The 55,207-nt window shown below is 71.3% G+C and carries 56 protein-coding genes and 1 tRNA gene (2 of these 57 running past the window's edge); 18 read left to right on the plus strand and 39 right to left on the minus strand.

Annotated features, from left to right (window positions below; all coding sequences use genetic code 11):
* Together ACO03V_RS09840 and ACO03V_RS09845 are read right to left on the minus strand one after the other, a co-directional pair.
* Positions 1-438 carry the 5' portion of a CYTH domain-containing protein gene (locus ACO03V_RS09840; RefSeq protein WP_423137449.1) on the minus strand. It extends 207 nt beyond the left edge of the window, so the window shows 438 of its 645 coding nt (coding positions 1-438); it begins with the start codon at positions 436-438; its stop codon lies off the left edge, out of view.
* Positions 435-662 carry a response regulator gene (locus ACO03V_RS09845; protein WP_367727426.1) on the minus strand — a complete coding sequence of 76 codons (228 nt, stop codon included), beginning with the start codon at positions 660-662 and terminating at the stop codon, positions 435-437. Before ACO03V_RS09845 ends, ACO03V_RS09840 begins: the two co-directional genes overlap by 4 nt.
* A 68-nt stretch (positions 663-730) precedes the next feature.
* On the opposite strand from ACO03V_RS09845, the gene ACO03V_RS09850 reads away from it, so the two are divergent.
* The gene (locus ACO03V_RS09850) at positions 731-1,486 is read left to right on the plus strand and encodes a glutamine amidotransferase (protein ID WP_423137450.1); all 756 of its coding nucleotides are present in this window, start codon (positions 731-733) and stop codon (positions 1,484-1,486) included.
* A gap of 123 nt (positions 1,487-1,609) precedes the next feature.
* Here the strand turns inward: ACO03V_RS09850 and ACO03V_RS09855 are convergent, their stop codons facing one another.
* From ACO03V_RS09855 to ACO03V_RS09875, 5 genes are all read right to left on the minus strand, one after another.
* Positions 1,610-2,320: an NAD(P)H-hydrate epimerase gene (locus ACO03V_RS09855; RefSeq protein WP_423137451.1), complete on the minus strand. Its 711-nt coding sequence runs from the start codon at positions 2,318-2,320 to the stop codon at positions 1,610-1,612.
* Between the two features lie 87 nt (positions 2,321-2,407).
* The gene (locus ACO03V_RS09860; protein WP_387056064.1) at positions 2,408-3,421 is read right to left on the minus strand and encodes a YhjD/YihY/BrkB family envelope integrity protein; all 1,014 of its coding nucleotides are present in this window, start codon (positions 3,419-3,421) and stop codon (positions 2,408-2,410) included.
* A 290-nt stretch (positions 3,422-3,711) separates the two neighbouring features.
* Positions 3,712-4,158 (minus strand): prepilin peptidase, encoded by a 447-nt coding sequence (locus ACO03V_RS09865; RefSeq protein WP_423137452.1) that lies wholly within the window; start codon positions 4,156-4,158, stop codon positions 3,712-3,714.
* A gap of 3 nt (positions 4,159-4,161) precedes the next feature.
* A complete protein-coding gene (locus ACO03V_RS09870) occupies positions 4,162-4,458 on the minus strand; it encodes a DUF1905 domain-containing protein (RefSeq protein ID WP_423137453.1) in 297 nt (98 codons plus the stop codon).
* 103 nt (positions 4,459-4,561) lie between these two features.
* Positions 4,562-5,488 (minus strand): L,D-transpeptidase, encoded by a 927-nt coding sequence (locus ACO03V_RS09875; RefSeq protein ID WP_423137454.1) that lies wholly within the window; start codon positions 5,486-5,488, stop codon positions 4,562-4,564.
* A 103-nt stretch (positions 5,489-5,591) separates the two neighbouring features.
* Between ACO03V_RS09875 and ACO03V_RS09880 the strand changes: the two genes are divergently transcribed.
* Positions 5,592-6,383, plus strand: a complete 792-nt coding sequence (locus ACO03V_RS09880) for an alpha/beta fold hydrolase (protein ID WP_423137455.1) — start codon at positions 5,592-5,594, stop codon at positions 6,381-6,383.
* Between the two features lie 46 nt (positions 6,384-6,429).
* On the opposite strand, the gene ACO03V_RS09885 is transcribed toward ACO03V_RS09880, so the two are convergent.
* Positions 6,430-8,076, minus strand: a complete 1,647-nt coding sequence (locus ACO03V_RS09885; RefSeq protein WP_423137456.1) for a cellulase family glycosylhydrolase — start codon at positions 8,074-8,076, stop codon at positions 6,430-6,432.
* A gap of 141 nt (positions 8,077-8,217) precedes the next feature.
* On the opposite strand from ACO03V_RS09885, the gene ACO03V_RS09890 reads away from it, so the two are divergent.
* The 4 genes from ACO03V_RS09890 to ACO03V_RS09905 all read left to right on the plus strand — a co-directional run bounded on the left by ACO03V_RS09890 (position 8,218) and on the right by ACO03V_RS09905 (position 15,668).
* A complete protein-coding gene (locus tag ACO03V_RS09890; protein ID WP_423137457.1) occupies positions 8,218-9,693 on the plus strand; it encodes a DUF3375 domain-containing protein in 1,476 nt (491 codons plus the stop codon).
* Positions 9,686-10,483, plus strand: a complete 798-nt coding sequence (locus ACO03V_RS09895) for a DUF4194 domain-containing protein (RefSeq protein WP_423137458.1) — start codon at positions 9,686-9,688, stop codon at positions 10,481-10,483. Before ACO03V_RS09890 ends, ACO03V_RS09895 begins: the two co-directional genes overlap by 8 nt.
* On the plus strand, positions 10,480-13,827 hold the full coding sequence (locus ACO03V_RS09900) for an ATP-binding protein (RefSeq protein WP_423137459.1): 3,348 nt from the start codon (positions 10,480-10,482) through the stop codon (positions 13,825-13,827). Before ACO03V_RS09895 ends, ACO03V_RS09900 begins: the two co-directional genes overlap by 4 nt.
* Before the next feature lie 101 nt (positions 13,828-13,928).
* Positions 13,929-15,668 carry a Na+/H+ antiporter gene (locus ACO03V_RS09905; protein ID WP_423137460.1) on the plus strand — a complete coding sequence of 580 codons (1,740 nt, stop codon included), beginning with the start codon at positions 13,929-13,931 and terminating at the stop codon, positions 15,666-15,668.
* A 78-nt stretch (positions 15,669-15,746) separates the two neighbouring features.
* On the opposite strand, the gene ACO03V_RS09910 is transcribed toward ACO03V_RS09905, so the two are convergent.
* The 4 genes from ACO03V_RS09910 to ACO03V_RS09925 all read right to left on the minus strand — a co-directional run bounded on the left by ACO03V_RS09910 (position 15,747) and on the right by ACO03V_RS09925 (position 18,863).
* Complete coding sequence (locus ACO03V_RS09910) at positions 15,747-16,346, minus strand: DUF305 domain-containing protein (protein ID WP_423137461.1); 600 nt, start codon at positions 16,344-16,346, stop codon at positions 15,747-15,749.
* A 190-nt stretch (positions 16,347-16,536) separates the two neighbouring features.
* Positions 16,537-16,932 carry a ribonuclease inhibitor gene (locus ACO03V_RS09915; protein WP_423137462.1) on the minus strand — a complete coding sequence of 132 codons (396 nt, stop codon included), beginning with the start codon at positions 16,930-16,932 and terminating at the stop codon, positions 16,537-16,539.
* A 66-nt stretch (positions 16,933-16,998) separates the two neighbouring features.
* Positions 16,999-17,664 (minus strand): response regulator, encoded by a 666-nt coding sequence (locus tag ACO03V_RS09920; RefSeq protein ID WP_423137463.1) that lies wholly within the window; start codon positions 17,662-17,664, stop codon positions 16,999-17,001.
* The gene (locus ACO03V_RS09925; RefSeq protein WP_423137464.1) at positions 17,661-18,863 is read right to left on the minus strand and encodes a histidine kinase; all 1,203 of its coding nucleotides are present in this window, start codon (positions 18,861-18,863) and stop codon (positions 17,661-17,663) included. Before ACO03V_RS09925 ends, ACO03V_RS09920 begins: the two co-directional genes overlap by 4 nt.
* Positions 18,864-18,995: 132 nt before the next feature.
* On the opposite strand from ACO03V_RS09925, the gene ACO03V_RS09930 reads away from it, so the two are divergent.
* The 3 genes from ACO03V_RS09930 (at position 18,996) to ACO03V_RS09940 (ending at position 22,472) form a co-directional block, all read left to right on the plus strand.
* Complete coding sequence (locus tag ACO03V_RS09930) at positions 18,996-19,703, plus strand: ABC transporter ATP-binding protein (protein ID WP_423137465.1); 708 nt, start codon at positions 18,996-18,998, stop codon at positions 19,701-19,703.
* Positions 19,700-20,992 (plus strand): ABC transporter permease, encoded by a 1,293-nt coding sequence (locus tag ACO03V_RS09935; protein ID WP_423137466.1) that lies wholly within the window; start codon positions 19,700-19,702, stop codon positions 20,990-20,992. The genes ACO03V_RS09930 and ACO03V_RS09935 overlap by 4 nt, the downstream gene beginning before the upstream one ends.
* 124 nt (positions 20,993-21,116) lie before the next feature.
* Complete coding sequence (locus ACO03V_RS09940; RefSeq protein WP_423137467.1) at positions 21,117-22,472, plus strand: MFS transporter; 1,356 nt, start codon at positions 21,117-21,119, stop codon at positions 22,470-22,472.
* A gap of 79 nt (positions 22,473-22,551) precedes the next feature.
* Here ACO03V_RS09940 and ACO03V_RS09945 read toward each other — a convergent pair whose 3' ends face one another.
* Positions 22,552-22,671 (minus strand): hypothetical protein, encoded by a 120-nt coding sequence (locus ACO03V_RS09945; RefSeq protein WP_414685807.1) that lies wholly within the window; start codon positions 22,669-22,671, stop codon positions 22,552-22,554.
* Positions 22,672-22,715: 44 nt separating this feature from the next.
* Positions 22,716-23,096, minus strand: a complete 381-nt coding sequence (locus ACO03V_RS09950) for a DUF732 domain-containing protein (protein WP_423137468.1) — start codon at positions 23,094-23,096, stop codon at positions 22,716-22,718.
* Positions 23,097-23,488: 392 nt separating this feature from the next.
* On the opposite strand from ACO03V_RS09950, the gene ACO03V_RS09955 reads away from it, so the two are divergent.
* Positions 23,489-24,586: an NAD(P)-dependent alcohol dehydrogenase gene (locus tag ACO03V_RS09955; protein WP_423137469.1), complete on the plus strand. Its 1,098-nt coding sequence runs from the start codon at positions 23,489-23,491 to the stop codon at positions 24,584-24,586.
* A gap of 271 nt (positions 24,587-24,857) precedes the next feature.
* Here ACO03V_RS09955 and ACO03V_RS09960 read toward each other — a convergent pair whose 3' ends face one another.
* Both ACO03V_RS09960 and ACO03V_RS09965 read right to left on the minus strand, forming a co-directional pair.
* Positions 24,858-25,265, minus strand: a complete 408-nt coding sequence (locus ACO03V_RS09960) for an arsenate reductase ArsC (protein WP_423137470.1) — start codon at positions 25,263-25,265, stop codon at positions 24,858-24,860.
* 14 nt (positions 25,266-25,279) lie between these two features.
* Complete coding sequence (locus tag ACO03V_RS09965) at positions 25,280-25,945, minus strand: ArsR family transcriptional regulator (RefSeq protein ID WP_423137471.1); 666 nt, start codon at positions 25,943-25,945, stop codon at positions 25,280-25,282.
* A gap of 49 nt (positions 25,946-25,994) precedes the next feature.
* On the opposite strand from ACO03V_RS09965, the gene ACO03V_RS09970 reads away from it, so the two are divergent.
* Genes ACO03V_RS09970 through ACO03V_RS09980 form a run of 3 tightly spaced genes read left to right on the plus strand, consistent with a single transcriptional unit; the run spans position 25,995 to position 28,508 of the window.
* A complete protein-coding gene (locus ACO03V_RS09970) occupies positions 25,995-26,714 on the plus strand; it encodes an aquaporin (protein WP_423137472.1) in 720 nt (239 codons plus the stop codon).
* Positions 26,715-26,730: 16 nt separating this feature from the next.
* On the plus strand, positions 26,731-28,116 hold the full coding sequence (locus ACO03V_RS09975) for an FAD-dependent oxidoreductase (RefSeq protein WP_423137473.1): 1,386 nt from the start codon (positions 26,731-26,733) through the stop codon (positions 28,114-28,116).
* Positions 28,113-28,508, plus strand: a complete 396-nt coding sequence (locus ACO03V_RS09980; protein ID WP_423137474.1) for a low molecular weight phosphatase family protein — start codon at positions 28,113-28,115, stop codon at positions 28,506-28,508. Before ACO03V_RS09975 ends, ACO03V_RS09980 begins: the two co-directional genes overlap by 4 nt.
* Here ACO03V_RS09980 and ACO03V_RS09985 read toward each other — a convergent pair.
* From ACO03V_RS09985 to ACO03V_RS09995, 3 genes are read right to left on the minus strand one after another with little or no spacing between them, the layout of a single operon-like run.
* The gene (locus tag ACO03V_RS09985) at positions 28,505-28,780 is read right to left on the minus strand and encodes a hypothetical protein (RefSeq protein WP_423137475.1); all 276 of its coding nucleotides are present in this window, start codon (positions 28,778-28,780) and stop codon (positions 28,505-28,507) included. The two genes, ACO03V_RS09980 and ACO03V_RS09985, sit on opposite strands and share 4 nt — an antisense overlap.
* Positions 28,777-29,289, minus strand: a complete 513-nt coding sequence (locus tag ACO03V_RS09990) for a GNAT family N-acetyltransferase (RefSeq protein WP_423137476.1) — start codon at positions 29,287-29,289, stop codon at positions 28,777-28,779. The genes ACO03V_RS09985 and ACO03V_RS09990 overlap by 4 nt, the downstream gene beginning before the upstream one ends.
* A gap of 1 nt (position 29,290) precedes the next feature.
* Positions 29,291-30,595 carry an NAD(P)-binding domain-containing protein gene (locus tag ACO03V_RS09995; RefSeq protein WP_423137477.1) on the minus strand — a complete coding sequence of 435 codons (1,305 nt, stop codon included), beginning with the start codon at positions 30,593-30,595 and terminating at the stop codon, positions 29,291-29,293.
* An 81-nt stretch (positions 30,596-30,676) separates the two neighbouring features.
* Here ACO03V_RS09995 and ACO03V_RS10000 point away from each other — a divergent pair, with 81 nt between their 5' ends.
* Both ACO03V_RS10000 and ACO03V_RS10005 read left to right on the plus strand, forming a co-directional pair.
* Positions 30,677-31,036 carry an ArsR/SmtB family transcription factor gene (locus tag ACO03V_RS10000; RefSeq protein ID WP_423137478.1) on the plus strand — a complete coding sequence of 120 codons (360 nt, stop codon included), beginning with the start codon at positions 30,677-30,679 and terminating at the stop codon, positions 31,034-31,036.
* 118 nt (positions 31,037-31,154) lie between these two features.
* The gene (locus ACO03V_RS10005) at positions 31,155-31,631 is read left to right on the plus strand and encodes a hypothetical protein (protein WP_423137479.1); all 477 of its coding nucleotides are present in this window, start codon (positions 31,155-31,157) and stop codon (positions 31,629-31,631) included.
* 110 nt (positions 31,632-31,741) lie between these two features.
* Here ACO03V_RS10005 and ACO03V_RS10010 read toward each other — a convergent pair whose 3' ends face one another.
* The 3 genes from ACO03V_RS10010 to ACO03V_RS10020 form a co-directional block, all read right to left on the minus strand.
* Positions 31,742-32,080 (minus strand): ribonuclease E inhibitor RraB, encoded by a 339-nt coding sequence (locus ACO03V_RS10010; RefSeq protein ID WP_423137480.1) that lies wholly within the window; start codon positions 32,078-32,080, stop codon positions 31,742-31,744.
* A 1,626-nt stretch (positions 32,081-33,706) separates the two neighbouring features.
* On the minus strand, positions 33,707-36,634 hold the full coding sequence (locus ACO03V_RS10015; RefSeq protein WP_423137481.1) for an RHS repeat-associated core domain-containing protein: 2,928 nt from the start codon (positions 36,632-36,634) through the stop codon (positions 33,707-33,709).
* 282 nt (positions 36,635-36,916) lie between these two features.
* A tRNA-Pro gene (locus tag ACO03V_RS10020) sits at positions 36,917-36,990 on the minus strand.
* A gap of 255 nt (positions 36,991-37,245) precedes the next feature.
* Between ACO03V_RS10020 and ACO03V_RS10025 the strand changes: the two genes are divergently transcribed.
* Genes ACO03V_RS10025 through ACO03V_RS10035 form a run of 3 tightly spaced genes read left to right on the plus strand, consistent with a single transcriptional unit; the run spans position 37,246 to position 38,824 of the window.
* Positions 37,246-37,824 carry a GNAT family N-acetyltransferase gene (locus ACO03V_RS10025; RefSeq protein ID WP_423137482.1) on the plus strand — a complete coding sequence of 193 codons (579 nt, stop codon included), beginning with the start codon at positions 37,246-37,248 and terminating at the stop codon, positions 37,822-37,824.
* A gap of 31 nt (positions 37,825-37,855) precedes the next feature.
* Positions 37,856-38,392, plus strand: coding sequence for a GNAT family N-acetyltransferase (locus tag ACO03V_RS10030; protein ID WP_423137483.1), 537 nt, complete (start codon positions 37,856-37,858; stop codon positions 38,390-38,392).
* A 51-nt stretch (positions 38,393-38,443) separates the two neighbouring features.
* Entirely contained in the window at positions 38,444-38,824 is a 381-nt protein-coding gene (locus ACO03V_RS10035) for an RNA-binding S4 domain-containing protein (protein ID WP_423137484.1), read from the plus strand.
* A 101-nt stretch (positions 38,825-38,925) separates the two neighbouring features.
* Here the strand turns inward: ACO03V_RS10035 and ACO03V_RS10040 are convergent, their stop codons facing one another.
* The 17 genes from ACO03V_RS10040 to ACO03V_RS10120 all read right to left on the minus strand — a co-directional run.
* The gene (locus ACO03V_RS10040; protein WP_423137485.1) at positions 38,926-39,828 is read right to left on the minus strand and encodes an NUDIX domain-containing protein; all 903 of its coding nucleotides are present in this window, start codon (positions 39,826-39,828) and stop codon (positions 38,926-38,928) included.
* A 352-nt stretch (positions 39,829-40,180) separates the two neighbouring features.
* Positions 40,181-41,704, minus strand: a complete 1,524-nt coding sequence (der, locus tag ACO03V_RS10045) for a ribosome biogenesis GTPase Der (RefSeq protein WP_367727504.1) — start codon at positions 41,702-41,704, stop codon at positions 40,181-40,183.
* Positions 41,694-42,425, minus strand: a complete 732-nt coding sequence (cmk, locus tag ACO03V_RS10050) for a (d)CMP kinase (RefSeq protein WP_367727505.1) — start codon at positions 42,423-42,425, stop codon at positions 41,694-41,696. The genes der and cmk overlap by 11 nt, the downstream gene beginning before the upstream one ends.
* Positions 42,418-43,551, minus strand: coding sequence for a prephenate dehydrogenase (locus ACO03V_RS10055; RefSeq protein WP_423137486.1), 1,134 nt, complete (start codon positions 43,549-43,551; stop codon positions 42,418-42,420). The genes cmk and ACO03V_RS10055 overlap by 8 nt, the downstream gene beginning before the upstream one ends.
* 55 nt (positions 43,552-43,606) lie before the next feature.
* The gene (locus ACO03V_RS10060) at positions 43,607-44,377 is read right to left on the minus strand and encodes a pseudouridine synthase (protein WP_367727508.1); all 771 of its coding nucleotides are present in this window, start codon (positions 44,375-44,377) and stop codon (positions 43,607-43,609) included.
* The gene (scpB, locus tag ACO03V_RS10065) at positions 44,374-44,988 is read right to left on the minus strand and encodes an SMC-Scp complex subunit ScpB (RefSeq protein ID WP_423137487.1); all 615 of its coding nucleotides are present in this window, start codon (positions 44,986-44,988) and stop codon (positions 44,374-44,376) included. Before scpB ends, ACO03V_RS10060 begins: the two co-directional genes overlap by 4 nt.
* The gene (locus tag ACO03V_RS10070; RefSeq protein WP_423137505.1) at positions 44,978-45,799 is read right to left on the minus strand and encodes a segregation and condensation protein A; all 822 of its coding nucleotides are present in this window, start codon (positions 45,797-45,799) and stop codon (positions 44,978-44,980) included. The genes scpB and ACO03V_RS10070 overlap by 11 nt, the downstream gene beginning before the upstream one ends.
* A 67-nt stretch (positions 45,800-45,866) precedes the next feature.
* On the minus strand, positions 45,867-46,778 hold the full coding sequence (locus ACO03V_RS10075) for a ParA family protein (protein ID WP_367727510.1): 912 nt from the start codon (positions 46,776-46,778) through the stop codon (positions 45,867-45,869).
* 143 nt (positions 46,779-46,921) lie between these two features.
* Positions 46,922-47,440, minus strand: coding sequence for a septum formation family protein (locus ACO03V_RS10080; RefSeq protein ID WP_423137488.1), 519 nt, complete (start codon positions 47,438-47,440; stop codon positions 46,922-46,924).
* 241 nt (positions 47,441-47,681) lie between these two features.
* Entirely contained in the window at positions 47,682-48,611 is a 930-nt protein-coding gene (locus ACO03V_RS10085; protein WP_423137489.1) for a site-specific tyrosine recombinase XerD, read from the minus strand.
* A 1-nt stretch (position 48,612) separates the two neighbouring features.
* On the minus strand, positions 48,613-49,194 hold the full coding sequence (locus tag ACO03V_RS10090; RefSeq protein WP_367727513.1) for an NUDIX domain-containing protein: 582 nt from the start codon (positions 49,192-49,194) through the stop codon (positions 48,613-48,615).
* Entirely contained in the window at positions 49,194-50,900 is a 1,707-nt protein-coding gene (locus tag ACO03V_RS10095) for a CTP synthase (RefSeq protein ID WP_423137506.1), read from the minus strand. The genes ACO03V_RS10090 and ACO03V_RS10095 overlap by 1 nt, the downstream gene beginning before the upstream one ends.
* 70 nt (positions 50,901-50,970) lie before the next feature.
* The gene (recN, locus tag ACO03V_RS10100) at positions 50,971-52,668 is read right to left on the minus strand and encodes a DNA repair protein RecN (protein ID WP_423137490.1); all 1,698 of its coding nucleotides are present in this window, start codon (positions 52,666-52,668) and stop codon (positions 50,971-50,973) included.
* On the minus strand, positions 52,665-53,585 hold the full coding sequence (locus ACO03V_RS10105) for an NAD kinase (RefSeq protein ID WP_367727515.1): 921 nt from the start codon (positions 53,583-53,585) through the stop codon (positions 52,665-52,667). Before ACO03V_RS10105 ends, recN begins: the two co-directional genes overlap by 4 nt.
* The gene (locus tag ACO03V_RS10110) at positions 53,582-54,382 is read right to left on the minus strand and encodes a TlyA family RNA methyltransferase (RefSeq protein WP_423137491.1); all 801 of its coding nucleotides are present in this window, start codon (positions 54,380-54,382) and stop codon (positions 53,582-53,584) included. The genes ACO03V_RS10105 and ACO03V_RS10110 overlap by 4 nt, the downstream gene beginning before the upstream one ends.
* Positions 54,379-54,543: a hypothetical protein gene (locus ACO03V_RS10115; RefSeq protein WP_367727517.1), complete on the minus strand. Its 165-nt coding sequence runs from the start codon at positions 54,541-54,543 to the stop codon at positions 54,379-54,381. The genes ACO03V_RS10110 and ACO03V_RS10115 overlap by 4 nt, the downstream gene beginning before the upstream one ends.
* A gap of 10 nt (positions 54,544-54,553) precedes the next feature.
* Positions 54,554-55,207, minus strand: partial view of an HAD-IIA family hydrolase gene (locus tag ACO03V_RS10120; protein ID WP_423137492.1) — the 3' portion only. 393 nt of this gene lie beyond the right edge of the window; only the last 654 of its 1,047 coding nucleotides appear in the window; its start codon lies beyond the right edge, outside the window; it ends in the stop codon at positions 54,554-54,556.

Consider the following 55,207-nt stretch of genomic DNA (forward strand, 5'->3'; position numbering starts at 1 on the left):
CTCGGCCACCATCCCGCCGTCGGCGTCCCGGAGCGCGTACGCCGTGCGGTGGTTGCGGACCCGGGCCAGCGGCACGAAGGGCGGCGCGGCCCAGGAGGAGACGGCATCCACGATCTCGTCCGGCACGACGGGGTCGGCCTCGTCGTCCGCGACCTCACCGATCGGCCAGCCGGTCTCGGACCGCCCGCCCTCCGCCGGGGCCTTCACGTGCCAGCCCTCGTCCGGGCCGCCGCGGCGGCGGCGCACGGCGACCCCGTTGCGGGCGAGGTCGAGACCGGCGGTGTCGACGTACCGGGCGTCGAGGTCGCGCGGCTCGGGCGCGCCGACCGCAACGATCCCGGGGAGCGACGACCAGTCCGGAAGCGGGGTCGCCTCATCGACGTCGTACTTGGACTCCACCTCGATCGAGGCGGAGCCGTGCCCGGGGTCTGCGCTCAATCGTCGCGCTCGTTCACGTCGCGGTTGATCTCCTCGGTCTCCTCCGCGTAGGCGAAGACCGCCTGGGTCGGACCGTCGGCGTCGCCGGTGTTCTCCAGACCGCCGTCCCGGCGGTAGACGATCTGCCCGTCGCTGTAGGGCAGGACGAGGGTGTCGTCGGAGTCGTTGTCGAGGGGGATGACCTGACCGTCGAGCGGTCCTCCGGTCAGTCGTGCGATAGCCATGTCCCCAGCGTAGGGGCGGGGCCCGCCCCGTCCGAGCGCCTTGACACCCGTCGCCTAGAATCGCTCGGGTGACCGCGCCCGCCCTGCCCGGGACCCGACCCTTCGTGCTGCTGGCCACGCGCGCGCAGGACGGCCCCGCCGACGAGGAGTACGCCCTCTTCCTGCGTTACACGGGCCTGCCGCCCGAGCGTCTGCGGCGCGTCCGCCTCGAGCGCGACCCCCTGCCCGACCTCGATCTCGACGAGCTGTCCGGCATCCTCGTCGGCGGCAGCCCGTTCAACGCGTCGGACCCCGTCGCGCGCAAGTCGGAGGTGCAGCGGCGGGTCGAGAGCGAGATGGCATCCCTCCTCGAGGACGTCGTCGCGCGGGACGTGCCGTTCCTCGGCGCCTGCTATGGCGTCGGCACCGTCGGGACGCATCTCGGGGCGCCCATCGACGGCACCTTCGCCGAGCCCATCAGCGTCGTCGACGTCAGCCTGACCGCGGCGGGACGGGAGGATCCCCTCCTGGCCGGGATGCCGCCGACGTTCCCCGCCTTCGTCGGGCACAAGGAGGCCATCGCGGCGCTGCCGTCCGCGGCGACCCTGCTGGCGTCGTCGCCGACCTGCCCGGTGCAGATGTTCCGGGTCGGGCGCAACGTGTACGCGACGCAGTTCCATCCGGAGCTCGACCTGGACGGCATCGTCACCCGCATCCACGCGTACGCGTCGTTCGGGTACTTCGCGGCGGACGAGCTCGACCTCACCCTCGCGGCCGTGCGTCGCGCGGCCGTCACGCACACCGGCCGGATCCTGCGCCGCTTCGCGGAGCGCTACGCCCGGTAGGCCCCGCGCCCTGCCCGTCGCGAGATCACGCGCTCTCGTCGAGAGCACACGTTCGCGCGCACCGGAGCGTGCGACGTCGGCGGGATCGCGTGATCTCGACGTCGACGACGCAGCAGCGGGACGTCAGGCGGGCTGCGTCGCCGGGATCGTCTGGATGTCGACGGGCGCGGTCGTCGCGGGCTGGACCCGCTGCAGGTGCGGCTGCAGCCCGAGGTCGACGAGGCGGATGCGTCCCGCCAGCCTCGGACCGTGCCCGCGGACGAGTCCGGCCTTGACCGCGCCGAACGTGACCGTCGTGTGGGCGGGGAGGACGGAGGCATCCGCGTCTCCGGTATCGGGATGCAGGCCGCTCGGCAGGTCGACGGCGATCACCCGGGTTCGCCCGGACGTCACGGCGGGCAGGAGCGCCTCGACCACCGCGCGCGCGGTGCCGCGCAGGCGCGGGTCGGCCGACGCCCCGATGCCCAGGATGCCGTCCAGGACGAGCGCGTAGTCCGCCGCGCCCTCGCAGATGTCGGATGCCGGGCGGATGACCGCCCCCGCCGCGCGCGCCGCCGCCAGGGACTCGCGGTGCACGCGGTCGCGGGTCAGCACGACGTCGACGCCGTCGGCGACCGCGGCGAACTCGGCGGCGGCGAACAGGGCGTCGCCGCCGTTGTCGCCCGACCCGACCAGCACCAGGACGCGACCCGGTCGCGTCCGCAGCTCGGCCCGGACGACGGATGCCAAGGCGGACGCCGCCTCGCGCATGAGCGGTCGACCCTCGGCGAGCAGCGGGGCCTCCGCGGCTCGGACGGCGGCGGCCGAATACGCCGCGACGCGTGCAGTGCTCATAGCGTCACCCTAGGACCGGGCCGGGGCCCCACGGGTGCCCTTGCCCCCGCGCCCGTCCTGTCCTAGACCCGCGTGGGGCGCGGGGCGTCACTCCGCCTTCGCGAGCGTCTCCCGCTCGGTCTTCTCGGCCTCGCGCGCCGCGACGAGCTCGTCCGTCGCGGACTGCACCGCCCGCTCCGCCCGCTGGACCCGGAACTGGACGAACGTCGACGCCCCGTACTTGGCGCGCACGCGGTTCTCGTCCTCCTCCACGCCGACGGTGATGAAGGCACCGGCGATGAGGATGACCTGGCTCGAGAGGTTCAGCCACAGCAGCAGCGCGATGAGCGAGGCGAACACCCCGAACAGCGGGTTGCTCGTGGCACCGCCGACGAACAGCCCCGACAGCTGCTGCAGGACGACGAGCCCCACGCCGCCGAGGAGCGCCCCCGTCCAGAGGGTGCGACGGCGTGCCCGCACCCCGGACAGCGCGGCGAAGGCCACCCCGACCGCGAGCGTGTCGAGCGCCAGCACGACGGCGGTCGAGACCAGCCAGGTGACGAACCCGGCGACGACGGAGTCCTGCGGGATCCCGAGCCACGACTCGACGAGGTTCAGGCCCGCGGTGGCGAGGAACGTCGCGGCGGCCGCGGCGACGAGGGCCGCGCCGATGCCGAGCGCGAGGAGGAGGTTGCGCAGGAGCACCCAGACGAAGAGCACGTCGTCGGTGCGGACGCCCGCGATCTGCCGCAGCGCCGCGCGCAGCGAGCCGATCGCGCCGATGGCCGCGCCGATCAGACCGAGCGACCCGAGGACACCCGCGACGGAGAGCGCGCCGGGCGCATCGATGTCCCGCACATCGATCAGCCCGTCGGTGCCCACCAGCCCCGGCACGACGCCGTCGACCGCGTCCGTGACCGACTGCAGCGCGGCGGGGTTGCCCGAGAGCCACAGGGCGGCGAACGAGAACCCGATGAACACGCCGGCGAACAGGCTGAACAGGGTGCGGTAGGTGATGCTGTCGGCGAGCATGGGGCCGCGGGCCCCGGCGTAGACGAAATAGGCGCGCACCACGCGGAGCGAGAGGGCCCAGGCGGTGACGCGGCGGATGAGGGCGGCCATGGCCCCACGCTATCGGCGGGGACCGGCCCCGGTCGGCGGCTTGACCCGCGCGCCGTGACGACACGTGGATGCCACCCCTCCCCGCCCCACTCCCCCTCCGTGCCGTGAGTTGGCACAGATGTCCGCCGGGAGGGCGGTGGGGCGTACATCTGCGCCAACTCACGGGGCCTGCACGGCACGGCACCGGGGAGCGCGACGGCGGCGGAGCATGCGGGGTCGGAGGGCGGCGGAGCATGCGGGGTCAGAGGGTTGTGGCCAGACCCCGCCAGCACCCGGCGAGGGGGGCGGGGTCAGAGGGTCGCCGCCAGACCCCACCAGCACCCGGCGAGGAGGGGCGGGCCCAGCGGGACCTCTCCCCCGCGGCGGACGCTGAGCGCCCCGGCCCCCGCCGCCCCGCTCAACAGCGCGCCGGCCGCGGCGCCGAGGGCGACGGCATCCATCCCCCGCCAGCCCAGGTGCAGCCCGACGAGGGCGGCGAGCTTGACGTCTCCCCCGCCCCAGGCGGCGGGACGGGCGGTGTGCACCGCGAGCGCAGGGGCGAGGAGCACCCCCGCACCGAGGAGGGCGCCGGCGAGCCGTGCCGGGTCGTCGCGGCGGACGGCGGCGAGGAGGAGCAGCACGAGCGCGACCGCCGCGGCGGGGAGGACGACGGCGTCGGGCAGGCGGCGGGTACGCGCGTCGATGGCGGCGAGCGCAGCGCTCGCGACGGCGAACACCGCGAACGCGAGAACGGCCACGGGTCAGGCGTCGACGACGGCCAGCCGGACCGCGACGACGTCGTCGAGGCCGAACCCCTCCGCCTCGCGGACGGTCCGTTTGAGCGGCAGCACGTAGGCGCCGTCGGACTGGGGGAAGATCGACGTCCGCCAGACGGATCCGCCGATGGTCGCCTCGACGCGCACACCCCCGAAGCCGCGCCGGTACGTCTGCGTCTCGCGCACGGCCTCGCTGAGCTCCAGCGGCACGGATACGAAGAACCAGTCCGCGTCGCGCCGCGCGTTCCAGCGCCAGACCTCGCCCTCGAACTCGATCAGCATGCGCGACTCCCCTCGGTCGGCCCCGGGCCGTCCGTTCCGAGGCGACGCCACTGTACCGGCGCCGGCCGCCGGCCGCGACGTCTCCTCCCCTGGGGAGGAGAGGTCACCGGATGACGACGGGTGTGCCGGTCGGCAGCTGCGCGAGGCGGTCGATCGCGGCGGCGTCGAGGCGGATGCAGCCGTTCGAGATCGCCCCGCTGTGGGAGTCGTGGTAGTGGAAGGCGGTGACGGCGACCGTCGCGCCGCCGAAGCCGTCGAGCGTCGGGGACTGCACGCCGAGGTAGACCAGCGGGTGGCCCCGCGTGTAGCCGAACGACGGCTCGGCGCGGACGAGCATGACGAAGGTGCGTCCGCGCGGGGTCGGGGTCGCGTCGGTCCCCCACGCGAAGTCCTGGGCGACCCGCTCGCGCGACCCGTCGGCGCCGACGATGTCGAGGGTCCGCGCCGCGATGTCGACCTCGATGGTCTGCGTGGTCGGCGTGAACTGCAGGTCGGCGACGCGCAGCCACCCGCTCAGCTGGGCGGGATCGCCCTGCGAGGGGACGGCCGACCGCCCGGCGAGGAGGACGCGCACCCAGTTCTCCTGGCGTTCGACCACGGGGAGGGTGGTCCCGTCGTAGGCGTCGTCGCGCGGCAGCGCGGCCACGGGGGCCGCCGTGGGGTCCGCGAACACCGGGACGAGGTCCGCCGACGCGCGCACCAGCTCGCCGGTGAAGGCGCCGCCCGGGTCGGGGTCCACGGGGAGCGCCGGCACGACCGCGAAGACGTCGGTGCGGGGCAGCCCCGACAGGTCGTACGCCGCGGTGTTCGCGGGGAAGCCCGTCGGGGTCGGGGTGGGCGCTGGGGTCGGCGTCGGTGACGGCGTCGGCGTCGGCGACGCGGAGGTCGGCACCGCGGTCGGGGTGGGCTGAGCGACCGGCTGCTCCGCCCACGGCCGCGTCAGCACGAGCACGAGGACGGCGACGGCCACGAGGACCCCGAACAGCACCCCGACACCGAGGAGCAAGGGGCGGGGGCGGGACGCGGTCACCGACCCATCGTCCCGCGGGCGGGGCGTCCCCGGCAAGGAGAACGGCGCGACCACTATGTCCGTTACCCCGGGCGCCCGCCGGCCCTGTGCCAAGATCGGCGGAATGGATGCCGTCCCCGCGCTCACCGAGATCCCCGTCCCTCAGTACGTCATGGTGGGCGACACCACCCGCCTGGCCACCTACACCTGGGGCGACCCGGAGGCCGAGCCCGTGCTGTGCGTGCACGGCTTCGGCTCGAGCACGCGCGACAACTGGGTGAACACCGGATGGGTGCGGGACCTGCTGCGCGCGGGCTTCCGCGTCATCGCCGTCGACCAGCGCGGACACGGGGCCAGCGAGAAGCCCCACGACCCGGCCGCATACCTGATGGCGACCCTCGTCGCGGATCTCGTCGCCGTCCTCGACACCTATCTCGTCGACCAGGCGCGCTACCTCGGGTACTCCCTCGGTGGTCGCGTCGGCTGGCAGCTCGCCGTGGACGCCCCCGAGCACGTCGAGCGCGCCGTCCTGGGCGGCATCCCGGACGGGACGCCGCTCGCGCGCCTGAAGGTCGACCAGGCGCGGGCGTTCCTCGACCGGGGCGAACCGGTTCAGGATGCCGTGACGCAGAAGTACGTGAGCCTCGCCGAGCGCGTGCCGGGCAACGACCTGCGCGCGCTCGTGGCGATCGCGGAGGGGATGCGGCTCGGCGAGAGCGACCCGGACCCGGCGTCGCCGCCGCAGCAGCCGGTCCTCATCGCCACCGGGACCGACGACCCGATCTTCGAGCAGTCCCGCGGACTCGCGGCCCTGACGCCGCACGGCGAGTTCGCCGAGATCCCGAAGCGGCACCACGTCAACGCACCGGGCGCCCGCGCCTTCCGCGAGGCGGGGATCGCCTTCCTCACCCGCTGACGCGGCAGGATCGTGGATGCTACCGCGGTGGCATCCACGATCCCGGTCAGGTCGCGGTGACGGTGAGCTTGGGCGAGGACGGCGTGCGCGTGGCCGCGACCTGCAGCCCGACCCGGACGGTCTGCCCCGGGGCGAGCGAGGTCGCCCAGCCCGAGCCCTTGCACGTGATGATCGAGGACTTGATGCTGCAGCTCATCCCCCACGTGTTCGTGATGGACACCGCGCCGCGCGACTCCCACGAGACCGTCCACGACTTCGCGGCCGTCGCGGCGGTGACGTCGAACTCGGCGACGTAGCCGCCGCGCCACGAGTTCTGCAGGATCCAGGTCGCCGAGACGCGGGCCGGCGCAGGCGTGGTCGTCGGCTTCGGCGTCGGGCTCGCGGATGGCGTGGGCGTCGGGGACGCCGTCGGCTTCGGCGTGGCCGTCGGCGTGGGCGAGGCGGTGGGCTTCGGCGTCGCCGTCGGCGTCGGGGACGACGTCGGCTTCGGGGTCGCCGTGGCGGTCGGCGTCGGTGTCGGCGTCGGTGTGGTGGTCGCCCGCGGGGTCAGGATCGGCCGCAGCGCTTCGAGCTTGGCCGTCTGCCACGTCTTCCAGTCGTCCTTGACGAGGCCGCCGGTGTCACCGCTGTCGGCGTTGTACGACCAGTAGGCGTAGCTGATGCCGTTCTTCGCGATGTAGTCGACGATCGTCGCCAGCCACGTCTTGTCGCTCTGGGTCTCGTACTTCGTGCCGAACTCGCCGACGAGCACGGGCGCGATGTTCTCCTTGACGAGGTAGCCCCAGTTCGCATCCCACAGGGGCGCGAGGTTCGCCGGGTACTCCGGCGCCGAGAACCAGGGCTGGTTGTAGACGGAGGCGGGGTAGTCGTGGGGCGAGTACACGACCCTGTTCGGCACGGAGAGCGTGATCGGCGTCGTGCGGGCGTCCTTCAGACCGCCGCCCCACCACGTATACGTCCCGTCGTTCTGCCGGTCGACCCCCTCCACGACGATCAGGAGGTTCGGGTTGACGGACAGCACGGCGTTACCGGCCCGCGTGGCCGCGGCCGCCCAGTCGCGCGCCGGGTCGCCGCAGCCCCAGCACGCCGGGCCGTTGGGCTCGTTGTGCAGGTCGACGCCGATGACGGTGGAGTCGTTCTTGTAGCGGGCGGCGAGCATCTTCCAGTCGTCGATCCAGCGCTGCTCGCTGTAGGCGGAGGTGTACCAGAGCTGGCTCTGCGCGTCGGAGCCGGGGCGGTGCCGATCGAGGATCACGGACAGGCCGTGCGCCCGCGAACGCTCGATGACCTTGTCCATGAGCTGGAGCGGCGTCAGCGTCATCAGATCCGGGTTGATGTTCGGGTCGATCGCGGACGCCGAGCTCGCGGCGAGGCATTGGTTGGAGAAGGGCAGGCGGATGGTGTTGAACCCCATCGCCGCGATGTCGGTGAGGGCCTGCTCCATCGTGACCGCCCAGAGGCCGTGCGGCGCGCACTCCGGCGTCTCGAGGCCGAACCAGTTGGCAGCCCGGATCGTGTACGGCGTCCCGGACGCCGTGACGATCTTGGCTCTGTCCGTCTTCAGCCAGCCCGGCAGCGACTCCGCCGCGGAGGCCGGTCCCGCGGTGGCCGCCAGGCCGCCGACGATCACCATGCCGACCGCGCCGAGCGCCGCCGTCCACCGTCTTCTGACACGTTCCCCAATGCGATTCATGGCACCCGAATCCCCTTTTTGTTGCCGTGATCATAATGGGCGCCCGCGTCCGAGAGAACGGCGGCAGGTTTCGAGATCGCAACATCCGGCCGGGAGGGGCCGACGACGGGGCGGAAGAAGGGGGCGGGTAGGATCGAGACAGTGAGCAGCACCCGGACCGAAGCCGCATATCTGCGCTCGGTGACGGCCTTCAAGAACCCGACGCTCGACCTTCTGCACGGCCGGTTCGCCCCCTTCGTCGTCGCCGTCCTGTCGGTCGTGTTCACCGCCGACCGCCCCGCCGTCGCCGTCGCGGACGCGCACGCGGAGGTCGCCGAGGCGATCGACGAGCTCCGCGCCGCGGGCTACGACACCGAGGACGACCGCCGCATCCCCGCCGGCACCGCGCGGGAGATCTGCCGCGGATGGGTTCGCGTGGGCTGGCTGAGCCTGCAGATCGAGGACGACGTCGAGGTGTACCGTCTCTCGGCGCACGCCGTCGGCGCGCTGGAGATCGCCGGCCGGGCGGGCGGCGGCCGCGCGCGGGTCTCCCGCTCCCGCATGCGCACCCTCCTCGACGCCGTCGAGCGTCTCGCCCGCGACGCCGAGTCCGACCCGGAGCGCCGCATCGAGCTGCTCACGGCGGAGCGGGACGCCCTGGATGCCGAGATCGCGGCGCTCCGCGCGGGGACCGTCGACCACCTCGACGACGAGCACCTCCTGGAGGAGGCCGAGAACGTCATCCATCTCGCCCGCGAGCTCCCCGCGGACTTCTCCCGCGTCGCCGAGTCGATCGCCGCGATGCAGCGCGACGTCGTGTCGGAGCTGCGCCGCGACGCGCGTCCCACGGGCGACGTGCTGCGCGAGTACCTCGAACGCGGCCGCCAGGTGATGCAGGCGACGCCCGAGGGGCGGGCGTTCCAGGGGGCGCTGCGCCTGATCGGCGACCCCGAGCACATCGACGACCTCACCGAGCAGGTGCACGGCGTGCTCGTCCAGCCCTTCTCGCGACTGCTGACCGCGGAACAGCGGGCGGAACTGGATGCCATCGCGCGGCGCGTCGAAGCGGGTGTGCACGAGGTGCTCACGGCGCAGCGGCGCGCCTCGCACGTCATCACGGCGCAGGTCCGCACGCACGACCCGATCCGCGACCGGCAGGTCGACGACCTTCTGCGCGGCGTCATGTCGGGCCTGCACCGCTGGAGCCAGACCCGCGCGCCCGCTCGCGTCGACCCGGTCCGGACGCTGCCCCTCGCCGACGTCGGGCACCTCCGTCGGTCGCTCGGCAGCGTCGTCCCGCCGGGTGCCCCCGCCCCTCTCGCCGACGACGCGGCCGACGTCGAGTTCGTCGACGCCGACACGCGCGCCTGGGGCGGTCCGCACTACGCCGAGCTGGAGCGGTACGTCGCGACGCTCGACGACGGGTTCGACCTCGCGACCGCCTTCGACGGCGTCGAGGCGGACTCGCGCCGGCCCGTCGACCTCGTCGGCCTGCTGGAGATCGTCCACCGCCGCGGCCTCGACGAGACGGACGAGGTGTCCGTCGTCTCCGCCCGCCGCCCCGACGGCTCCATCCGTCGCTTCGCCTTCGGGGCGGTCACCGCCGCCCGCACGACCAGAACGGACGCCGATGACTGACGTCGACACCCCCGTCCGCGCCGCCGACCCGTCCGCGGCGGACGCCGAGCCGGAGACCCCCTTCATCGCGCCCGTCGCGATGGAGAACGACCCCGACACCCTCTTCCCCGGCGACCGCGGGATCCTGGATGCCGACATCCGACGCGTCCTCGTCCGGGTGCTGCAGCGCCGGTTCCTGCTGGCCGAGAGCAGCCCCGCCGAGTGGAAGCTGCTGCTCGCGCACCAGCAGATGATCGAGTCGCGCCTGAACGACCTGTTCGTCCGGCTCGTCGTCGACCACCAGCGCGGCGTGGCGTACAAGGAGCAGGTGCGCTCGGACGAGATGGACGTGCCCATCCTGCTCAAGGACGAGGCCTACTCCCGCGCCGAGACCCTCGTGCTCGTGTACCTGCGCGCGGTGTTCCAGCGCGAGACCACCGCCGGCGCCGCCTCCGCCCGGGTGGACGTCGAAGAGGTCGAGCAGACCGTCCTCACCTACTTCGCCGAGTCCGACGGCACGCGCGCGAGCCAGCAGCGCGCCGTCCGCACCGCCATCGCCCGCCTCGACCGCGAGGGCATCATCGAGGAGGAGTCCGAGGGCCGCTACCGCATCGGCCCCCTCGTCGAGGTGATCCTCAGCGCCGACACCCTCCGCGAGCTGCAGCGCTGGCTCGACGAGCGCACGTCGGACGGGGTCCCGGATGCCGCCGCCTCGCGGCCCGGCGACACCCCCACGGCGGCCGGTCCGGGCGTGACGCCGGAGGGCGCGGCATCCCTCCCCCTCGACGTGGTCCAGGAGGACGCACCGTGACGATGCTCGACACCCTCTTCGGTCTGATCCCGGCCGCCTCGCGCGGTCAGCAGTGGGTCGCCGACGAGCTGCAGCTGATCAACTGGGGCGGGTACGACGGCCCCCACCGCGTGCGCTTCGCGCCCACCGCGACCCTGCTGTGCGGCGGGTCCGGGTCGGGCAAGTCGACGCTCATGGACGCCTACGTCGCGCTCATGATGCCGCACACCACCCCCTTCAACGGCGCCTCCAACGGCGCGGTGGTCGGGCGCCCGCGCGGGCAGGAGCAGCGCAACATCCTCTCCTACGGCCGCGGCAAGCTCGACGAGTCCCGCACCGACGAGGGCACGCGCGTCCGCGTGCTGCGCGGCGACGGCACCGACACGTGGACGGCGATCGCGATGACGTGGCTCGACCACGACGGGTCGCGGTTCACCGCGGTGCGCGCCTGGTACATCCCCGCCGGGGCACGCGTGCTCGACGATGCCGTCAAGGTGCGCGGCACGATCCACGGCGCGTTCGACCTGCGCGACCTCGAGCGCGCCGCCATGCAGCAGCTCAGCGACGCGGCTGTCCGGGCCGTGGGCCTCGACACCCTCGCCACCGATCGCGAGTTCTCGGCGCGGCTGCACACCGTGCTCGGCATCGGCGCGGCCGGCGCTGGCACGAAGGCGATGAGCCTGCTGGCCCGCATCCAGGCCGGGCAGCAGATCACCACCGTCGACGACCTGTACAAGCGGATGGTGCTCGAGGAGCCGGAGACGCTCGCCACCGCCGAGGCCGTCGTCGCGCACTTCGACGAGCTGGAGGGCACGCGCACCCGCATGCTCGAGGCCCGGCAGCAGGTGCGGGCGCTGCAGCCGATCCGCGACATCCGCGCCCGCATCGACGACGCCGCGGAGCGCGCGCGCCTGATCGAGGCGCTCGGCCGCTTCGGCGCGCCCGACTCGCGCGCGTCGCTGTGGCGCGCGCAGCGGCGCATCGACCTGCTCGGCGCGGTCGAGGCGGAGCTGCGCGAGCGCACCCACGCCGCCGACCAGCTCGTCCGCGAGCGGCAGGCCCTCGCCGACGCCGCCGAGACCGAGCGCGAGAGCCTCGGCGACGTCCTCCGCGCCGCCGGCGGCGACCGCCTCGAGGCCGCGCAGCGCGAGCTCCGCACGCTCGAGCGGCGCCTGGCGGACATGCAGCGCGACCGCGAGCGGTTCGAGTCCGCCCTGACGGTCCTGGGCGCCGAGGCGTCCACTCCCGCCCGCTTCGCGGCGCTGCGCGACGACGCGCGCACGGCCCTCGCGGACGCCGACCACAAGCGGCGGGTGCGCGAGGACTTCGTCGCCGCGAGCAGCCGTCACACCGAGCTGCGTCAGCGCCTGTCCGGGCTCGAGGCCGAGCACCGTCGCACGCAGACCCGCGACGACAACATCCCGCCGCGCCTGCACGAGGCGCGGGAGGCGCTCGCCCAGGCCGCCGGCCTGACCGCGGCCGAGCTGCCCTTCGTGGCGGAGCTCGTCGACGTCCGCACCGAGTTCGAGCCGTGGCGCGGGGCCTTCACCCTCGCCCTCGGCGGCTTCGCCACGACACTGCTCGTCGATGCGGCGCACCTGCCCGCCTTCCGCGCGGCGATCGACGGGGTCCGCCTCGGCGAGCGCCTCCGGTTCGAGGGCGTGTCGACGGACCTGCCCGAGCGCGGCGCGCTCGACCCGCGCACCCTGCCGGGCCGTCTCGACTTCCGCCGCTCCCCCTTCACGGGGTGGCTGCAGGACCGGCTCGAGCAGCAGTTCGCGTTCGTGTGCGTGGATGCCGCGGGCGAGCTGTCGCAGCACCGGCTCGCCCTCACCATCTCGGGGCAGACCAGCAGCGGTGCGCGCGGCGCCCACGGCGGCTCGGTGCGGCAGAACATCCTCGGCTTCTCCAGCCGCGCACGTCTCGGCGAGCTGGGCGAGGAGATCGCCGCCGTCCGTCGCGACCTCGAGACCGCCCGCGCCGCCGCCGACGCGGCCGCGGCGGCGCTGGACTCGCTCGACGAGCGGCGCAGCGCGCACGAGCGGATCGCCGACCTGTCCTGGGAGCAGGTGGACGTGGCATCCGTCCAGTCCGAGATCGACCGCTGGAACGAGACGATCGTCGAGGTCACGGCCGGGAACCCCCGCATCGCGGAGCTGCAGGACCAGATCTCCGGGGCGCGGTCGCGGGCCGCGCGGCTGCGGGAGGAGATCGGCGGCGCGAAGGCCGATCATCAGCGACTCGCCGCCCGGTGGGCCGACATCACCGACGAGGTCGACGACGCGCGGATCCGCCTGGAGGACGCCGAGGACGCGGATGTGGCCCTCACCGACGGCGAGGCCGCTTACCTCGACGCCCTCTTCGTCACGCCGTCCGACGCCGACGTGTCGCCCTCGCAGCAGCTGGCCCGCTTCGACTCCGCCCTGGAGTCCGCCGGCAAGCGCCTCGCCGAGGAGCAGCGGGCCGCGCACGAGACCTGGGCGGACCAGCGCGAGAGCCTGCGCCGCACGCTGACCGCGTTCATCGACCGGTGGCCGAGCCCCAACCTGCTCGATGACCCGGACGAGTCGCTCGGCGACTTCGAGCGCATCCTCGCCGACCTGGAGGCCAGCGGCCTGCACGAGCTGGAGGCCGAATGGCGCGACAGCCTGCTGCGCCTGTCCGGCAACGACCTGACCAACCTCGACTCGACGCTCACGCGGTCGCTGCGGGAGATCCGCGAGCGCATCGCGCCGATCAACCTGATCATGCAGGACCTGCCGTTCTACGACGACGAGCACCGGCTGAAGATCGTGCCGCGCGAGAACCAGTCCGAGGTGCGCCGCCGGTTCCGCCGCGAGCTACGCGACGTTCGCGGGCTCATCGACACGGCCGGCAGCGACGACGAGCGGGAGGCGGTCTATCACCGCATGGCGCGGATCATCAACCGCATCCGCCCCACGGCACCGGACTACGCCGACCTCATCGACGTCCGCAACCACGTCCGGGTCAGCGCCGAGCGCTTCCGCGCGGACACCGGCGAGCACGTCGCGCTGTACGACCACATCGGCGAGAAGTCCGGCGGCGAGTCGCAGGAGCTCATCGCGTTCATCGTCGGCGCGGCCCTGCGGTACCAGCTCGGCGACGCGGGGGCGGAGCGTCCCCGCTACGCGCCGGTCTTCCTCGACGAGGCGCTCATCAAGGCGGACGCCCACTTCACCAAGCGAGCGATCGGCGCGTGGCGGGGCCTCGGCTTCCAGCTCGTGATCGGCGCCCCGAACGACAAGTACAGCGCCATCGAGCCGCACGTCGACGTCGAGTACGACATCCTGAAGGACACCCGCGGGCGCTCCTGGGCGAAGGCGAAGGTGGGTCTGCCGGCCTAGCGGATCCCGGATGCCGCTCCCCCGGCGCCGCGATCCGGGTCTGGGGAATGTCCGCGGGCCTGTCTACGCTGTGCCCTGGGGGCGCGAGGAAGGCGGTACGCATGCAGGGTCTCGAAGTCACGGTCCTCCTCGGTGTCGCGATGCTCGTCGGCACCGTGCTCGCGCCGCGCCTGCGGGTCGCGACCCCGCTCGTGCTGCTGGTCATCGGCCTCGCCCTCGGGTTCGTGCCCGCGCTGCGCGCGATCGAGCTCCCGCCCGAGACGGTGCTGCTGCTGTTCCTCCCCGTCATGCTGTTCCGTGAGGCGTGGACCACCTCGCTCCGCTCGGTCCGCCGCTCGCTGCGGTACATCGTGCCGATGAGCACGCTGCTGGTCGTGGCATCCGCCTTCGCCGTCGCCGCCGTCGCGACCTGGATGGGCGTGCCGTGGGAGGCCGCGCTCGTCCTGGGCGCCGCGGTCGCCCCGCCCGACGCGACGGCCGTCGCCGCGCTCGGCCGTCTGCTCCCCCAGCGCACGTTCCAGAAGCTCAAGGCGGAGAGCCTCACGAACGACGGCACGGCCCTCGTGCTGTACGCGATCGCGGTGACGCTCCTGCTCGGCGACCACATCACACCGCTCGAGATCACCGGCATGGTGCTCGTGTCCTACCTCGGCGGGGCGGCGGCCGGCATCCTCGTGGCCGTGCTCGCCTACTTCGCGCTGCGCCGCATGGAGTCGACGCTGACGATCAACCTCACGCTGCTGATCGTCCCCTTCCTCTCGTTCCTGCTGGCCGAGCTCGTCGAGGCGTCGGGCGTGCTCGCCGTCGTCTTCGCCGGCCTCATCGTGGCCTGGGTGTCGCCGCGCATCACCACGGCGGTGTCGCGTCGCGCCGCCGACGCGACATGGCCGTTCGGGGTGTTCCTGCTGAACGGCGCCCTCTTCGTGCTCATCGGGCTCGAGGTGCAGCTCGTCGCGCACGAGATCTCCGGGTCCGAGATCGGCATCCTGCTGCTCGTGACGGTGGCGGCCTGGGTGGCGCTGTTCGTGGTGCGCTACCTGTTCCAGTGGCTGTTCTCGCCGTTCTCGCGGCCGCCGGCCGGGACGGACCGGTCGCTGCGCCATCGTTCCCGGGTGGTGAGCACGGTCGCGGGCTTCCGCGGCGCCGTCTCGCTGGCCATCGCGCTGTCCGTGCCCACGACGATGGCCGACGGCTCCCCCGTGCCGGGGCGCGACGCGATCGTGTTCGTCACGGCCGGCGTGATCGTGCTCACCCTCCTCGTGCAGGGGCCGCTGCTCCCCGTGGTGATCCGGTGGGCCAAGCTGCCGTCCGACGACGCGGCCATCGAGGAGTACGAGCTCGCCCAGCGCGCCATCTCGGGCGCGGCCCTCGCGGCGCTGGACGACCTCGCCGTCGAGCACGGCATCAGCGACCGGGTGCGTGACCGCGCCCGCCGCGAGGGTTACGAGCAGCTCGAGCTGGCGAACGCACGCGCTGTGGCGCGCGTCCGGGCCGCGGAGGAGCGCGAGATGGCCGAGTTGGACCAGATGATGGATGCCGCCGACTCGCCCTCCGCGATGGGCCCCGTCCCACCGGCCACCGGTTCGGAGGACGGCCGGCGCACTGCGGGACCGTTGGAGATGATCGCGGTCAGCGACGACATCGACCTCACCCAGCGGTCGCCGCTCACCCGTCACCAGGAGGCGCAGCGGCTGCGCCTGGCGATCCTCGACCGCAAGCGCGAGGTGCTGCTGCGGCTGCGCCGCGAGGGCACCATCGACGACCTCGTCGCGCGCAAGATCCTCGCCGGTCTCGACCTCGAGGAGATCCGCGCCCGCGGCATCGAGAAGCCGACCGACTGAAACCGCTTGCGACCGCGGACCTCTCCTCGGCACCCGCCGCTCGAGCCGGCCCCGTGGACGCGGGGGCCGACATCGCGGTCAGAGCTGGCCGAGGAGCTCGTTCATCTGGTCGATCTCAGCCGTCTGGGTGTCGACGATCGTCCGTGCCAGGTCGACGGCGTCGCTGTTCCGTCCGTCGTCGACCTCGTCTTCGGCCATGTCGACGGCACCTTCGTGATGCTCGACCATCTGCTCGAGGAACAGGCGCGCGGCGTCCTCCCCCTCGGCGTCCTCGAGCGCGGTCATGTCCGATTCCGACATCATCCCGCCGTGGTCCATCCCGCCCATGTCGTCTGACGTCGAGGCGCCCCACTCGGACAGCCACTCCTGCATCTGCGCGATCTCGGACTCCTGAGCGTCCGTGATCTGCTCGGCGAGTGCCGTCACCCGCTGGTCGATGCCGTCTTTGGCCAGCAGCGTGTCCGACATCTCGATCGCCTGCTCGTGGTGCGGGATCATCATCGAGACGAACATCACATCAGCCTCGCTCGCCTCCGCCCCGGCCGACGCCGACGCCGACGGAGCCGACCCCGATCCATGGTCCATCCCCGACATGGAGCCCCCGCCGGCGCAGCCGGCGAGAGCGAGAGCGGCGGTGAGAGAGAGCGCGACGGCTGTCGCGGAACGCTGAATCGTCATGGTGTCCTCTTCGTGTGCCGGCCGTCGATGCGGCCGCGGGCGGAGGAGCACTGCCGGAAGGGACGAGATGCAGCACCCCCGACTCCCCGTGGTGCCGGTGGAGCCGTTGACGAAATAGTACCCCCAGGGGGTATCCGGCGAGGTCGCTTGACCTCCGCGGAGGGAGGCCGTAGTGGACGCTCCGCCAGCCTCACTCCAGGACGAGGTCGATGTTCGGGTGCCCCGCGAACACCTGGCGCACGAGGTCGACGTACGTCTCGCCGGTCCCCGCCTCCAGGGCGTCGAGCGCCCGCCGGGCCTGACCGGCGGCGTAGACCTCGGGGCGCGCGAGCTTCGCCGCGTACCATGCGCGGGTCGCCGCGGTCCCGAGCGCCTCCGCCGACACCGCATAGTCGGCCCAGACCACCCGCACCGGAGCCGCGCCGTCGAGCACCCCGAATCCGCCGTAGAGCAGGTCGTCGAGGGCGTCGAGGGACTCCCCCAGCGTCCAGTCCTCGTCCGGCATGAAGACGCGGTTCAGCTCGCCGTAGAGCGACGGGATGCCGCTGATGCGGGCACCCTCGATCCGCAGGGTCGCGACGGTCATCGTCTCGCCGTCCGCGCCCGCGGATCACCGCCGGGAGCTCCGCGCAGGTCCCGACGAAGGCGCCCCTCAGCGGCCGGCATGCAGGAGCCCGCTCTCATACGCGGCGATCACCAGCTGCGCGCGGTCGTGCGCGCCGAGCTTGACCATCGTGTTCTTCACGTGCGACTTCGCCGTGTGCGGGGAGATGAACAGCTGAGCGGCGATCTCGTCGTTCGACCATCCCCGGGCGACGAGCAGCAGCACCTCGCGTTCGCGGTCGGTGAGCGCGTCGAGCGCGGCCGTCGTCGCCGTCCGACCGGGCGGCGCGGACCGGACGTACGTCTCGATGAGCGCCCGCGTCGCGGTCGGCGAGAGCAGCGCTCCCCCGTCCTGCACGGCGAGCACGGCGCGGACGATCTCGTCGGGCTCCGCGCCCTTGCCGATGAACCCGCTCGCCCCGGCCCGCAGCGTCGCGACGACGTACTCGTCCTCCTCGAAGGTGGTGAGGATGAGCACCCGCGTCTCCGCGAGGTCCGGGTCGGCGCAGATCGCCGCCGTCGCATCGATGCCGTCCATCCGTGGCATCCGGATGTCGCACACGACGACGTCGGGCCGCAGCCGCCGGGCCAGCTCGACCGCGGCCTCCCCGTCGGCCGCGTCGCCGACGACGGAGACGCCGTCGGCGGCGTCCAGCAGGTCGCGGACGGCGGAGCGGATGAGCGGCTGGTCGTCGACGACGATCACGGTGGTCACGAGGAGGTCTCCGGTGCGGCGGGGGCGGGAAGGGGAAGGCGGGCGGCGAGGCGGAAACCGCCGGGAGTGAGACCGGCCTCGAGCTCGCCGCGCACGGCCTCGACGCGCTCGCGGAGGCCGATGAGTCCGAAGCCGGAGGTCGGCGGCGGGTCGGACACGGGCAGCCGGTCGAGCGGGTTCGTCACGACGATCTCCAGCGCCTCGCCGTCGCGGCGGATCAGCAGGTGGGCACGGCGGGTGGTGCCGTGCTTCATCGCGTTCGTCAGCCCCTCCTGCACGACCCGGTACGCCACGATGCCCGTCCCCATCGGGATGCCGGCGGCGTCGGCATCCGGACCGACCTCGTCGCGCACGGCCACCTCCCACCCCGCCACCCGCACGGATTCGACCACCTCGGCCACGCGGGCCAGTCCGGGCTGCTCCTGGGGCGCGGCATCCTCCGGCGCGCGGAGGACGCTCAGCATCGCCCCGATCTCGCCCAGCACGTCGCGCGAGGTGGTGCGGATCGTGGCGAGGGCCTCCCGCGCCCGTTCCGGACGGGTTTCGAGCGACGACGACGCGACGCCGGCGTTGAGGCTGATGACCGAGATCCGGTGCGCCACCGCGTCGTGCAGGTCGCGCGCGATGCGCAGCCGCTCCTCGGTCACTCGGCGACGGGCCTCGGCCTCGCGCGTCTGCTCGGCACGCCGCGCGCGCTCCTCCACCGCCTCCACGTACGCCCGCCGCGAGCGCGCGGCGTCGCCGAGGGCGCCGGCCAGCGCGAGGGCCAGCCCCACCTGGATGACACGCGTGTCGGTGCCGGTGACCAGCGAGAGGACGATGCTCACCCCGGCGGTGACGACGACGGCCAGGAGCACCGCCGGGGCCGAGATCCGCCGGGGCGCCCACTGGGCGACGGCGTACGCCGCGACGATCATGGCGACCGTCGCGCCGGGTGACAGGGTGCCCAGCGCGAGCGCGCCGAGGAAGAGGGCGACGCAGGCGGCGAGCGCGAGACGCGGGCGGACGCGGCGGAACGGGAGTACCACCGCCGGCAGCAGCACCAGCGCGAGCACGGCCGGCGTCTCCGGGCGCAGCTCGGCCGCGGGGATCGGCGCGAAGGCGGGGGCCGCCACGAGCAGGGCGAGCCCGAGGTCGACCAGCCGGCGTCGCGCGGGCCGCGCGGCGCGCGGCGACGTCGTCGGGTCGGGGGCGCTCACCGGTCCAGTCTGTCCCCTCGCGCCCGTCGGGACGATCGCCCCGTCGGGGACATTCGCAGATCCCCCCGTGGGGGGAGGCGGTCCGCCCGCCGAGGGGACGCGTGCAGGGGGCGGCGGCGGGAGGGTGGGGTCATGGCATCCGAACCTCCTCCCCCGCTCCTCTCGGTCACCGATCTGCACAAGTCCTACGGTCGCGGTTCCGCACGCTTCGATGCGCTCCGCGGTGTGAGCCTCGACATCCACCGGGGCGAGAGCATCGCCGTCGTCGGCAAGAGCGGCTCGGGCAAGTCCACGCTCATGCACCTGCTGGCCCTGATGGACGCCCCCACCCACGGCACCGTGCGGATCGACGGGGTGGATGCCGCGACCCTGCGCGGGCGTCGCCTGAACGCCACCCGCAACAAGATGTTCGGGTTCGTGTTCCAGCAGTTCTTCCTCACCCCGACCGCGTCGGTGTTCGACAACGTCGTCCTGCCGCTGAAGATCGCCGGCGTCGGCCGCGGCGAGCGCTCCCGCCGGGGTCTGGCGGCCCTGGCCGAGCTGGACATGGCCGACAAGGCCCGTAACAAGGCGACGGCACTCTCGGGCGGTCAGAAGCAGCGAGCCGTGATCGCTCGCGCCCTGGTCAACGACCCTCAGGTGATCTTCGCCGACGAGCCGACCGGCAACCTGGACTCCGCCACCGGCGCGGTGGTCGAGGACATCCTGTTCCGCCTGAACCGCGAGCACGGGATCACGCTCATCGTCGTCACGCACGACGAAGACCTCGCGGCCCGGTGCGACCGGCGCGTGCAGATCCGCGACGGCCTCGTCGTCTCCGAAGAGCGGAGCGCGGCATGAAGACCCTCGATCTGATCGGCACCGCCGTCGCCAACACGTTCCGTTCGAAGACGCGCACGATCCTGACGGTCCTGGCGATCTTCGTCGGCGCGTTCACCCTGACGCTGACGAACGGCCTCGGCACCGGCATCAACGCCTTCATCGACGACACCGTCGGCGCGATCGGCGCCTCGGACACCCTCACCGTGACGAGGACGGACGCGGACGCGGCGGCATCCACCGATCCCCAGGAATACGATCCGGATGCCATCGCCTCGGCGCCGCAGGCCGGCCCTCCGGGGACGACGAGCGCGGTGACCGCGCTGACCGACGACGACATCACGGCGCTGGCGGAGCTGCCCGGCATCGCGCGGGTGGTGCCTGTGCGGGCCGTGTCGATCGACTACGTGCAGGCGGACGGAGGCGACCCCTACGTCGCCCGGGCGGGAAGCCTGGTCGCGGGGCAGACGCCGCAGCTGGCGGCGGGCGCGGCGCCCGACGTGGATGCCGCGGCGCTGCAGGTCGCGCTCCCCGACGCGCTGGTCGTGCCGATGGGATTCGCCGACGCGAACGCGGCCGTCGGGGCGACGGTGACCATCGCCGTCACTGATCCGCTGCGCACCCTGCACACCGTCGAGGCGCAGGTGACGGGTGTGACGGAGGACGCCTTCGGCAGCGCCACCGCGCTCACCCTGAACACCGCGCTCGAGGACGCCCTGTCCGCCGCGCAGAACACGGGCGTCCCCCTCGACCAGCAGGACCGGTACGCCTCGGCGAGCGCCACGATGGCCGCGGGCGCCGACGCCGACACGGTCAAGACCACCCTCGCCGACGCCGGCTACACCGGCAGCACGGTGAGCGATCAACTCGGCACGTTCACGGCGGTCATCGACGGGATCGTCCTCGTCCTGAACGCGTTCGCGGTCATCGCGCTGCTGGCAGCGAGCTTCGGGATCGTGAACACCCTGCTCATGTCCGTACAGGAGCGCACCCGCGAGATCGGGCTGATGAAGGCGATGGGCATGGGCAGCGGCCGCGTGTTCACGCTGTTCAGCCTGGAGGCCGTCTTCATCGGCTTGCTGGGCAGCGCGATCGGCGCCGTCGTCGCGATCGTGGTCGGGACCGCGGTCAGCGCGCAGCTGGCATCCACGCTCCTCAGCGACCTGCCGGGCCTGCAGCTGATCGCCTTTGACCCGGTGTCGATCGCGCTCACGACGCTGGCGGTCATGGCGATCGCGTTCCTCGCCGGCACGCTGCCGGCCGCGCGGGCCGCGCGGGCCGATCCGGTCGAGTCGCTCCGCTACGAGTGAGCCGGGGGCGCTGTGCGCGGGCACCATCCGGGCGCCGCGATGGTGGGCCAGGAGCACATCCGATATCGGGACGGCCCTTCCTAGCCTGGGGAGGAACGCCACCGACACGAAGGAGTGCCTGGCCATGGACATCGCCGACGACATCGACCGTCGAGACCTGAACCCCCGCGCGCAGCGCCGCCGAGCCGTCATCGGCAGCTCGGTCGGCACGGTGATCGAGTGGTACGACTTCACGTTGTACGGCTTGGCATCCGCCCTCGTCTTCGCTCCCCTCTTCTTCCCGGGAGGCGGGCAGTTCGCGGGCCTCCTCGGCGCTTTCGCCACGTTCGCCGTCGGCTTCGGGGCGCGCCCGATCGGCGGACTCGTCTTCGCGCACTTCGGCGACCGCATCGGCCGCAAGGGGACGCTGCTGGCGACCCTGCTGATGATGGGCATCGCCACCACGCTCATCGGTCTGCTGCCCACCGCGGAGAGCATCGGCGCGTGGGCGCCGATCCTGCTCATCGTGCTGCGGCTGTTCCAGGGGGCGGGCGCGGGCGCGGAGTTCGCGGGGGCCATGACGATGGCCAGCGAGTCGTCCGAGACCCGGAACCGCGCGTTCGTCGCCGGCTTCCCCGGGGCGTCCGTCTACCTCGGCATGGCGCTCGCGACCGCGACGTTCGCGCTCATCAGCCTGCTGCCGCTGGAGCAGTTCCAGGCGTGGGGGTGGCGCATCCCCTTCGTCGCCAGCATCGTGATCGTCGCGTTCGCGCTGTACTTCCGTCTGCGCGTCACCGAGACCGCGGCCTTCGCGGCAGCCGAACGTCAGGGCGAGGTGTCGCGGGCGCCGCTGGCCACGGCGGTGCGCTCGCACTGGCGGACGCTGCTGGCCGGCATGGCGTTCTTCGTCTTCGCGCTGCCCTGGGTCTACATCGTGCAGACGTTCTCGATCTCGTACACGACGGGGACGCTCACGGTGAACCCCACGCATGCGCTCATCGGCCTCATCGTCGCGGAGCTGATCACCATCCCGGCGACCCTGGGCTTCGGGCTCCTCGCCGACCGCATCGGCCGCAAGCCCGTCCTGCTGGGAGCGGCGGTGTTCGCGATCGTGTTCGCCTTCCCGATGTTCTTGCTGTTCCAGACCGAGAGCTCGTTCCTCGTCGCCGTCGGTCTCGTCCTGGGCCTCGCGATCGTCCAGGGCGCGACGATCGGCGTGAGCGCGGCCATGCTCGCCGAGCTGTTCCCCACCCGCATGCGATGGAGCGGCATCGCGATCTCGCGTGAGATCCCCGCGGCCCTCGTCGGCGGCACGGCGCCTCTCGTCGCGACGGCGCTCGTCGGCCTGACCGGCGGCACTCCCTGGCTCGTCGCGGGCTACCTCGTCGGCCTGAGCATCATCGGCGTCGTCGGCATCAGCGCGCTGCCCGAGACCCTGCGGCGCGACGAGCCGCTGTCCACCGGGGGCGCTGTCGCGGACGGAGCCGCCGTGCGGCGGTGATGACCCGGCCGGCTGCGGCCCGGGGTCCGCGCGCGGTGACGGACGGAGCAGGTCGTAGAACGCCGGGCGCCGACCGCACTCACCCGCGGGCGAACACCGCGGGGGTCACGCCCAGCACCCGACGGAAGTGCCGGGTGAGATGCGCCTGATCGTGGAAGCCCGCGAGGACCGCGGCGTCGGCCGGGCGGCATCCATCGATTCCACGCGTGACGCGGTGTGCGGCGTCCGGCGCTCATGCCGCCGTCAGGGGGTGGGCGCGTACTCGGGACAGAGGTGGATGCCGCTGATCACGACGACCGCGCTGGCCTCCTGCTGCGTCACCGAGCCGCCGCTCATCGAGTCGTAGACCTGCTTCGGCGTGAAGCCGCTGTCGAACGCCTCGCAGACCGCGTGTCCGAGGTCCAGCCACACGCTCGCCGGCGACCGATCGATCGACGGGAGCTCCGCGCGCAGCGCCGCCATGTACGCCGACTCCTGCGCGAGGACGTCCTCGACGGGAGCCTGCGCGGTGGGGACCGCCTCGGGGGTCGAGGTCCGCGGCGCCGGTGTGACGGGCAGCGCCCCGCACCCGCTCAGCATCGCGGCGGACGCGAGGGCGAACACGACGGCGCGGGCTCTCCTCATGCCGCGAGCGTAGGCGAGGGATGCCGCCCGCGCGAGACCCCTTGTGGCGATGCGCACGCGCGAGACCCTCTCGGCGATGACGCACGCGCAGTCGATCGTGTCGCCGTCCTGGTGCCTCCGGGGCAGGATTCACGTGCGCCGCCGGATGCTGTCAGACGTCTGTGAAGGACCGACCGTGAAGCGCCGCGCGCCGAATAGCACGTGGGTGACCCTCTTGTTCCGCGCCCCTTGCACTCAAGGGGGTCATCTCCCCCCGACGCCCCGCACAGGCTCCGTCGCGGGCACGGCATGATACCCATTCGGGCGCAGAACACCAGCGGTCCGTTGCTCGCAGGCGGCGACCGTACCGTTTCGATTCGTCCAGAGACGGGCGACGGAAAGGACACCACCCCATGGGCAAGAACATCGGCTACGCGACCCCGGACAAGAACACCCCGCTGGCTCCCTTCACTTTCGACCGTCGCGAGGTCGGCCCCGAGGACGTGCGGATCGACATCGCCTACTGCGGCGTCTGTCACTCGGACGTCCACCAGGCCCGCGACGAGTTCGGCGGAGCCCTCGCCACACTGTGGCCCTGCCTTCCCGGTCACGAGATCGCCGGAACGGTCGCCGAAGTCGGCGCCGACGTCACGACCTACGCCGTGGGCGACCGGGTGGGCGTGGGCTGCCTGGTGTACTGGGGCGACGAGTCGCAGCGAGGCGTCCCCGAGGAGCAGTATCAGAACCCGCCGGCCATCTTCACCTACAACGGCCAGGACCCCGACACCGGTGCGGTGACCCTCGGCGGGTACTCCGACGAAATCGTCGTCAATCAGCACTTCGTGCTGCGCATCCCGGATGCCATCCCGCTCGAGGAAGCCGCTCCCCTCCTCTGCGCCGGTGTGACGACCTGGTCGCCCCTCGCCCATTGGAACGTGGGGCCGGGGAGCACCGTCGCCATCGCCGGCCTCGGTGGGCTCGGCCACCTCGGTCTGCAGCTGGCAAAAGCACGCGGCGCTGACAAGGTGATCGCCCTGACGACCACCCCCGACAAGGCCGACGACCTGCGCGAGCTCGGAGCCGATGAGGTCGTCGACATGAACGACGACGAGGCGGTCGAACGACTCTCCGCGAGCGTCGACTTCATCCTGTCCACAATCCCGACGCCGTTCGACATGAAGCCCTACCTCTCGCTCATCCGCCACGACGGCGCCCTCGTGACCGTCGGAATGCTGGAGCCCATCCACGAGGCGGGCATCGACTTCGGGGCGGTCTCGATGAGCCGCATCACCATCGCCGGCTCGCTCATCGGGAGCATCGCGGAGACGCAGGAAGTGCTCGACTTCGCCGCGGAGCACGGCATCCGCCCGGAGGTCCAGGTCATCCCCGTCCAGGACGTCAACAAGGCGTTCGACGAGATGGTCGCGAACAACATCCGCTTCCGCTACGTCATCGACAGCAAGACCCTCGACGCGGACCGCGAGCAGGCGAGCGCGCTCCCCACGTCTTGACGTGCACGGTGCATAGGCCGTGACAAGGGTCGCCTGCGACGCGTGAGCCCCACCGCCGAAGTCGACAGAAGCCCCGGACCCGCGTTTCCGCGGGGATCCGGGGCTTCGCTGTGGGCCATCGGCATCACTCCCCCGGCGCCCGAGCGATGCCGACGGGTTCTCCGCCTTCTTGTCGCGACGCTACGTCCTCACGAACGCCCGCACGGCACCGTTGGAGCCCGGACCGCAGCCCGGCGCCGTCGCACCGGCACGGCGACGGGTGGTCTGGCCGTCAGCCAGCGGCGGGGGTCACGCTCACGATGAGCTCCCGGACGCGCTCCTTGATGTCGTCGCGGATACGGCGGACGGCATCCAGGTCCTGTCCAGCCGGGTCGTCCAGCTCCCAGTCCTCGTAGCGCTTGCCCGGGAAGATGGGGCACGCGTCGCCGCATCCCATCGTGATCACGGCGTCGGAGGTCTTCACCGCGTCGACGGTGAGGATCTTCGGCTGGTTGGCCGAGATGTCGATGCCGTCCTCGGCCATCGCGGCGATGGCCATCGGGTTGATGGCGTCCTTGGGCGCCGACCCGGCGGAGAGGACGTCGATGCGGTCGCCGGCGAGGTGCTGCAGGTAACCGGCGGCCATCTGGGAACGGCCGGCGTTGTGGACGCACACGAAAAGCACGGTGGGGCGGGTCATGGTGGCTCCGAGTTTCAGGCGGCGAGCTGCGGGAGCAGTCCGTCGATGCGGCGGGTGAGATGTTGATAGGTCTGTTCGAAGGCGTCCGGCGTGCTCGCGGTGACGGGATCGGGAATCGACCAGTGCAGCTCCGTGTGGGTGAGGAGCTCATGGGCGCTGTCGCACACGCTGATGAGGACGTCACCGTCGTCCTGGATGTCGCTGAGGAGCTTCGGGGTGGCACCGCTCAAGTCCATGCCGTGCTCGGCCGCGACGGCGACGGCGCCGGGCGCGACGACGGTGGCGGGGACTGTTCCCGCGGAGGCGACCGGAACGTCGCTCTTCGTGCGCCAGAGGTGCTCGGCGAGTTGCGATCGCGCCGAGTTCGCAGTGCAGACGAAGACAATGCGGCTCGCGTTCACTGTCGAAGCGGGTGACGAGACGCTGTCGGGAGCTTGCCGGAGAGAAACGTACGAACGGCGACGGTCTCCCTCGGACCGGGTACGGGCGACGATGCCCGTCCGCTCGAGCACTCTCAAGTGGTGCGACAGCAGGTTCGACGTCATGCCCAGGCGCGCGAGAAGCTCCAGAGGGGAAAGATCTCCCCCCGCGAGGAGGTCGACGATGTGGAGCCTCGCGGGGTCGGCCAAGGCGGCGTAGCGAGCCGCTCGCTGCTCCCGGTTCGTTTGCTCACTGTTCATTGCGTCAATCTTCGTTGATGTAATGTGACCGCGTCAAGATGGGAGAGACATGAACCGAACGTGGATCGCGTCCGTCACAGCGGAGGCGCTGGGGACCGGCGCCCTCGTGTGCGTCGTCGTGGGCTCAGGCATTGCGGCGGCGTCACTGTCCGATGACGTGGGCGTCCAGCTGCTCGCCAACAGCTTTGCGACCGCGTTGGGGCTGGCTGTGCTGATCGCCGCGCTCGGACCGATCTCCGGTGCCCACCTGAACCCTGCGGTCACGCTCATCGACAGCTTCCGCCGAAGACAATCCGGCACCGGGCGCGTCACTCGCGTGGCGGGCTACGTCGTCGCCCAACTGACCGGTGCCGTCGGCGGCGGCGTGCTGGCCAACGCCATGTTCGATGTGCCGCAGGGGTTGTCGATCACCGTCCGCGAGGGGTTCGGCATTTTCCTGGGCGAGGTCGTGGCAACGGCCGGGTTGATCGTGGTCGTCGCGCTTGCTGCGCACCATGGCGCCGGACGAGCTGTGGCGCTGTGGGTTGCTGCGTACATCGGCAGCGCGTACTGGTTCACCAGTTCCACCTCGTTCGCCAACCCTGCCGTCACCGTGGGCCGGATGTTCACCGACACCTTCGCCGGGATCTCCCCCGCGTCCGCCGTGCCCTTCGTCCTGGCACAGCTCGTCGGCGCCGCTATCGGACTGCTCGTCGTCACCGTGCTCACGATGCCGGACATTCGGGCGAGCACGACGGCCGTTGCTTCGACCCCGACCCCCACCACCTGACCCCGAAGGACTGCTCATGCACATCGTCGCCATCGGCGGAAGTGACGCCGGCATCTCCGCCGCGCTCCGCGCCCGCGAGCTGGACCCGACCGTCGATGTCACCGTCGTCGTCGCGGACGCCTATCCGAATTATTCGATCTGCGGCATCCCCTACTTCTTCTCCGGCGAGGTGCGGCCCTGGCAATCCCTGGCCCACCGCACCGCCGCCGACCTCGAGGCAACCGGCATGCGACTGCGCCTGGACACCCTCGCCACGGACATCGACGTGTCGGGCCACCGGCTTCACCTCCGCGGGGCAGACGGCGCGGAGAGCCACCTCGACTACGACGCGCTCGTCGTCGGCACCGGCGCCCTGCCCTCGCACGCGGGAATCGGCGGTCTGGACACGCTCGGTCCGGCGGACGGAGTCCACGTCATCCATTCCATGGGCGACACCTTCGCGCTCGACGACGACCTGAACACGCGCAGCCCCCGCAGTGCCATCATCATCGGCGCCGGCTACGTCGGGCTGGAGATGGCCGAGGCCTTCACCGCCCGCGGCATGCAGGTGACCCAGCTGCAACGCGGGCCCGAGGTGCTCTCGACCCTCGACACTGAACTCGGCGCCCTCGTGCGGGAGGAACTCACCGCGCACGGTGTTCTCGTGCGCACCGGTACCGTCGTCCGCGGCATCGAGAAGCGCTCGACCGGGCTGACCGTTCACGCGGTCACCGATGGCGAGCCTCGCGACTACACGGCCGATCTCGTTCTTGCTGTCGTCGGCGTCCGGCCGAACACGGACCTGCTGCAGCGTGCGGGCGCGTCACTCGGTGCGGGTTCGGCGGTGGTCGTTGACGAGTCCATGCGCACAGGCCTTCCCGACGTCTTCGCCGCCGGTGACGGCGTCATCACGCATCACCGTCTGCTCGGCGAGACATATCTGCCGCTGGGCACCACGGCACACAAGCAAGGTCGTGTCGCCGGTGAGAACGCCCTCGGCGGGGCGGCCCTGTTCGCCGGATCGGTCGGCACACAGGTCGTCAAGGTGTTTGACCTGGTCGCATCCCGAACCGGCCTGCGTCACCACGAGGCGCAGGCTGCGGGATACACCCCAGCGACCACCCACAGCGTCGCCGACGATCACAAGCGGTACTACCCCGGCGCGCAGCCGATCAGTCTCCGTATCACCGGCGACCGGGCCACGGGTCAGCTCCTCGGTGCGCAGCTCGTCGGCCGTCTCGGCACCGAGACCGCCAAGCGCGTCGACACCTACGCCACCGCCCTGTTCGCTGGTCTCAGCGTGGCCCAGGTCAGCGACCTCGACCTTTCCTACACCCCGCCCCTCGGATCCCCGTGGGACGCCGTCCAGATCGCGACCCAGGCCTGGTCGCGGCAGCACACCCCGCTTGGAGCACACGCATGACCACCCCCACCGTCCTGTTCATCTGCACCCACAACGCCGGACGCTCCCAGCTCGGAGCGCACCTCATGGACCACGTCGCCGAGGGACGGGTCCACTCCACCAGCGGAGGCGTCGCGCCCGCCGACGCCATCAACCCCGCCATCGCCGCAACCCTCGCCGAGCTCAGCATCGACACCACGAGCGTCGTCCCCCGCGCCGTCACCGCGGAAGACCTCGCCACCGCCGACGTCGTGGTCACCATGAAACCGAACCTCGACCTGCCCGGGCCGATTCACGGCGAACATGTCCAGTGGAGCTTCCCCGACCCCGCGAACTGGGACGCCGACGGCGCCCGCGGCATGCGCGACGCGGTGCGCGCCGCCGTCGAGAAGCTCGAACAGCGCCTCCGCTAACCGGGCGCCACAGCGCCCAGTGCACGCGCTCCGTCGCCGGTGATGCGGAACTTCTCCCCCTCGCCGGCGACCCACCCTAGATTGACCAGGCGCCACAGCGTCTCATCACGCATCCGCGGCAGCCTCGCTCGATGCGCGGGGCTGAGGTCTGTTCTTCGCCCGTTCCAGGCCGTCACGATGTCGTCGCGCGTCAGGGGACCGTCCGCGGAAAGGATCTCCAGGACGAGGACCCGCACCCCGGTCAGGTGGCGGGCGGCGTCGACCTCCGTCATCCTCGACCATTCATCTGGCTGCGTCGCTCGATGAGCACGGTGTCGCGCCACTGGCCGGCCCACGGGCCGACAACAGACCGGGCGATGCGTTCGCGGCGGCCGACCTCGCGAAACCCGAGTGAGTGATGAAGAAGAACGGATGCCATGTTCTCGGGGAACACGCTGGATTGGATCGTCCAGACCCCGTTCATCTCCGCGACGGCGATGAACGCTCGCAGAAGCGCCGTGCCCACACCCCGGCCTCGCGCCGAGGAGGCGACGTAGACGGAGTGCTCGACCACGCCCCGATACGCAGCGCGGGTCGAGACGGGCGAGGCCGCGACCCAGCCGAGGACCGCCTTCGTGTCGTCGACGGCGACGAGCCGCCCGAACCTCGCCTTGCCGCCGTCGAAGGCGTCCCAGGTGGGCGTTTCGGTCTCGAAAGTGGCGTTGCCACCCTCGATACCCTCGCGGTAGATATCCTCGACCGCCGCCCAGTCGGCGCGCTCGAGACCTCGCACCAGTGTCATGTCAGCAGCATCCGCCGGCATCCGTCGAGCACACGCCCGTCGCGGGCAGGGTCAACTCGACGCGCGAGGCGGACGCCACGTCACCGGCGAGCCACGCCGTCACCGAGCGGACCTGCTCGTATCCGGTGGCGAGGAGGAAGGTGGGGGCGCGGCCGTAGGACTTCATGCCGACGATGAAGAACCCGTGCTCGGGATGGGTGAGTTCACGGAAGCCGTGCGGTTCGACCGTGCCGCAGGAATGCACGTTCGGGTCGATCAGCGGGGCGAGAAGCCGGGGCGCCTCCACGATGGCATCCAAGTCCGTTCGAATCTCCCGCAGGGGCGCCAGGTCCGGCCGGAACCCGGTCGCGTTGACCACGACATCGGCGTCCAGCGAGGTGGGTCGACCGTGACGGCGTCCCAATAGGCGGACCCCGCTGGCGGTCGCCTCGACGTCGTCGATCTCGAACGAGTCGACCTTCTCCACCGTGCCGGACGCGACGTAGCGGTCGACACGGGCACCCAGCTGAGCCCGACCAATGAGCTCATCCTCGGCGGAAGAAGACACGCGGACTGCCGTGGCGTTGCGGATGAGCCAGCTGATGCGCGTGCCCGGTTCGTCCCGCTGGAGCTGAACGAGAGCGATGAGCGTGGTCGCTGCCGAGTGCCCCGCCCCGACGACGACAGCGTGCCGTCCGGCGAAACGCTCACGGTCGCGACCGAGCACGTCGGGAAGCGCATGCGTGACCCGGTCGGACATTTCGGTGCCCTCCGCCGGAGGCAACCCGGTCGAGAGCAGAGGGTTGGGTGAGTCGTACGTACCGGAAGCATCCAGCACTGCGCGCGCCAGAATCTGCTCCGTGTCCCCTCCGACGCCGACGCGGACGACGAAGGGCGTGGTGTCACGGCCAGCGGATCGGGTGCGGTCCATTCCTTCCCTCGTCACCGCTGTCACTCGCGCTTCGTACCGGATATGGCGCGCGATGGCAGGCAGTGCGCCGAGGGGCCTGAGGTACTCGTCAACCAGTTCCCGCCCCGAGGGAGCGCGGTTCTCGTTCACCGGGGCATTCCAGCCCTCCTGCTGCAACAGGCGTCGCGCGACCGGGTCGATCACTTCCCGCCAGGCAGAGAACAGTCGGACGTGGCCCCACCGTTCGACGGCGGCAGCGGGACCGGAGGCGGCCTCGAGAACGAGGAAGTCGATCCCTCGATCCGCGAGGTGTGCCGCAGCGGCGAGGCCGACCGGGCCGGCACCGATGACGACGACCGGGAGCGTGGCGAGACGGTCGGTCAGACGCGGCCGGGGGGTCAGGGTCAGAGTCGACACGGAAGCTCCTTCATAGACGAATGTCGATGTCCGATGGTGGTCGCTATATCGAGGTTTGTCAATATCGATTAGTGTCGATGCATGACCTCGCTGGAGATCCTCGACACCGCCGCCTGCTGCACGCCGACGACCACATCGATGTCGACAAGCGATGCGGAGCGACTCGCGGCGACGTTCAAGGCCCTCGGCGACCCGACGCGGTTGAAGCTGCTGTCCATCATCGCGAGATCGGAGGACCAGGAGGCCTGCGTCTGCGACCTCACCGAGCCAGTTGGGCTCGCCCAGCCCACCGTCTCCCACCACCTGAAGGTCCTTGCCGAGGCGGGGTTCGTCAGCCGATCCAAGCGCGGGACGTGGGCCTACTACCGGCTCGAGTCGGAGGCGCTCCACGCGGTGAATGAGGCATTGCGCGCTGGTCTCCTCACCTCCGTCGGCCGCTGACCCGGCGCGAACGGCGCACGGGTAGATGAGAACTCTCGGCCCGTAACACCTCGAGCGCAGTCGTGCAGCTGTCGGATCGACCGGGAGGCGACCCCCGAACGGGTGTCAGGCTGGAGGGATGACCATTGCACCCAAGATCACGGTCAGCCTCGCCTCGCTCGCGCTCCTCGCGGGCATGACGGCGTGCGCCCCGACTGCCGAGTCCGCTCCCGTCGCTGAGGCGACCCCGACCGCCCAGAGCTTCACCCCTGCCCCGTCCTTCACGCCGACGCCCGCGGCATCCCCCGAGGTGCCGAACGACCGGGAGCTGGCCGACAAGATCGCCGCCATTCCCGACGCCGACGGAGCGCCCCGCTACTGCGACACCGGCTACACGCCGCCCGCCGGGGCGCTCCCCTACGACCAGGGGCCGCGGGCGAAGGCCACGGGCGAGGTCGCGGTCGTCGACGGCGTACCGAAGTCCTACACCGTCGCGTCCAACGACAACATCGTCGCGATCGGCGGCCGGTTCTGCCTCGACTACTCCACGATTCCCGGGATGAGCAACCTCGACCGGGAGATCTGGCCCGGCGACGTCCTCACGCTGCTCCCCTAACGCGCACCTCGCCTCACCGGGCGGACACGACAGCACAACGCCACGCTGCGTGTCTTGGGTCTTGGTGTCACGCCGGTTGCTCACGACAGCCACGAACATGAGCGTCGGCTCTACGCTGTGGACTGCGCCGCTACGCTTGCGCCCCAGCCGTCGTAGTCCCCACCGTTGCGTTCTACAATCGAGACCGCTTCCCGCAGGAACTGCGCGACCTCGTCGTCGCCCAGGGACTCGGCCCGCGTGGCCTGAAGGACGGTCTTGAACCCTCGACGGCCAAGGCCCACAGCGAACCCCGCGGCGGCGAGTTCGTCTGCTGCGGCTTCGGCGTTTCCGCGCCGCGTGAAGTAGGCGAAGTGCTCGACGGCACGCGGTGCGCTGAGCACATCATTCAACGCGTCGCGCTGATCGCGTTGCGCGGGCCACATCGACAACTGGTACTCGTAGGACGACATCTGCCAAGTATCTCTAAGAGAGGGCTGCCATGCTGACGTTCGATGAGGCGCGCGAGGCCGCTGCTGCTTGCTACAGCAAACCGTTCGCGCGCTCGGGTTCAGCATCGAGATAGCGAGCACGGGCGGCCACGCGACGTTGATCTTCGAGGCGTACTGACAGATCGACGTCGGCGACGCGGGTGAGCACCGACTCATGGCGAGCGACGCCGTCAAGCGTACCGAGGGCAGCAAGTGGGCGCTCGTGCCTCAGCCGGATAAGCCTGCGCCGCCCTCCCTTTCAGGATCGAGCGATACGACAGCCGCGAGCGGGAATAGGAGATTCCGTGGGAGAACCTACGACGCCACGACAACGCGCGGCGAGCGCGCCCAGTCGTCGAGTAAAGGACGCGCAAGAAACGCACGCGCGCCTATCGGCCTTGAGAACCGTCGCAGCAGCGGCTCGAGGTCGAGCGATTGCGACGGGATAGCGTGACGAGCGCCGTCACGGATGACGATCCCCTACTACGCGTCGAAGCGTAGGGCGCGCAGCGAACTCTGTTCGCATGACGAGGCCTTAGTCGACGCGGACGCGTAAGACGGAGGCGCGACGCCCTCGATGAGGGTGCCGAAGAGCGCTGGGGCGAGGAGCGCGGTGCGCATCTCATGGTGCGTCGGCGGCGAAGTCTTCGCATCGGCGCCCCACGCTGTCCACCTCCCCGACTACGAGCCCGAGACTTACCTCCACTTGATCACGAGCGACATCTACACGCACCTGATCAGCGACGCTGCCCGGCGTACTGCGGAGAGCGCTTCAGCGCTCGTTCCGAGGGCAAATGCATAACGCGTGAACAACGAACGTTCGAGAGCGGGAATGACAGAGGCTCGGAACTTCGCGTCTCCCGCGTAATTCCGAGCCTCTTATGTGTGGGCTGTTGGCAGAACCATTCCGGGTGTCGCAGACGACCGGGCGCGGGCAAGGAATTTCCTGCGGCGGTCGCTCAGTTTTCCTGCGGGCGATCCTCCTTGGCAACGCGACGGGTGGGGTGAAAGCGAGGCGCTGCGCCCAGACCTGGCTGTTGCGCCTAGCTTCAAGCCAAGCTCCACGGATGCTGAGATCCTCGCCTACACCCGCGATCAGAGCGTCACCGGATTCCTGGCGGCACCACTGAGGCACTAGGTGGTGTTCATCGAAGAGGGCTGACGGAGAGGCACGACTGTGGTCCGTGCTGGAAAACCGTGGCGAGGTGAGCAACGACGTTATCCGTCGCGAGTTCGACCTGGTCGAAACGGGCATGATCGCCAGCCCTTGAAGCCGCCTCGTCATCCAGTGGGAAGGTTGGCGGGGCCTGAAAGGACGCCGCACCCGTGGATGGCGACATGGAAAGAACGCCGTGCGGTCGGTCAAGCCAACCGCACGGCTTCTTTATAAATCGCTTCGCCTAGGCCCGCACATCCGGATGGCGCTTTAGGGCGCGTCGTGTTGCCCACCCACAGGCGAACGCGAATGCGATGACTGCGATAGGCAATAGCGCTATCACTGCGAATGGGGGTGAATCCCAAATGTTGATGATGATGAACACTGCCAACAGGCCGACTATGGAAGTGGACACGCCTATTATCATCGGGATATAATTTCTCATGATTCACCTATTCGCACGCGTATATGGAAGCGATTCCGATGACAACGCTAAATATGCCGCCGATTAGAACGCTCGCGCCGGCGCTGATGGGAGCTAGGCCGAAGCCGACCCCGAAAATAGTTCCGATTGCCAAGCCAACGTACCCGCACGTCACCGAACCTGCATCCAGGCCCCCAGGGTCTTTAGCGTTTACCGGATTGCAGCTGGCGTAGGCGTAGGGGTTTCGTTCCTGGCCACTGGGGTCCATCTGAGTGAAACGGCCCAGGCTGGTGTCATAGTAACGCGCGCCAAGTTTGTAGATGCCGCTGCCGTCGTGAAATCCCGAGATGTAGCGGAGGGGGTTGATGGTGACGGCGGAGGCTGTGCCGGTGGCGCGGGCTTCTCCATAGGGGCTGTACGAGTATCCCCCGCCATACGCGCCGCCAGCGGACATGATCCCAACCACGGAGCCGAGGTGATCGTGAACGTAGTACCAGCGGCTCTGGCCCTTGAAGCCGACGCTCTTTCCATCGGGGGTATGGGTGTATGTCTGAGTATTGTCACCGCTGGTTGCCGTCGCTATTCCGAGGGTGCCGGAGGTGAAGGTGCGGCTTCCTGCCGCGAGTCGGTCGGTGTTCCCGAGGCCGAAGTAGTCAGCAGTGAGGCTTCCGGTGGTGAGGGTCTCGCCTCGGACGCCGTATGTCGAGGCGAGGTTTCGGGAGCCGTTGCGGGTTTGGTTTCCTGCTCCGTCGTATGTCCAGGTCGCTGCCTGCCCGGTGGCGCCGGTGAGACGGTTGGCGGCGTCGTAGGTGTAGTTGATCGTTCCGGCTGTGGCGCCGGTGTTGCCGGAGCGGACTTGGCGTGTGCGGTTGGCGTTCCCGTCGTAGCTGTATGCCCAGGAAGCGTTGGTCGCGGTTCCGTTTCGCTCGCTCGCGAGTGTGAGGCGGTTGCGGGAGTCGTAGGTGTAGCTGGTGACGGCTCCTGCGGGGACGCCCTGTTCGGCGAAAGCGGTGCGGGTCTGCACGTTCACGCGGTCGCCTGAGCTGCCGGAGGGCGTGTAGGAGTATCCGATGTCAACGGCGGTTGCCCCGGTGCCGGTTTTGGCGGTGATTCGGGTGGGTCTGCCGGAGGTGTCGCGTGTGGTTGTGGTGACTGCGCCTCCGGGGGTGGTGCGAGAGATCTCCGCGGCGTTGTCGTCGTAGGCGAAGGTCACACAGCCGGAGTTCGCGGCTGGGGTGCCGCTGGTGGGGCAGGATCCGCCAGGTTCTTGCAGCCGGACGAGCTGGTTTGCAGCGTCGTAGGTGTACCTGACGGTGCCGTGTGCGTCGGTGAAGGTGAGGATGTTGCCCACCCGGTCATATGTGTAGTCGTGGGTGACGCCGGAGGTGGGGCCGGTTTGCTTGGTCATCCGGTTCTGGGAGTTGTATTCGTAGCTGGCGGTTCCGCCGGCGGAGTCCGTCCTGCTGCGCTGGGTGCCGCTGAGGTTGTAGCTGCTCCGGACGGTGGAGCCGTCATCGAAAGTCGTGGTGACGATGCGGTCGAAGAAGTCGTATTGGTAGGAGGTGACGTCGCCGTTCCCGTCGGTCACCGTCCGAACTCGGCCGGCAGAGTCGTACGTGTAGGAGGTGGCACCCTGCGGTGCGGGAGGGGTGACCTTGGTGAGGTCACCTGCGGCGCTGTAGGAGTAGGTGGTGGTGTTGCCGTTGCCGTCCTTGGTGGTACAGACCTGGCCGGCCTTGGCGCCACACGTTCCGTAGGTGTTCTCGAACTCCGTCGCGGCCGTGGTCGTGGTGGTGTCCGACTGCTTGGTGAGGTTGCCGGCGGTGTCGTACTGGTACTGCTTCTTGTTGCCAGCGTCATCCGTTGTGCACTTCGGCTGGAATGCAGTGCCGGTGTTCGGTGCGGAGCAGTTGACCCCGGTGGCGTACAGGGCGGAGGATGCCGCTCCGGTGGGGAGCGTTATTCCGGTGCGGTTGCCCGATGGGTCGTAGGTGTAGGTCGTGGTGCCGGAACCGATGGCGTCGGTTGTCTGGCTGATGTCGCTGTTGGCCGTCCACTGCTGAGACCTCTCGCGGTTCAGCCCGTCCTTGGTGGCGGTCACCCGACCCATGTGGTCATAGGTGTACGTGGCACGGCGCCCATCGGGATCGGTGACGACCGTGCTCCCCGCGTTGTAGCTGAACGCAGTGGTCTTGTCGGGCTCACCCGATTTCTTCACGGTGATCGACGTGGCCCGCTTCGAGCTGTCATACGAAATTGCATAGGTCACCCCACTGAGGACAACGGAGTTCAGCAAACCCGACCCTTGATACCCGTAGGTCATGCCGTCCGGTGACGAGGCAAGGTACCCGTTCTCGGTGTGGCTGTAGTTCAGTGTCCGGCCGGAAGAGTCGCTGACCTGCTCGATGAGCTCGCCGAAACCGTATGTGACTTGCAGATTTCGCCCGGAGGCTGTGTGAGTGGCAGCTTGCAGCGTCCCATTCGCGTCAATGCTCAGACCAACACCGTTTCGGTCTGTGTGGCCGCGCAGGAAACCGGAGGTGTCGAAGGTCATGCGCTCACCGGTGCGGTTGTACATGAACACATAACGGGTGAGGCTGCTGCTGGCGTCTTCGACCAGGGTGGCGTTCAGCCCCTCCGGCGGCGTCCAAGTGACACCGTTCTTGGCAAAGACAGCGGAGGTTCCCCCCGGCAGGTGGGCGCTGATCGAATTTGTTTCAATCCGGAGGCCCACGTCATAGGGAGCAAGGGATGAACCCCACCCGAGGGCAAACGACCCGGATGTCGTCGCCGATCCAGTGAAGCTGTTGTAGTACCGGTCCAGCTGGAGGGCCTGGCCGGGTCCTGCTATCGACAGATCCGTCGCGGCGAACAGCATGTTCCCGTTGGCGACATTCACGCGAATCTGCGCCCGGTCCGAGATCTGAAAATCCTGGAACGTGTAGAACGGGAACACCCCCGGACCAGGGGCATTCAGACGCGAAGAGGGAGCAGCCTGACTATTCATCTGACGCGAGCCGTCAACCGCGACCACGTCCGGCGGTGACCACGGCCAAGCGCGCCGCCGAGACGGCCCGCCGAGCCGGCGCCGCTCCGTCTCCGTTCCGCTCTCGCGGACGTCCATTATCAGGTGAGATACGACGGAAATACGGAAGGCCCCTGCGATCCCGCAGAGGCCCTCGTGATTTCCGACTTCGTCGGACTGTTCTGCTATCAGTATTGCCAACAGCCCTATGTGTCGGGATGACAGGATTTGAACCTGCGACCCCTTGACCCCCAGTCAAGTGCGCTACCAAGCTGCGCCACATCCCGTCGCCCGCGAGCGGGCAACTCCCCTATATTAGCCTCTCCGCGCCGCGCCCGCGAACCGGCCACCGCCCGGGCGTGCCCCGCCCGCCGGCCCGCCCCAGCCGCGCGAGATCACGCGATCCCGTCGAGAGCACACGATCCTGCGCGTCACAGCGTGTGATCTCGGCGGGATCGCGTGATCTCGGCGACCCCCCGCACCCCCGGGGCGCTCCGCCCCACGCCCTTGCCGCCCATCTCACCCCCCGCTAGCGTCGCCCCATGACGGTCGAGATCCTCCCGGCGACCGGCGACCGCTTCGACGATGCCGAGAAGGCCCTGGACAGCGGCGACGGACCCGAATGCCAGTGCCAGTGGTGGCTCCTCCCCAACGCCGAATGGCAGAGCACTCCCCACAAGGAGCGCGAGCAGCTCCTCAGCACGGAGCTCGGCGGCGAACGCTCTCCCGGCCTCATCGCCTACGTCGACGGCGACGTGGCGGGCTGGGTGCGCGTCGGCCCCCGCATCGACCAGACCCGCATCCTCCGCACGCGGGAGATCGTCGGCGCCACGGCCGAGCCGCTGGACGCCGTGGACGTCTGGTCCGTCTCGTGCTTCGTCGTCCGGAAGGAGCACCGGGGCCAGGGCCTGATGGCGAGACTCCTGGATGCCGCCGTCTCCGTCGCCCGGGAGGGCGGCGCCCGCGTGGTGGAGGGCTACCCCCTCGACCCCGCGGTGGCGAAGAAGTCGTCGAAACAGCTGTTCCGCGGCATCCTGCCCGTCTTCGAGTCGGCCGGCTTCGACATCGTCGCCCGCCCGAAGCCCGACCGCGCGCTCGTCAGTCTCACCCTCCGCGACTGAACTCGTCCTCGGAGCGGGCAGGATCGAAGGCATGAGTGTCGTCCTGCGCCCGTGGAACCGTGACGATGCGCCCGCGCTGAGCCGGGCCGCGCGGAACGCGACCGACCTGTCGGTGCAGTTCGGAGGCGCCGATCTGTCGACGCGAGCAGCCGCGGCCGCCTTCATCGACCGGTCGCTGCGTTTCGACGAGCAGGACAAGAACTGGGCCGTCGTCGCAGACGACGTCGCGGTCGGCAACGTCGGGGCGTCGGCCATCGAGTTCCGGCACGGGACGGCGTGGATGCACTACTGGCTCTCCTCCGCCGCGCGCGGCCGTGGGTACGCGACCTCCGCTCTCGTCTCGGTCAGCGATCGGGCCTTCGCGGACGGCCTGCACCGGCTCGAGCTCGGCCACCGGGTGAACAACCCCGCCTCCTGTCGCGTGGCCACCGCGGCTGGTTTCCGCGCGGAGGGCATCGAACGCGAGAAGCTGCGCTACGGCACGGCCCGTTACGACGTCGAGACGCACGCGCGACTGGCCACCGACCCCGCACCGCACGCGGCCGCCGTCATCCCGTTCGAGGGCTGAGCGCCGCGACCCCGCCTACGATGGAGGTCCCCGATCGAAGGACCCCGGACGATGGATGCCACCCCCTCAGCGCGCGTCGACGCGTGGCTGTGGGCCGTTCGCGTCTACAAGACCCGCTCGGCCGCGACGACGGCGTGCCGCGCCGGGCATGTCCGGGTGAACGGCGAGCGGGCCAAGGCCGCGCAACCGGTGCGCCCGGGTGACGAGCTGCGGGTGCGGATCCAGGGGTTCGACCGGATCCTGGTGGTCAAGAAGACGATCGCGAAGCGCGTCGGCGCGGCGCTCGTCGCCGAGTCCGTGGACGACCGCACTCCCCCGCCGCCGCCGCGCGAGAGCATGCCGTTCGTGCCCGTGCGCGACCGGGGCGCCGGCCGGCCGACGAAACGGGACCGCCGCGAGATCGAGAAGTTGCGCAGCCGCGAGCTCGACTGACGCTCCTCGCAGCGGCATCCATCCCTCGCAAGATCCCGCCGGAACTCTGCGAGGAACGCGCCATTCTGCGAGTTCCCATACGACGGACCGCGAACGCGGAGTCAGGGCAGCTGGTCGAGCAGCCAGCGCGTGCCGTGCACGGTCGCGCCGAGGGCCTCGACGCGGGCCGCGAGGCCGCGGTCGCTGGTCACGACGACGACGGGATGCCACGACGGATCGAGGTCGCGCACCGCGTCGACGATCGCGTCGTCTCCCGAGCCCGGGGCGCGGACCACCCGAACGGAGTCGGTGCGGAGGCCGACGGTCTTCGCCTCCCCCTCCACGACCGCGATGACCGACGGGAACCACTGGGTGGCGGTGAGGCCGAGGGCCGTGGCATCCATCCCGGAGACGGCGAGCGCAGCCAGGCGCGTGAGGAGGCGTTCCGCGGCGCCGGTGCGGTCCTTCCACCAGCCGTCGGGGACCGAGCCCATGACGTTCGCGACGTCCACCACCACGGCGGGGCGGACCTCGAGCGCCGCCCGCAGGGACGGCCACGACGCGGCGAATCCCGGATGCAGCGGCAGGTCCTCCACCTCGTCGACGGGGACCCAGGCGAGCGCGACGCTCTCCGGGTCGCTGATCACCGGCTCGAAGGGGGTGGTGACGTCGGCGACGACGGTCGTGTAGGACCAGATCCCGACGTCGAGGACGCTCTCGAACCGGGCCTGCACGGCGTCGACGGGCACCCCCGCCTCCTCCCCCGATTCGCGGAGCGCGCCGTCCCGGGCGGACTCGCCCTCGTGCCGCGCCCCGCCCGGCAGCGCCCAGGTGTCGCCGAAGTGGCTCCAGGCCACGCGGTGCTGCAGCAGCACGCCGCGGTCCGCGTCGAGAGCGAGGAGGCCGGCCGCGCCGAAGCGTCCCCAGTACTTCTCGCCGGTGGGCGCGACGACCCAGGCATCGCCCGGGTCGCGGGGCCCGTGGGGACGCCGCGGTTCACCCGGGGCAGGAGGCTGGATGGTCATCCCGTCCAGCCTGGCACACGTCACCCACGGCGGCGCCGACCCGCGACACATACCGCCGTGCGGCCGGGAGCGGTGGCATCCCACCGCACTCCGCACGCGCCCGGAACATGCCATGCACCCGCAACAGGCCGATTCACCGCGAAACGCCCTGTCTCGGGCTCGCTTCCTGTCCCGGCCACTGCACCCCGCCCGCGCCCGGAACATGCCGTGCACCCACAACAGGCCGATCCACCGCGAAACGCCCTGTCCCCGGCTCGCTTCCTGTCCCGGCCACCGCACCACCCCGCCCGCGACCGCGCGACGGCACAGTGAACGCCCCGACCCCCACGGGGGCCGGGGCGTCCGACTCGGCTCAGCGCTGACGCTTCTCGCGGATGCGCATGTTCAGCACGATCGGCGTTCCCTCGAAGCCGTAGATCTCGCGCAGGCGCCGCTGGATGAAGCGGCGATAGCCCGGGTCGAGGAACCCGGTCGTGAACAGCACGAAGGTCGGCGGGCGGGTGGCCGCCTGCGTCCCGAACAGGATGCGGGGCTGCTTGCCGCCGCGCAGCGGGTGCGGGTGCTCGGCGACGAGCTCCGACAGGAACGCGTTGAACTTGCCGGTGGGGATGCGCTGGTCCCAGGACTCCAGGGCCGTCTCGAGCGCAGGGACGAGCTTGTCGAGGTGGCGCCCGGTGCGGGCGGAGATGTTCACGCGCGGCGCCCACGTCACGTGCGCCAGGTCCTGCTCGATCTCGCGCTCGAGGTAGCGGCGACGGTCCTGGTTCTCCATGTCGTCGTCGTTCAGGCGGTCCCACTTGTTGAACGCCAGCACGAGCGCGCGGCCCGACTCGAGCACGAGGTCGATGATGTTGAGGTCCTGGACACTGATCGGCTGCGACACGTCGAGCACGACCACGGCGACCTCGGACTTCTCCAGCGCCGTCGAGGTGCGCAGCGAGGCGTAGAAGTCGGCGCCCTGCGACAGGTGCACCCGACGACGGATGCCGGCGGTGTCGACGAGCGTCCAGAGCTTGCCGCCGAGCTCGACGACCTCGTCGACGGGGTCGCGGGTGGTCCCGGCGAGCTCGTTGACGACGACGCGCTCCTCCCCGGCGGCCTTGTTCAGCAGCGAGGACTTGCCGACGTTGGGACGGCCGAGGATCGCCACGCGGCGGGGGCCGCCGATCTCGTACTTCGCCACCGCCGAGACCTCCGGCAGCACCTTCATGATCTCATCGAGCAGGTCGGCCACGCCGCGGCCGTGGATGGCCGAGACGGGGTGCGGCTCGCCCAGGCCGAGGTTCCACAGGGCCGCGGCCTCGGGCTCCTGACGGGCGTCGTCGACCTTGTTGGCGATGAGGAAGACGGGCTTCTTGCTCTTGCGCAGCAGACGCACGACGTGCTCGTCGGTCGAGGTCGCGCCCACCGTGGCATCCACGACGAACAGCACGATGTCGGCCAGGTCGATCGCGACCTCCGCCTGCGCGGCGACGGAGCGGTCGATGCCGCGGGCGTCGGGCTCCCAGCCGCCGGTGTCCACCAGCGAGAAGCGGCGGTCGAGCCACTCGGCCTTGTAGGTGACGCGGTCGCGGGTGACGCCGGGGGTGTCCTCCACGACGGCCTCGCGGCGGCCGAGGATGCGGTTCACCAGCGCGGACTTGCCGACGTTGGGGCGACCGACGATCGCGACCACCGGCAGGGCCGGCAGGAACTCGATGCCGCCCTCGCCGGACGCGAGACCGGCGAGCAGCGCGGCGTCGTCCTCGTCGAGGTCGAAGTCCTCGAGGCCGGCGCGCAGCGCCTCCGCCCGCTGTTCGGCGAGCACCTCGTCGAGCTGCTCCATCTTCTCGGCGAGCTGGTCGGGCCCGCCTTCGTATTCGTCTTCAACGCCCATCGCGGGCTCCCATCGTGTTGTCGACGACGTCCAGCACGGCGTCGACGGTCTGTTCGAAATCGAGGTGGGTCGAGTCGACCACCTGCACGCCGGGGGCGGCGGTGAGGAAGTCGACGACCGTGGAGTCGGCCGCGTCCCGCTTGTGCAGGGCGGCGGCGACCTTGGCGGCATCCTGGTCCGTCAGCTCGGCGCTGCGGCGCGCGGCGCGCACCTCGGGCGCCGCGGTCAGCAGGATCCGCACGGGGGCGTCGGGGAACACCACGGTGGTGATGTCGCGTCCTTCGACGACGACCCCCGGCAGACCCGCGGATGCCACGAGCCGGCGGAACATGTCGTTGACGGCGTGCCGTACGGCTCCGACCCGGGCGACGCCGCTGACGGCCTCGGTCACGCGCGGCTCGCGGATGGCCGCGGTCACGTCGGTCCCGCCGACGCGCACCCAGCGGTCGGCCGGGTCGAGCGAGATGGCGTAGTCGAAGTCGCCGAACACCTCCAGCACCGCGGTCGCGTCCGACGTGTCGGTGCCGTGCGACAGCGCGTGCCAGGCGAGGGCCCGGTAGGCGGCGCCGGTGTCGAGGAAGCCGTAGCCCAGGCGACCGGCGGTGGCCTTCGAGATGCTCGACTTGCCGCTCCCGGCGGGGCCGTCGATGGCGACGACGAGGGGAAAGGATGCCACCCCGCCGGCGGCGGGCTTGGTGATCGGCTCGGAGGCGTCAGTCATGGGTGGTGCTCGCAATCCGCCATCCGCGCTGCTGGAGCCCGTCGGTGGCTCGGCGGACGGCGTCGGGGACGACGCTGATCTCGGCCAGGCCGAAGGGAGCCCCCGGCGAGTGCTCGAGACGCAGGTCTTCGACGTTGACGTCGAGGTCGCCGAGCTCGCCGAAGAGGCGGCCGAGCTGTCCGGCGGTGTCGTCGACCATGACGACGAAGGTGTCGAAGCGGCGGTTCTGGCCGTGCTTGCCGGGAAGGCGCTCGACGCCCTCGTTGCCGCGGCGGATGGTGTCGGCGATAGTGCGGCGGGCGCCGGGCACGTCGGGGTCGCGCAGCGCGGCCGCGACGTCGGAGAGGTCCGTCGCGAGCCGGTCGAGCACCTCGACGACCGGGGCGGCGTTCGCGCCGAGGATCTGCACCCACAGCTCGGGGGCGGATGCCGCGATGCGGGTGGTGTCGCGGACGCCCTGCCCCGCCAGGCGCAGCGAGCCGTCGGGCGCGGTGACGAAGCGGCCGGCCAGGAGGCTCGCGACCAGCTGCGGCACGTGCGACATGAGAGCGACGGACTCGTCGTGCTCCTCGGGCGTCATCTCGATGAGCGTGGCGCCGAGGTCGAGGGCGAGACCCTCCACGAGCGAGAGGTCGTGCGCGGAGGTCTCGCCGTCGCGGCAGACGACCCAGGGCCGTCCGACGAAGATGTCCGCGCGGGCGGAGATCGCTCCCCCGCGCTCGCGACCGGCCATGGGGTGGGACCCGATGTAGTGGGTGAGGTCGACGCCGCGGGAGCGCAGCGTGCGCAACGGCTCGAGCTTCACGCTCGCGACGTCGGTGACGACGGCATCCGGGAACGCCGCCAGCTCGCGCTGCACGACGTCGGCGGTCACGTCGGGCGGCACGGCCACGACGATGAGGGAGGGCCGGTCGTCGTCGCGCTCGGCGCGGCCGGCGCCGTAGTCGATGGCGAGGCGCAGCTGCGACGGCGAGGTGTCGGCGAGGACGACGTCGACGCCGAGGGCGGTCAGCGCGTGACCGATGCTCGCGCCGAGCAGTCCCGAGCCGACCACGCGCACGGTGCCGCTCGTCCGGGTCGCCAGAGGCGCCTCCGCGCGCGCGGACGTTCCGTTCGTCTCGGTCATCGGGTCTCCTGCTGCCCATCGCAGCGCCGGGGGCGCCGCACGGCACCCCGGAGGATCATTCGGCCGGATCGGCCGCGGTGCTGTCGTCCTGACGGGACAGCGTGAGGAGGGCGCCGCGTTCTACTGTAGTCAACTCCCGCGCCTTGCCCACCGGGAGAGTTCCCAGGTGCAGCGGGCCGAACTGCCGTCGGACCAGCTCCACGACCGGGTGGCCGACCTCGGCCATCATCCGCCGGACGATGCGGTTCTTGCCCGAGTGCAGGGTCAGTTCGACCAGGCTCTCGCCCCGCGAGGCGTCGAGCAGGCGCGCCTTGTCCGCCGCGATCCTGCCGTCCTCCAGGTCGACGCCCTTGAGGAGGCGCTGGACGGTCTGCGGCAGCACCTGGCCCTCGACCTTGGCGATATACACCTTGGTCACCCCGAACGAGGGGTGCGCGAGCACGTGCGCGAGGTCGCCGTCGTTGGTCAGCACGAGGAGCCCCGAGGTGTCGGCATCCAATCGTCCGACGTTGAACAGGCGCTCCTCCCAGTCCTTCGTGAAGCGGCGCAGGTCGGGACGGCCCCGGTCGTCGTTCATGGAGCTGACCACGCCGGTCGGCTTGTTCAGGATGACGTAGCGCTTCGAGGCGTCCAGCTGCACGGCCACGCCGTCGACGTCGACGAGGTCCCGCTCCGGGTCGATGCGCGACCCCAGCTCGGTCACGACCTCGCCGTTGACGCGCACGCGCCCCTCGACGATCATCTGCTCCGAGACGCGGCGCGAGGCCACCCCCGCGTTGGCCAGGACCTTCTGCAGGCGTACGCCCTCGTCGTTCGCAGTGCTCATCGCACGACCTCTCCTTCGAATCCGTCTGCCCCGTCGTCGAGCAGCGGCGAGATCCGCGGCAGCTCGTCGAGGGAGTTGATGCCCAGGTTCACCAGCAGCGCGTCGGTGGTGCCGTAGTGGATGGCCCCGGTGTCGGCGGCGGTGAACACCTCGGTGATGAGCCCCCGGGCCAGGAGCGTCCGGACGACCGAGTCGACGTTGACGGCGCGGATGGATGCCACCTGCCCGCGCGTCACGGGCTGCTTGTAGGCGATGACGGCCAGAGTCTCCAGCGCGGCCTGCGACAGCCGGGACGGGGCCTGCGTATTCACGAACTCGCTGACGACGTCGTCGTGCTCCTCGCGGACGTACAGCCGCCAGCCGCCGCCGACCTCCCGCAGCTCGAAGCCGCGCCGGGGTCCGCCGGTCTCGCCGTCGTAGTCGGCGACGAGCCCCTCCACGGCCTGGCGCACCGCCGCGACGGGGGCGCCCACGGCCGCCGCGAGGCTCACGAGACTCTGCGGCTCCTCGACCACGAGCAGGACCGCCTCCAGACGACGGGCGATGGATGCCGCCCCTGCCGGCGCCCCGTCGGAGGTCGGCGCGTCGTCGATCAAGGTGTCATCGGTCATAGTCGGCTCCCAAGGTGGCGAGGTTCTCTTCGGACCAGCGCTCGGCGGTCCAGCGCAGCGTGAGCTCGCCGAGCGGCTCGAGCTGCTCGAAGCTGAGGGCGGCGTGCCGGTACAGCTCCAGGATCGACAGGAAACGGGCGACGACGACACCCGGTTGCGCGACCCCGGCGATGAGCTCCCGGAAGCTCAGGCTCCCCGCACCGCGCAGCAGCGTCACGACGATCGCGGCCTGCTCGCGGATGCTGACCAGGGGTGCGTGGAGGTGGTCGAGTCCGACGGTCGGCGGCTCGGTCGGGGTCATGGCGACCACCGCGAGCGCGGCGAAGTCGTCGGCGCTGAGCGTCCACCGCAGCTCCGGGGCGGCGCTGCGGTACTTCTCGTCGAGACGCACCGACCGGGCGTGGCGCCGGTCCTCGCGCTGCAGGCAGCGGGCGAACCAGGACGACACCTCCTTGAAGGCGCGGTACTGCAGCAGTCGGGCGAACAGCAGGTCCCTCGCCTCGAGGAGGGCCACCGATTCGGCATCCACGAGCTCGCCCTGCGGCAGCAGCCCGGCGACCTTCATGTCGAGAAGCGTCGCGGCGACCACGAGGAACTCGGACGCCTCGTCGAGGTCCCCCTCCGGGCCGAGGGCGCGGAGGTAGGCGATGAACTCGTCGGTGACGCGGCTGAGGGCGACCTCGGTGATGTCGAGCTCGTGCTGCGAGATCAGGTTCAGCAGCAGATCGAACGGGCCGTCGAAGACGGGGAGCGAGACACGGAACCCGTCCGCCGTCTCCGACAGCGGCGCGGTGTCGCCCGCGGGCGTGATGGTGTCGGCGTCCGCCGTCTCGACCGGCGGCGCGGCGTCACCCGCAGGCGTGATGGTGTCGGCGTCCTCAGGCGACGGCGCCACGGGCGACCAGCTCCCGCGCCAACCGCAGGTAGGCCTGGGCGGCGGCGTGCTCGGGCGCGAACTCGGTGATCGGCATCCCGGACACCGAGGCGTCGGGGAACTTGACCGTGCGGCCGATGACCGTCTCGAGGACGTCGTCACCGAAAGCGTCGACGACGCGCTCCAGCACCTCGCGCGAGTGCAGGGTGCGCGGGTCGTACATCGTGGCCAGGACGCCGTCGAGCTCGATCGCCGGGTTGAGGCGGTCGCGCACCTTGTCGATGGTCTCGATCAGCAGCGCGACGCCGCGGAGGGCGAAGAACTCGCACTCCAGCGGGATGAGCACGCCGTGGGCCGCGGTGAGGGCGTTGACGGTCAGCAGACCGAGCGACGGCTGGCAGTCCACGAGGATGACGTCGTAGTCGGGCGCGATCTTGCGCAGCACGCGGGCCAGGATCGTCTCGCGGGCGACCTCGTTGACGAGGTGCACCTCCGCGGCCGACAGGTCGATGTTCGCGGGGATGACGTCGAGTCCCTCGACGCGGGTGTGGACGACCGCCTCGCGCGGGTCGCGCTTGGTGTCGAGGAGCAGGTCGTAGATGGTCGGCACGTCGTGCGGCTGGATCGCCAGCCCCGCCGAGAGCGCCCCCTGCGGGTCGAAGTCGATCGCGAGGACGCGGCGACCGTACCCGGCGAGCGCGGCGGCGAGGTTGATGGTCGTCGTCGTCTTGCCGACGCCGCCCTTCTGGTTGCAGAGGGCGATGATGCGCGCCGGCCCGTGACCCTCCAGCTTCGGCGGAGTGGCGAACCCCTGGTAGGGACGCCCCGTCGGCCCGAGGATGACCTCGTCCGCGCCTCGGGCGGCCTTCGCCGTCCCCTTCGTGCTCGCCGACACCGTCGCTCCTGCCTTCGCCATAACGTTGCCGAGTCTAGCCGCCGCGGGTCGCCGGGCCGGGAGACCACGCGGGCGGACCCGTCGTCGAGTCGGTCGCGCTCCGCCGGCCGGAATTGGCGCGGGCCGACGGAGCGCCGAGCCGGAGGAGCGGTGCGTCGGTCGGGTCAGCGCTGGGCCGACGCGAGCGTGCCGGTGACCTTGCCGACCGGGTCGAAGGCGATGCACAGGACCTCGCGGTCCCCCTCGGCCCACGACTGCGGGGTCGGGGTCATCGGCCAGAAGTCCAGCTCGGACTCCTGGTACGACAGGCCGATGAAGGTGTCGAACTCGGTCTCGCACGCAGCCGAGGCCTGCTCGGTGGTCTCGTCCGCGCCGGGGTACTCGCCGTCGTCCATGAGGTAGGCGGAGTACACCTCGTCGTCGTGCGCGCCCGAGCACGGGACGATCGGGACCGACTGGATCTCCTCGGTGTCGACGCCGAGCTCGGTGGAGTTGAGGCAGTCGCCGACGCGCAGCGAGAAGACGTCGCCGTTGGCCACCTCCTCGGTGACCTCCCCGGTGCCGGCATCGCGGACCGGCTGCGACGACGTGGGGATGATGCTCTGCACGATGGAGCAGCCGCTGAGCGCAACGGCTCCGGTCAGCAGAACGGTGCTGAGGACGAGTCGGGTTCGGGTGTTCATCGGGTGCACTCCGGGCTGGTCGGATCGACGTGGTGCTGGTGCGCTCATTCTGGGGCACAATGCCCCAACCTGTGAAATCGCCCAGCGATTGCGTTCAACGGCCTGAACGCTACCGGGCGGCATCCCTCCCCCGAACCGTCCTGCGGACTCCCCGACCGACACGCCGGAGGCGAGGCCACCGCCCCCGGCGTGTCCGCCCGAATTTCCGCACGACGGCGACGACGGAACGGATGCCGCGGCGTCAGCGCGCGCGCGGATGGGACACGGCGTACACGTCCCGCAGGGCGTCGACCGAGACGTGCGTGTAGATCTGCGTCGTGGCGACGGAGGCGTGACCGAGGAGCTCCTGCACGACGCGGACGTCCGCCCCGCCCTGCAGGAGGTGCGTCGCGAAGGAGTGACGCAGTGTGTGCGGCGAGACGTGCGCGGTCAGGCCGGCGTGCTCCGCCGCGGCCTGCAGGACGAGCCAGGCGCTCTGCCGCGACAGCGGCGCGCCGCGGATGCCGAGGAACAGCCGCGGCGTGGCCCGTCCCTTCGCGGCGAGCGCGGGACGCACGCGCGTGAGGTAGGCGTCGACGGCGGCACGGGCGTACGAGCCGACGGGCACGACGCGTTCCTTCCCGCCCTTCCCGCGCACGCGCAGCACGTCGCCGTACGCGGTGTCGTCCACGTCGAGCTGGACGATCTCGGACACGCGCGCGCCCGTCGCGTACAGCAGCTCGAGCAGAGCCCGGTCCCGAACAGCGGCGGGATCGCCCGCGCTCGCGTCCTCCGTCCCGGGGGTCGGGCCCGCGGCATCCAAGAGCTGCTCCACCTGCGCGATGCTGAGCGCCTTCGGAAGGCGTTTCGGCGTCTTGGGTGGCCGCAGGCGCGCGCTCGGGTCGTCGAGGTCGATACCGTCCCGGACGAGGAAGCGGTGCAGCCCGCGCACCGACGACTGCAGCCGTGCGAGCGACGTCGCCGCCGGCGGCGGGTCGGCGGCGGCGCGCTCCGCGGCGAAATCCGCGACGAGGGCGGGCGTGATCGCGGCGCTGTCATGGATGCCGCGGTCGCCCAGCCACGTCACGTACCCGGCGAGGTCGCGGGTGTAGGCCGCGACGGTGTGGTCGGAAAGACCCCGTTCGAGCGCGACGTGGCGCACGTACGCCTCGACCGCCCGTTCGAGCTCCACGTCAGGCCGACGCGGCCTCGCGGCGCAGCACCTCGGCGGCGGCGAGCGCCCCGACGGCCAGGATGCCGTTGCGCAGGCGTCCCGCCAGGACCCCGTCGATCACGTCGGCCAGCGGCACGCGTTCCACGCGCATGTCGGACTCCTCGTGCTCGCGCTCGAAGTCCGTCGTCGCGTCGGAGAGCCCGCGTGCGAGGTACAGGTGCACGACCTCGTCGTTGCCCCCGGGCGTGGTGTGCATCGACACGAGGTGCTGCCACCGCTCCGCCGCGAGGTCGACCTCCTCGGTCAGCTCCCGCTTCGCGGTCTCGAGGGGCGGCTCCCCCGCGACGTCGAGAAGCCCCGCCGGGATCTCCCAGTCGCGCTCCTTGATGGGGTGACGGTACTGCTGGACGAGGACGACCCGACCCTCGTCGTCGATCGCCACCACGGCCGCCGCACCGGGGTGCTCGACGTACTGTCGAGTCATCTCGCCGTCGCCGTATCGGACGGTGTCGGACCGCACGTCCCAGACCGCGCCCTCGTAGACGCGTTCGGTCGAGACGACGTCGAGGTCGACCCGCTCGTCCCGCAGCTCGTCGGCCATCAATCCTCCTCGACGTCGAACAGCTCGCTGGAGCGGTGACGGTCGAGCGCCGCCCCGACGAGACCGCGGAACAGCGGGTGCGGCTCCGTCGGGCGCGACCGAAGCTCGGGGTGCGCCTGCGTGGCGATGTAGTACGGGTGCACGTCGCGGGGCAGCTCCACGAACTCGACGAGGTCGAGGTCGGGGTTCAGACCCGAGAAGACGAGGCCGGCGTCGCTCAGCCGCTGACGGTAGGCGTTGTTGACCTCGTAGCGGTGACGGTGTCGCTCCGAGATGCTGCTCGAGCCGTACACCTCCGCGGCGAGCGAGCCCTCGGCCAGTGCAGCGGGGTACAGGCCCAGGCGCATCGTGCCGCCGAGGTCGCCGCTCTCGAGGATGTCGACCTGCTCGGCCATCGTCGCGACGACCGGGTGCGCGGTGTCGGGGTCGAACTCGCTGGACGAGGCGCCCTCGAGACCGGCGATGGTCCGCGCGTACTCGATGACCATGCACTGCAGGCCGAGGCAGATGCCGAGCGTGGGGATGCCCTGCTCGCGGGCGAACCGCAGCGCGCCGAGCTTGCCCTCGATGCCGCGGATGCCGAAGCCGCCGGGGACGATGATGCCGTCGACGACCGACAGGGCCTTCGCCGCACCCTCGGGCGTCTCGCACAGGTCGGAGGGGATCCACGTGATCTTCACGTGCGTCTCCTGCCCGAACCCGCCGGCCTTGATGGCCTCGGTGACGGAGAGGTACGCGTCGGGCAGGTCGATGTACTTGCCGACGAGGCCGATCGTGACCTCGTGCTTGGGGTTGTGGACGGCCTGCAGCACACGCTGCCAGCGCGACCAGTCGACGTCCGCGGCCTTGTCGAGGTCGAGCGCGTCGACGATGTAGGCGTCGAGACCCTGGTCGTTCAGCATCGTCGGGATGTCGTAGATGCTCGGCACGTCGACGGCGTTGACGACCGCGTCCTCGTCGACGTCGCACATGAGCGCGATCTTGCGCTTGTTCGACTCGGTGACGGGCCGGTCGCTCCGGAGGACCAGGGCGTCGGGCTGGATTCCGATGGAGCGCAGCGCCGCGACGGAGTGCTGCGTCGGCTTGGTCTTCTGCTCACCGGAGGCGCCCATGAACGGCACGAGCGAGACGTGGACGAAGAACACGTTCTTGCGGCCGAGCTCGTGGCGGATCTGCCGCGCCGACTCGATGAACGGCTGCGACTCGATGTCGCCGACCGTGCCGCCGATCTCGGTGATGATCACGTCGGGCTGCGGCTGCTCGCTCGCCTGCAGGCGCATGCGGCGCTTGATCTCGTCGGTGATGTGCGGGATGACCTGCACGGTGTCGCCGAGATACTCGCCGCGCCGTTCGCGTGCGATCACCTGGGAGTAGATCTGCCCCGTGGTGACGTTGGCCGCCTGGCTGAGCTCGATGTCGAGGAAGCGCTCGTAGTGGCCGATGTCGAGGTCGGTCTCGGCCCCGTCGTCGGTCACGAAGACCTCGCCGTGCTGGAACGGGTTCATCGTTCCCGGATCGACGTTGAGGTAGGGGTCGAGCTTCTGCATGACGACGCGGAGTCCCCGCGCCGTGAGGAGGTTGCCGAGGCTCGCCGCCGTCAGGCCCTTCCCGAGAGAGGAGACCACTCCTCCGGTCACGAAGATGTGCTTCGTGGTGAAGGTCGATGCCGTGGTGTCGTCTGAATGTCCCGCGTCCGAAGTCTGCATCACGGGCTTCGATCCTATCAGCGACCGAGGGCCCGCGGACACCGCGCGCCCCCGTTCGTCGTTCGCGTCGTCATCGTGCGCGCCCGGTGGCGAGCAGCTCCCTCGCGTGCGTGAGCGCGGCGTCCGAGTCGCTGAGCCCCGACAGCAGGCGCGCCATCTCGGCTTCGCGCTCCGCTCCGTCCAGGCGGCGGACGCTGGATGCCGTGACGGAGCCGTCGTTGCCCTTGACGACGGTCAGGTGGTTGCCGGCGAACGCGGCGACCTGTGCGAGGTGCGTGACCGCGATCACCTGCGACGACTCGGCGAGGCGCGCCAGACGGCGACCGACCTCGATGGCCGCCGCACCGCCGATCCCGGCATCCACTTCGTCGAACACGAACGTCGGCACCGGGTCGACCCCGGCGATGACGACCTCGATCGCGAGCATGACGCGGCTGAGCTCGCCGCCGGACGCCCCCCGAGAGACCGGCCGCGGGTCGGCGCCCGGATGCGGGGCGAGAAGGATGGCCACGTCGTCGCGACCGTGGCCCGCGGGGGCGGCGGCCGGGGAGACGTCGACGGTGAGACGGGCGTCGGGGAGGGCGAGGGCGTGCAGCTCCTCGGTCACGGCCGCTCCCAGCCGCTCCGCGGCCTCGCGGCGGGCCGCGGTGAGGTCCTCGGCCGCGGCGTCGAGCTCGGCGGCGGCGGCGTCGCGGTCGGCCGTCAGCCGCGCGATCCGGTCGCCGTCGTCGTCGAGCTCCATGAGGCGCGCGGACCCGGATGCCAACAGCTCGAGCGCCGCGTCGACGGACCCGTGCGTGCGGGCCAGACCCGCGAGTACCGAGCGCCGCTCCTCAACGGCGGCGAGCTCGTGCGGCCCCGACTCGTCGAGGTCGGCGAGGTAGCCCGAGAGGGCGACGGCGACGTCCGCGGCGCGGTACCCGAGGTCGGCGACCTGCTCGCCGATGGTCCCGAGGGCGGCGTCGCTGTCGGCGATCCGCTCGAGCGCGCGTCGCGCCTCGGCGAGGAGGGTGACGACGTCCGGACCCTCGTCGTCGCTCGACAGCACGGCGTGCGCGGTGGCGGCGGCCACCCGCAGCTCCTCCGCGTTGGCGAGGCGCTCGGCCCGGCGGGAGAGCTCGTCCTCCTCGCCGGGGACGGGTGCGGCCGCCTCGATCTCGGCGATCGCGGCGCGCAGCCGCTCCGCCTCGGCGGCGCGGTCGTCGCGGTCGGTCTCGAGCGTCGTCAGCTCGGCATCGAGAGCGCGCCACGCGTCCCAGGCGGTGCGGTACCGCTCGCGTGCGGTCGTGACGGTCTCGCCGCCGAAGCGGTCGAGCGCCTGACGCTGCGCCGTCGAGCTCTTCAGCCGCAGCTGGTCCGACTGTCCGTGGACGACGACGAGGGCGTCGGCCAGATCCGAGAGGACACCCGCGGGGGCCGTCCGGCCGCCGACCGTGGCGCGTCCGCGCCCCTCGCTCGACACGGTGCGACCCAGGTACAGCTCCGCCGCTCCGCCGCCGACGGGTTCGACCGCTCCGCCGGCTTCGCGGACGCGCTCGGCGACCGGCCCGTCCTCCGGCACGATCCAGACGCCCTCGACGGCGGCCTGGGCCGCGCCGGAACGGACGGCTCCCGAGTCCGCGCGCTGCCCCAGCAGCAGCCCGAGACCGGTGACGACCATGGTCTTGCCCGCGCCGGTCTCACCGGTGATGGCGGTGAAGCCGCGGCCGATCGGCAGCGTGGCGTCGGCGATGACGCCGAGGTCGTGCAGACGCATCTCCTCGATCACGACGCGCCTCCGACCGAGCCGCGCCAGCCGGTGACGGGAAGGCGGAACTTGCGGACGAGACGGTCCGTGAACGCGGCGGGGTGCAGACGCGCGAGGCGGACCGGTCGCGACGACCTTCGCACCATGACGCGGGCACCCGGGGGCAGCTCGTGCGAGCGACGCCCGTCGCACCACAGGATGCCGCTCCCGCTCGTGCGCTCGAGCACCTCGATCGCGACGACGGCGTCGGGGCTCACGACGAGCGGGCGGGCGAACAACGCGTGGGCCGACAGCGGCACGACGGCGATGGCCTCGACCGTCGGCCACACCACGGGACCACCGGCGGAGAAGTTGTAGGCGGTGGAGCCGGTCGGGCTCGCGATGACGACGCCGTCGCATCCGAACGACGACAGCGGTCGGCCGTCGACCTCCATGACGACCTCGAGCATCCTCTCGCGGCTCGCCTTCTCGACGGTTGCCTCGTTGAGGGCCCACGTCTCGAAGATGATGCGGTCATCGGCATCCAGGACCCGGACGGCCAGCGCGAGGCGCTCCTCCACCTGGTAGTCCCTCGCGATCACCCGGCGGACGGCGTCGTCCATGTCGTCGCGTTCGATCTCGGCGAGGAAGCCGACGTGCCCCATGTTGATGCCGAGGATGGGGGCCGCTCCCCCGCGGACCATCTCGGCCGCGCGCAGGATCGTCCCGTCGCCGCCGAGCACGATGGCCAGCTCGATGTCGTCGAGGTCCACGTCGACGCCCAGCGTGCGCACACCGTCGAGCGGCAGCCGCTCCGCCAGCTCGGGGCGGTCGTCGGCCGCGACGACCGGGGTCGCGCCGGCGCCGCGGACGGCGGAGATGATGCGCTGCGCCGCCTGGACGGTGTCGTCGCGGCGCGCATGGACGACGAGGAGGATGTTGCGGTCGCTGGGGGTCATCGGCTTCCGGTCAGTCGGGTCATGGTGCTCACCCATTCTGACGGATCGCTGCCGCGACCGGCCGAGAACCACGCGACGTACTCCTGGTTGCCGTGCGTGCCGGCGATCGGCGAGGCGATCAGCCCGGCCGTGCGCAGGCCCGCGTCCCACGCCGCCCACAGCACGCCGGTCACCGCGTCGGCGCGCAGGGCCGGGTCGGTCACGAGGCCGCCCTTGACCGCCGTGCGGCCGACCTCGAACTGCGGCTTCACGAGCAGCATCACGTCGGCCTCCGGCGCGGCGGTGGCCGCGACGGCGGGCAGCACGTGCGCGAGGGAGATGAAGGACAGGTCCCCCGTCACCACGGTCGGTCGCTCGTCGACACCGGTCGCGGCGGCGAGGGTCTCGGGCGTCATGAACCGCACGTTATACCCCTCGACCGACACGACACCCGGGTCGGATGCCACGGTTGGGGACAACTGCCCGTGTCCCACATCCACCGCGAGCACGTTGCGGGCCCCGCGTTCGCGCAGCACCTGCGTGAACCCTCCCGTCGACGCCCCGAGGTCGAGGGCGACGCGTCCGGTCACGTCGACGGGGAACGCGTCGAGCGCGGCGATCAGCTTGTGCGCGCCGCGGCTGACGTAATGGTCGGCGCCGGCGACGACGAGGGAGGTGGATGCCTCGACCTTCACTGACGGCTTGACGACCGGGCGCCCGTCCACGCTGACCAGCCCGTCCGCGATGAGCTGGGCTGCGTGCGTGCGGGAGCGCGCGAGCCCCCGCGCGGCGAGCTCGGCGTCGAGTCGGGCGCTCATCGGGCGGTCGTCGCGATGCCGTCGGGTCCGGACTCCAGGCGCGCGACGAGCTCGTCGTGCAGCGCGGCGTAGGCGACGGCCCGGTCCGCCAGCGGCTGCTCCTCGATCGCGCGGAGCCGGTCGGTCAGCTCGGGGTCGGGGGCGGGGACGCTGTCGGACATGCCGCCCATGCTAGCCGCGGCGCCCCACCCGGAACGGGTCGGCGTACAGCTTCTCCGGGACGCGGAATCCGAAGATCGCCCGCCCGGAGTTCCAGATCGCCGCCGATCCCGCGCGGAGCAGGTCGATCTGACGATCCCCCTCCGAGACGATGCGGAGGTCGACCCCGTCGATCTCGACGACGGCGTCGCCGACCCGGGTGCGGTCGCCCTTGACGATCGTCTCGGGGTACGGCTCGAACAGCTGCCGGAGGTCTTCGACGATGTAGTCCGGACGCTGGTTCTTGGGCGCCGCGAGCACCTGCTTGGGACGGTCGATGCCGGTCAGCACGAGCACGGAGGCCATCTCGGCCGCCCGCGCGCCCTGGATGTCGGTGTCGAGCCGGTCGCCGATGAACAACGGCGCGCGCGCACCCGTCCGCGTCACGGCCTCGTCGAAGATCGCGCGCTCGGGCTTGCCCGCGACGGTGGCGAGGCGGCCGACGGCGGTGTGCACGGCGGACACGAGCGTGCCGTTGCCCGGCGCGATCCCTCGCGCCTGCGGAATGGTCCAGTCGGTGTTCGTCGCGACCCAGGGAATGCCTCCCTCCTCGGGCGGCGTCGCCAGCGCGTAGGCGGCCTCGGCCAGCTGCGCCCAGCCGACCTCGGGCGCGAACCCCTGCACGAC

Source organism: Microbacterium sp. HMH0099, assembly GCF_049384025.1.
GTDB lineage: Bacteria > Actinomycetota > Actinomycetes > Actinomycetales > Microbacteriaceae > Microbacterium.

Excerpts from the sequence above, each read along its gene's own strand:
- ACO03V_RS10025 (WP_423137482.1), top strand. The coding sequence starts at position 37,246 with ATGACGGTCGAGATCCTCCCGGCGACCGGCGACCGCTTCGACGATGCC.
- ACO03V_RS09880 (WP_423137455.1), top strand. The coding sequence starts at position 5,592 with ATGGATGCCGTCCCCGCGCTCACCGAGATCCCCGTCCCTCAGTACGTC.
- ACO03V_RS10035 (WP_423137484.1), top strand. The coding sequence starts at position 38,444 with ATGGATGCCACCCCCTCAGCGCGCGTCGACGCGTGGCTGTGGGCCGTT.
- der (WP_367727504.1), bottom strand. The coding sequence starts at position 41,704 with ATGGGCGTTGAAGACGAATACGAAGGCGGGCCCGACCAGCTCGCCGAG.
- ACO03V_RS10010 (WP_423137480.1), bottom strand. The coding sequence starts at position 32,080 with ATGTCGTCCTACGAGTACCAGTTGTCGATGTGGCCCGCGCAACGCGAT.
- ACO03V_RS10005 (WP_423137479.1), top strand. The coding sequence starts at position 31,155 with ATGACCATTGCACCCAAGATCACGGTCAGCCTCGCCTCGCTCGCGCTC.
- ACO03V_RS10000 (WP_423137478.1), top strand. The coding sequence starts at position 30,677 with ATGACCTCGCTGGAGATCCTCGACACCGCCGCCTGCTGCACGCCGACG.
- ACO03V_RS09955 (WP_423137469.1), top strand. The coding sequence starts at position 23,489 with ATGGGCAAGAACATCGGCTACGCGACCCCGGACAAGAACACCCCGCTG.
- ACO03V_RS09845 (WP_367727426.1), bottom strand. The coding sequence starts at position 662 with ATGGCTATCGCACGACTGACCGGAGGACCGCTCGACGGTCAGGTCATC.
- ACO03V_RS09905 (WP_423137460.1), top strand. The coding sequence starts at position 13,929 with ATGCAGGGTCTCGAAGTCACGGTCCTCCTCGGTGTCGCGATGCTCGTC.
- scpB (WP_423137487.1), bottom strand. The coding sequence starts at position 44,988 with ATGACCGATGACACCTTGATCGACGACGCGCCGACCTCCGACGGGGCG.
- ACO03V_RS09935 (WP_423137466.1), top strand. The coding sequence starts at position 19,700 with ATGAAGACCCTCGATCTGATCGGCACCGCCGTCGCCAACACGTTCCGT.
- ACO03V_RS09910 (WP_423137461.1), bottom strand. The coding sequence starts at position 16,346 with ATGACGATTCAGCGTTCCGCGACAGCCGTCGCGCTCTCTCTCACCGCC.
- ACO03V_RS10090 (WP_367727513.1), bottom strand. The coding sequence starts at position 49,194 with ATGGCCGACGAGCTGCGGGACGAGCGGGTCGACCTCGACGTCGTCTCG.
- ACO03V_RS10075 (WP_367727510.1), bottom strand. The coding sequence starts at position 46,778 with ATGGCGAAGGCAGGAGCGACGGTGTCGGCGAGCACGAAGGGGACGGCG.
- ACO03V_RS09855 (WP_423137451.1), bottom strand. The coding sequence starts at position 2,320 with ATGAGCACTGCACGCGTCGCGGCGTATTCGGCCGCCGCCGTCCGAGCC.
- ACO03V_RS09985 (WP_423137475.1), bottom strand. The coding sequence starts at position 28,780 with ATGACGGAGGTCGACGCCGCCCGCCACCTGACCGGGGTGCGGGTCCTC.
- ACO03V_RS10030 (WP_423137483.1), top strand. The coding sequence starts at position 37,856 with ATGAGTGTCGTCCTGCGCCCGTGGAACCGTGACGATGCGCCCGCGCTG.
- ACO03V_RS09990 (WP_423137476.1), bottom strand. The coding sequence starts at position 29,289 with ATGACACTGGTGCGAGGTCTCGAGCGCGCCGACTGGGCGGCGGTCGAG.
- ACO03V_RS10110 (WP_423137491.1), bottom strand. The coding sequence starts at position 54,382 with ATGAGCGCCCGACTCGACGCCGAGCTCGCCGCGCGGGGGCTCGCGCGC.
- ACO03V_RS10040 (WP_423137485.1), bottom strand. The coding sequence starts at position 39,828 with ATGACCATCCAGCCTCCTGCCCCGGGTGAACCGCGGCGTCCCCACGGG.
- ACO03V_RS09960 (WP_423137470.1), bottom strand. The coding sequence starts at position 25,265 with ATGACCCGCCCCACCGTGCTTTTCGTGTGCGTCCACAACGCCGGCCGT.
- ACO03V_RS09915 (WP_423137462.1), bottom strand. The coding sequence starts at position 16,932 with ATGACCGTCGCGACCCTGCGGATCGAGGGTGCCCGCATCAGCGGCATC.
- ACO03V_RS10115 (WP_367727517.1), bottom strand. The coding sequence starts at position 54,543 with ATGTCCGACAGCGTCCCCGCCCCCGACCCCGAGCTGACCGACCGGCTC.
- ACO03V_RS09970 (WP_423137472.1), top strand. The coding sequence starts at position 25,995 with ATGAACCGAACGTGGATCGCGTCCGTCACAGCGGAGGCGCTGGGGACC.
- ACO03V_RS10060 (WP_367727508.1), bottom strand. The coding sequence starts at position 44,377 with ATGAGCACTGCGAACGACGAGGGCGTACGCCTGCAGAAGGTCCTGGCC.
- ACO03V_RS09980 (WP_423137474.1), top strand. The coding sequence starts at position 28,113 with ATGACCACCCCCACCGTCCTGTTCATCTGCACCCACAACGCCGGACGC.
- ACO03V_RS10095 (WP_423137506.1), bottom strand. The coding sequence starts at position 50,900 with ATGCAGACTTCGGACGCGGGACATTCAGACGACACCACGGCATCGACC.
- ACO03V_RS09930 (WP_423137465.1), top strand. The coding sequence starts at position 18,996 with ATGGCATCCGAACCTCCTCCCCCGCTCCTCTCGGTCACCGATCTGCAC.
- ACO03V_RS09975 (WP_423137473.1), top strand. The coding sequence starts at position 26,731 with ATGCACATCGTCGCCATCGGCGGAAGTGACGCCGGCATCTCCGCCGCG.
- ACO03V_RS10105 (WP_367727515.1), bottom strand. The coding sequence starts at position 53,585 with ATGACCCCCAGCGACCGCAACATCCTCCTCGTCGTCCATGCGCGCCGC.
- ACO03V_RS09895 (WP_423137458.1), top strand. The coding sequence starts at position 9,686 with ATGACTGACGTCGACACCCCCGTCCGCGCCGCCGACCCGTCCGCGGCG.
- ACO03V_RS10055 (WP_423137486.1), bottom strand. The coding sequence starts at position 43,551 with ATGACCGAGACGAACGGAACGTCCGCGCGCGCGGAGGCGCCTCTGGCG.
- ACO03V_RS09885 (WP_423137456.1), bottom strand. The coding sequence starts at position 8,076 with ATGAATCGCATTGGGGAACGTGTCAGAAGACGGTGGACGGCGGCGCTC.
- ACO03V_RS09860 (WP_387056064.1), bottom strand. The coding sequence starts at position 3,421 with ATGGCCGCCCTCATCCGCCGCGTCACCGCCTGGGCCCTCTCGCTCCGC.
- ACO03V_RS09940 (WP_423137467.1), top strand. The coding sequence starts at position 21,117 with ATGGACATCGCCGACGACATCGACCGTCGAGACCTGAACCCCCGCGCG.
- ACO03V_RS09950 (WP_423137468.1), bottom strand. The coding sequence starts at position 23,096 with ATGAGGAGAGCCCGCGCCGTCGTGTTCGCCCTCGCGTCCGCCGCGATG.
- ACO03V_RS09965 (WP_423137471.1), bottom strand. The coding sequence starts at position 25,945 with ATGAACAGTGAGCAAACGAACCGGGAGCAGCGAGCGGCTCGCTACGCC.
- cmk (WP_367727505.1), bottom strand. The coding sequence starts at position 42,425 with ATGACTGACGCCTCCGAGCCGATCACCAAGCCCGCCGCCGGCGGGGTG.
- ACO03V_RS09870 (WP_423137453.1), bottom strand. The coding sequence starts at position 4,458 with ATGCTGATCGAGTTCGAGGGCGAGGTCTGGCGCTGGAACGCGCGGCGC.
- ACO03V_RS10080 (WP_423137488.1), bottom strand. The coding sequence starts at position 47,440 with ATGAACACCCGAACCCGACTCGTCCTCAGCACCGTTCTGCTGACCGGA.